This window comes from Ruegeria sp. G2 (genome assembly GCF_056533505.1).
Window position 1 is genome coordinate 57672 of sequence record NZ_JBQFON010000003.1, and the last position, 57671, is coordinate 115342.

The window sequence follows — 57671 nt, forward strand, 5'->3', positions numbered from 1 at the left end:
TTGTCTCAGCCAGGCCGGTCTCGTGGACGTGAAAGAAGGTGTCCGAGCCAAGGTGCTCAGAGACGCTGACCACTCCGGACCATTCACCTCCGGTTTCGGAAACGGTGATGTGTTCAGGACGGATGCCAATGGTCTGGGCATCGTGTTTCGCGGCCTCTTCACCTTCAATGAAGTTCATCTTGGGCGAGCCGATGAACCCTGCAACAAACAGGTTGCGTGGCGTACGGTAAAGCTCCAGAGGGCTGCCGACCTGTTCGATCACACCGGCCTGAAGCACGACGATTTTATCGGCCATGGTCATTGCCTCAACCTGATCGTGGGTCACGTAGATCATCGTGGTCGCCAGGCGTTCGTGAAGTTCGCTGATCTCCAACCGCATGCCAACGCGCAAGGCTGCGTCGAGGTTCGAAAGGGGCTCGTCGAACAGGAATGCTGAGGGCTCACGAACAATGGCACGACCAATGGCGACACGCTGACGCTGCCCACCCGACAGCTGCCCCGGGCGACGATCCAGATAATCGCTCAGATTCAGGACGCTTGCCGCGCCCTTGACACGTTTGTCGATTTCGGCCTGATCCAGCTTGGCCATGCGCAGGGGAAAGGCGATGTTTTTGCGCACCGTCATATGCGGATACAGAGCATAAGACTGGAACACCATGGCCAGACCACGTTTGGCGGGCGGCACGTCTGTTGCATCCGCGCCATCAATGTCGATGGAGCCCGACGTGATATCCTCAAGCCCTGCAATGAGCCGCAGCAGGGTGGACTTGCCGCAACCCGAGGGGCCGACGAAGACGGTGAATTCTCCGTCTTCGATGGTCAAGTCCAGCGGTGGAATGACCTCAACGTCGCCGAAGCTTTTGGTCACTGACTTGAGTTGAATACGTCCCATAAGTCGTCTTCCTTATTTCACAGCGCCGAAAGTCAGGCCACGGACAAGTTGTTTCTGGCTGAACCAGCCAAGGATGAGGATTGGTGCAATCGCCATGGTCGATGCCGCGCTGAGCTTGGCGAAGAACAGGCCTTCGGGGCTGGAATAGCTGGCGATGAAGGCGGTCAGCGGGGCCGCGTCAACGGCCGTCAGGTTGAGCGTCCAAAACGCCTCATTCCATGCGAGGATAAAGTTCAGCAAAACCGTCGAGGCAATGCCGGGCACGGCCATCGGCGTCAGCACATAGAGGATTTCCTCTTTCAGCGTGGCGCCATCCATCCGGGCGGCTTCCAGAATCTCACCGGGAATTTCGCGGAAATAGGTGTAAAGCATCCAGACGATGATCGGCAGGTTGATCAGCATCAGCACCACGACCAGCCCCCCGCGCGTGTCCAGTAGACCCAACCGGATGAACAGCAGATAGATCGGGTAGAGAACACCCACTGCAGGTAGCATTTTGGTGGACAGCATCCATAGCAGGATGTCCTTGGTCCGCTTGGACGGGACGAAAGCCATCGCCCAGGCTGCGGGAACCGCGATGATCACGCCAAGAATGGTTGATCCACCTGCGATGATCACCGAATTCCACAGGAACCGCATGTAATCGGAACGTTCCTGTACGATGGCATAGTTCTCAAGCGTCCAATCGAAGTTCAGAAACAGCGGTGGGCTTGCGATGGCCTGCGCTTCGGTTTTGAAGCTGGTCAGGATCGTCCAGAGGATCGGGAAAAAGATCAGCAGACCAACGGCCCAGGCAAGGGCGGTGTTCAGCGATTTACGACGGGATGTGACGGCGCGGGCCATGGTCGTTCCTCCTCACGCGTCCAGATTTTTGCCAACGATGCGCATTAGGAAGATGGCAACGATATTGGCAAGGATGATGGCGTAGACACCTCCGGCTGATCCAAGACCTACATTTTGGCTTTCCAACACACGCTGGAAGATCAGGTAGGTGAGAGTGCGTGTGCCGAATGCACCGCCAGTGGTCACGAAGATCTCGGCGAAGATCGACAGAAGAAAGATCGTCTGGATCAGGATCACGATGGTTATCGCGCGGCTGAGGTGCGGCAGGACTATGTGATAGAACCGCTTCAGCACCGGGGCACCATCCATTTCGGCTGCTTCCAGCTGTTCACTGTCCAGTGACTGAATTGCGGTCAGCAGGATCAGCGTCGCGAAGGGCAGCCACTGCCATGAGACGATCATGATGATCGAAGTCATCGAGGCCTCGGATAGCCATGAGATCGGCTCGGCCCCGAAAAAGCGCCATAGATGGGCCAAAAGGCCATTGACCGGGTCCATGAACATGTTCTTCCAGACCAGCGCGGACACGGTGGGCATGACGAAGAAGGGCGCAATCACGAGGATGCGGACAACGCCCTGACCCCACATGGGCTGGTCCAGCAGCATCGCCAGAAGGATGCCCAGCACCACTGTGATCACCAGCACACCGCCTACGATCACCAGCGTCGATTGTACAGCGGGCCAGAAGGAACTGGACGAGACGAACCGGACATAGTTGTCGAAGCCGATCCAGCCCAGATCCCCTCCGCGCAGCGGTAGGTATTTCTTGAAGGAAAAATACAGCGTCATCGTTAGCGGCACGAGCATCCAGCCAAGAAGCAGGACCACTGCAGGTGCCATCATCAGGCGCGCGACGGATCGGGAGTGTTGAGTTGCCATGACGCAAACCCTCTCTGTTCAGGCGTAACCTAGCCTGCGAGGAAAAAGCGAGTTGTGGAAGGGCGGAGCGGGGGGCAGACCTCTGCCCCCTGCGGGTAGGGATGCCTCAGTAACCTGCGGCTTCCATTTCTTCTGCGGTGAAGGCCTGCGCTTTGGCCAGCGCTTCATCCACTGATTGCTGTCCGGCATATACTGCCGAGAACTCCTGGCTTACCTGCGTAGCGATGCCTGCAAATTCCGGGATGGCGACGAACTGGATGCCAACATAGGGCGTCGGTTGCGCGCAGCAGTTATCCGGGTCGGCTGCAAGGATCGAATCCAGTGTCATCTTGGCGAACGGAACCTTCTGGTATTCTGCGTTCTCATACAGCGAGGTGCGCGCACCCGGAGGCACATTGGCCCAGCCTTCGTTCTCGGCCACCAGTTCGATGTAATCCTTGGAAGTGGCCCATTCGATGAACTGCTTGGCTGCATCTTCTTGCTGCGTGCCCGCAGGGATGGCCAGTGCCCATGCCCAGAGCCAATTGGCGCGCTTGTCGACACCTTCTGAGTTCGGTGCCAGTGCAAAGCCAACCTGATCTGCCACGGTCGAGTCGTCCGGGTTCGTCACGAAGGACGCTGCAACAGTGGCGTCGATCCACATTCCGCACTTGCCCTGTTGGAATAGTGACAGGTTTTCGTTGAAGCCGTTGGTTGCATACCCTGCAGGACCCGACTCGTTCATCATATCGACAAAGAAGGTCAGAGCCTCTTTCCACTGAGGCTGATCGAACTGAGGTTTCCAATCTTCATCGAACCAACGGGCACCAAAGGAATTCCCGGTCACTGTGATGAAGGCACCACCTTCGCCCCAACCAGCTTTACCGCGTAGGCAGATACCGTTGATGTCGTTGTCCCGGTCAGTCATCGCCGCAGCGGCTTCGCGGATGAACTGCCATGTAGGCGCGTCGGGCATCTCAAGCCCGGCCTTTTCCATCAGGTCGGTGCGATACATTACCATCGAGCTTTCGCCATAGAACGGGGCGGCATAGAGCGTGCCGTCATTGCTGAGCCCGTTGCGCATGGCAGGCAAGATGTCGTCCACATCATATTCAGCAGACAAACCATCCAGCGGCACCAGCCAGCCATTCGCGCCCCAGATCGGCGTTTCGTACATGCCGATGGTCATGATGTCGAACGTACCGCCCTTGGTGGTGATGTCGGTAGTTACGCGCTGACGCAGCACGTTTTCTTCTAACGTCACCCATTCGACGTCAATGCCGGTCGCCTCGGTGAATTTGTCGGTATAGCCCTGCATCCGGATCATATCGCCGTTGTTCACGGTCGCTATGGTGATGGATTGCGCGTGGGCTGCTGCCGTGGCGACGAATGTCAATGCAGTCGCCGCACGAAGTGCGTGTTTCAGATACATCCCTGTCCTCCCTGAGCTTGGATGTCGTGCAGGGAGCGTAGAGTGAAAGTTATCGCGCAGTCAATAAAAACTTTACGCGCGTTAAAGTTATGATTTACGCAGAGTCCCTTAAAACAAGTCGAGCGGGGAAAAGTGTCTCCGTTCGTGATTCAAATTTCCCACCGTTTTCAATAAGTTCGAATAAAGTTTCGACGCTTCGGCTGGCTACGTTGTCGTAGTCATGTGCGGCTGTCGTCAGAGAAGGGCAGGTAAACTTTGCGAACGGATGATCGTCATTTGAGGCCACGCGCAGCGTGCAGCCCTCCTTCCGACCGACCCGAATCCCCTGTTCATAGCAGGCCGCAAGAAAGCCAATAGCCAGCCGGTCATTGCTGCACAGAACGGAGTTCGTTCTCAATTCACGCTCTTCAAGAACTTTCAGCGCGCCTCTGTGCCCAATCTCTTCGAAAGCCCATCCTTTCCCGTCGACTTTGATGATATGCGGCTCGAACCCGAGGCGCTCCATCATGGCGACATAAGCGTTCCTTCGTTTGTTGGCATTTGGGTTCGCAGGTGTGCGCATTTCAAAGAATGATGGAGGCTCGCCTGTCCGGGTCATGTATTCAACGGTCTGAGACACAAAGCTGAAATTGTCGGATCCGATAAACGCGGCACCCAGCCCATCAAGGTTACTGTCAAACAGAACAGTCGGTACGTTGGCGCAGAACTTCTCAATCGCCGATCGGTCTGAAATCCGGCCCAGGGGTGCCAACAAAACCCCGGCGGGCTTCATGGATTGCAGCCCATCCAGAATTTCGTTTTCCAGCTTTTGTTCTCCGTGGGCGCTAAAGAGAGAAGGGCGATAGCCTGCCGCAATAGAGCTTTGCTCCAGATAGCGCGCGATTTCGGCAAAGAACGGATCGGCCAGATAGGGCACGACGATGCCGATATTCTTGGTCAGCTTCCGGTTCTGGTTTACAGCATAGATATTCGGGCGATAGTCAAACCGTTCGAGCGCCTCTTCGATACGCGCCCTTGTCGTTGGGCGAACGCTGTCGGGATCGTGGAAGTATTTGGATACCGTGGGCCGCGAGATGCCGCTGAGGGCCGCGAACTCTTCCATATTCTTAATCTTGGTCATGCCAGTCTGCCTGCGGATCATAGCCGTCTTTATCTTATCCTATTTTTACATATTCTTTACGCGCGATAAAAAATCAAGAGTCAGACAAGTTCCGGACGTTTGTGCAGGTCGACGGGTAAAAATGTATCTCGGGATTGATATCGGTGCGTCGGCGGTCAAAATTTTCTGCGCGGATACTGATCGTATTCTTGCGACATATTCTGCAGGGATCGAGACGTCCTCGCCACAACCCGGTTGGTCAGAGCAGCACCCAGACCTTTGGTAGCAGGAGACGCGTGACGCGTTGAAGCAGCTTGCAGAGCAAATCCCACTGTCAGAGACGAAGGCCATCGGTTTGTCCGGACAGATGCACGGGGCCGTTTTGCTGGATCGTACGCTGCGCCCAATCCGCCTGGCAATCCTGTGGAATGACAGCAGGGCCGCAATCGAATGCGATGAACTGCGTGTAGCGCTGCCGCAGATTGGTCATATCGCGGGTGTCCTTCCGTTGCCCGGTATTACTGCCCCCAAAATCGCATGGCTGAAACGGTATGAACCCAGTCACTATGCTCAGCTTGCCCATATCCTGCTACCCAAGGAGTACATCGGTCTACGCCTGCATGGTGAGCTGGCAACTGATACGTCCGATGCCGCGGCAACAATGTGGCTCGATCAGGCATCGCGCAAATGGCATAACGGGATCGCGGAAGCCACTGGTGTGGCGCTCGAATGGCCGCCGCAAGTGTTTGACGGCCACAGTTTCGTTGGGCCGGTGCCGTGATCAAATCCTCGGCGCTGAGAATGCGATAAACGGATGCTTCCGAGACGAAGTACCGCTTCTCGTCGGTGTATTTGACCGCCAGTTCGCGCGGCGTCAGGTCTTCATGCTCAAGGGCAAAATCGACAACATCCTCGCATACCTTGTCCGGGATGCGGTTCCACACTGACTTGGGCCGTGGCGAACGATCAGCCAGGGCATCGACACCACCGTCGCTCCAGCGGGCATACCAGTCGTAGTATGTGCTGCTGGGGATGCCGAGCATCTTCAGGGTTTGCCGGGTTGGCAGGTGCGGTGCCTCGACCGTGCGGATGATCTCAAGCTTCTTTGAGGCGGGGTACACTTAGGTAAATCCATTCTGTCTGGTTCTACCGATGGAAAATTGTCGCCGGACGCAAACTTCACCTTCGCTGCCGCGCGCACCAATTTCTCACATTCGGACGAACCGGACTGTTGAACCAGCATGGCATCGAGGCCGTTCATCACCCTAACTTGAGCCCTTGCCCAGGGTGGAGATCGGCACTAGCGCTCAGTTTATTCTTATTGAGGGCCAATTTCTAATACGGAGTATTTGGACACCCTCCGTGGAGGATTGAAAGCATGGTTTCTGTCATTCCGGGACAGAGCTGAACATGGATCTCCGGCAAATCAAGTGTCAGCTTTCACTCAATTGATCAGTTGGCTTTGCAGCTGAAGAGAATGCCTTTGATCCGCAATTGACGACCGATGCCGCGGACTTCGCCGAAGTCAGCTCTAAACTCGAAGCAGACGTTCGCGGCAGTGCATCTGAACAACCGCGAAGCGGACAAAGCGGACATTAACTCAGTCGAACTATTCAATCACCGATCGTGCCAGTCGGAATGTTCAAAACGAATTGTGTTATTGCTTCTGCCAGTAAGTCCGGGCGTGTGACAGGCGCGCCGTGGCTGACACCGTCGACCACCTGCAACTTTGCTGTGTCAATGCTCGCGCCCGTGTGCTCGGCCATAAGTCGATACTGATCGAGCGAGTTTTCTCCTAACATAATCAATGTTGGGCACGTAATCTGAGCGAACTCCTTTGCAGACAAAGGCTTGGCCTGCTCAGCATGAAGATCCGGCAACATTGTATGACAGTTATCTAAGTGAACCTTTTGGAAATCTGGGTGTAAGTCAAAAAAACCGCCGGATGGCATGCTGTAGACCGCTTCAAGACCGGAACGCATGCCCGCTTTGAGATCGCCATCTTCGGCGAGAGCATAGGCGGGCTCCAAGCCCTTCCACGCAACCTCGCGCGCTTCCTTTAGCGGGCCTTTCTCTGTTGGCGGCTCGCACTCATACGAAGGTTCGAAGATGTTCAAAGAGAGGACTTTGTTGGGACTGGTTGCGGCGGCGCGCAAGAGAATACCACCGGCGTAGGACCAACCGGCGAGATGCACCGGGTACTCGAGGACTTCCAGTAGGTTGATCAGGTCTTCCGTGTGGATACGCCGCGCGTACGGCTTCTCATCAGGCCAGTTCCAATTGCCAAAATGACGTTGAGTGTAGGCCAAGAATTTCGCGTGCCGGGAAATAGGTTTCCAAAGACCACACCAGATGCGGTGATCGGCCCATGCGCCATGCACAAAAAGTATCGGTTCACCGTTCCCTGCTACGACAAGCGGGAAATCGGTTCCCTTGACATCCATCGGATGTGGCGCTGGCATTCCGGCTAAATCAACGTCAATCAGGTTTTGGCTCATTCTTCAAAGCCTAGATCATACCATGTAGCCAAGCAAATTCGGCTTCTAATATTGTGTCGGGGCGCTCCTGAGTTCGGTTCAGCTTTGGGCTCAGAGCAAACCTTCGCTGCGTATTGCCTCAATGAACGCTGTGCGGGACAAAGCGGACCTTACGGGGATGCCGTAACTAACGCACGTGACCTAAAGGCTGGTGGAACGGGTTTGTCGGCTTGGTAAGCTCTGGAGCGGTAAGCTACGTCACCCTTTGAATTGCAAGAACTTTCTACAAGAGCTCGTGTTCACTAAAACCAAGCTTTTACGGTTGGTTTTTTGACTAAACTCTTTGACTCAGTCATTCTTCTCCACGGGGGGGAACTGGATATGAATGGCGCTGACCAGAAAAGCCAAGCAGACAGGTACGAAGAAGGTATTGCGCTTCTGGATGTTGGTGTCGGCATATTCGATGACGCACTCCAATTGGTTTACTGCAACCCCGCATTTCGCGAGATGCGACGCTACCCACAAGAGCTCTGCCGCCGTGGTGTTAGTCTAGAAGATTTGCTGCATTTCAATGCCGAACGCGGAGATTTTGGCGCGGGCAACACTGATCGGCTAGTGGCCGATCGAATGAACGAGATTGGTGCCTCTGGTGAGCGCGCGCTCGAGCATGAGATGGCAGACGGGCAGGTTCTAGCGATCAGCTATCGCAGAACGGCCTCTGGAGGAACGATGGTCACCTATCAGGACCGCACCGCCGAACGAAAAGCAGAGAGAGCATTGCGAGAAAGTGAGGAGCGCTACGCGCTTGTTTCAGACGCTGCGGAAGAGGCAATCTACGATTGGCATATTACCGACGACCAGTTTTATGCGTCCCCACGACTTGAGACTTTTCTAGGGCTTGAGACCGGTCCTAAGGGAGAGAGAACGTGGGTATGGCAAGACATTATTCATCCCGACGATTTGCCCTCTTACTTGTCAGAGTTGGAGGCGCATATATCCGGCGAGAAGAAACGATGGGAATGTGAGTACCGACTCAAAGTAGCTAGCGGAAAGTGGCGCTGGGTATCGGATCACGGCACCTCGATTCGCGACACTAACGGCTACGCGACGCGTATGGTGGCCGCAATTCGGGACATTACACCCAAGATTGAACGGGATGCAGCCCTTGCCGCAAGTGAGGAACGATACCAGTTGGTCACTCAAGCTACCAGCGATGGAATTTATGATTGGGACGTGACCAATGATGTTCTGTTTGTCTCTGCTGACCTGAACGATCTACTCAGTTTGGACGAGGCCAATTCGTCTTCGGCACGATGGGCCGAGCAGATCCACCCGGATGATTACGACGCTTATGTCAAGGCAATCGTTAACCATTTCAAGGGCGAGACTGATGCTGTTGAATGTGACTACCGGCAGAGGGCGCGTGATGGCGGTTACCGTTGGGTTCACGACCGAGGCGTTGGTGTGCGAAACGCCGAAGGCCGGGTCGTCCGGCTTGTCGGTGCCGTGCGCGACATAACTGAAATCCGGGATGCACGGGAACGAATTGCCCGAATTGAAGGTCGGCTACTCGGAGCAATTGAAACGATCGCCGATGGTTTGCTTTTGGTGGGACCTGAAAATCGCGTCGAGTTATTCAACGACCGCTACGTCCAGATCTTCAGCGACGCCGCTGGCGGCGCCGATTTGAGCAACCTAATCTATGAGGGCCGCGAATTCTTCGACATGATCCGCAACGGCTATGAGCTTGGGATGTTTACCGAACATCCAGACGGCGTTGACGGTTGGATCGCTGCCCGCCGCATCGCTTGGGAGAAGCCAAAGGCGAACTGGGAACTAGAGTTGGGCAACGGTGTGTGGATCATGCTCAACGAACGTCGCCTGCCTGATGGTGGCCGCATCATGGTTTACAACGACATAACCGAATTCAAACGCAGGGAGGCAGATGCGCAGGCCGCACGGCAGCGGTTTGAAGACGCAATTGAAGCGATTTCGTCTGGTTTTGCATTGTGGGATGCCGAGGATCGGCTAGCTGTATGTAATGAGCGCTACCGCACCTACATGAGCGAACTCGCCGACAAGGTCGTACCCGGCGTGAAATTCGAAGAGATCATCGGTGCCGGCATCAAGCGCGGCCTATTTCCACTTTCCGAAGGAGAAGTAGAAGGGTATCTTGAGAGAATTGCCGAAAAGCGCATGAAAGCCTCGGGCGAACCACGCGAACAGCTAGTGGCCGGGTACTGGCTGCAGATTACGGATCACCGCACTTCGGATGGTGGCATCGTCTCGATCTATACCGACATTACCGAACTGAAGACCAAACAGCTGGAGATCGAACAACAATCAGCGATCCTCGAGTTAACAATGGAGAACATGGGCCAGGGGATTACGCTGGTGGATAAAGAGCTGCGCACAATTGCGTTGAATTCGAAATTTCTCGACCTCATGGAGTTTCCTCGCCAACGCTTTCGCCCCGGATTCACAATGGAAGAGGCATTTCGGTTCAATGCTGAACGAGGGGAATATGGGCCGGGCGACATTGACACCCAAGTGCGCGAGCGGGTGGAACTGGCCGCAAAATTCTTACCGCACAAGTTTGAGCGTATTCGTCCTGATGGTACGGTGATTGAGATTATCGGCAACCCTATCCAAGGTGGCGGCCTAGTTGCAACTTACACTGACATTACGGACCGCAAACTCGCTGACGAAGCTCTGAAAACGGCACTGGCAGAATTTAATGCGGTCATCGATCACGTCGACTATGGAATCCTGTTCATGGGACCGGATTTACGTGCGCGTATAATAAATCGGGCATTTGCGCGAATTTGGAACATCGATCAGAAATTCATCGACCAGCGCCCAACTATGCAGGAGCTGATAGAGTACAACAAGGGCACAGGAGTCTATGATGTCGCGCCGAAAGACTGGGATGACTGGCTGTCCATGCGGGTCGAGGCAATACGGGCAGGAAACATGCCACCGGGCGAGTTGTGTCGGGCTGATGGCATGACGTTGAGTTTCCAATGCGTGGACCTGCCGGATGGCGGTCGCATGCTGACGTATTTCGATATCACCGAACTAAAACGGCGTGAAGCGGAGATTTCCAACGCGCGTGATGCGGCTGAACAAGCCCTCAACGATCTGCGGCAAGCCCAAGAACGGCTCATCCAGTCCGAGAAGATGGCCAGCCTAGGCCAACTTACTGCCGGCATTGCCCACGAGATCAAGAACCCGCTGAATTTCGTCAACAACTTTGCCAAATTGTCTGGCGAGTTGATGGAAGAATTACACGAGATATTAGAAGACCCGATCGCTGCTCTGGAGGAAGAGGATCGCGAGGAAGCTAAGGACCTATGGCAGACAGTACGCGGCAACTTGGGCAAGATAAACCAACACGGTCAACGTGCTGACAGCATCGTTAAAAACATGCTTCTGCATTCCCGCGAGGGGCCAAGCGAGTTGCAACGTGTTGCACTAAACCCGATAGCAGAAGAAGCGCTGAACCTTGCCTATCACGGTGCTCGGGCGGAGGATTCCAGTTTCAATATCGAAATACGAGCCGACATTGATCCCGACGTTGGCCAAATCGATTGCTATCCGCAGGATTTGATGCGTGTTTTTCTTAATCTCATCAGCAACGGCATGTATGCGGCCAACAAACGTAAAGACGCGGAAGAAGGTGACTTTTCACCGACGATCTGGCTATCGACGCGAGCCAATGGTGACCGCGTCAACGTCACTATTCGCGATAATGGTACGGGCATTCCAGAAGAAATGAGGGAGAAAATTTTTCTACCGTTTTACACCACAAAACCCGCGGGTGAAGGCACAGGGCTCGGCCTTTCGTTGAGCTATGATACCATCGTCAAGCAGCATGGTGGAACATTGACTGTGGACAGTAAGCCAGGGGATCACACGATTTTTGACGTTTCGGTCCCGGTTCATTCTCAGGGGGACCTAGCATGACAGGACAAATTCTGATGGTAGATGACGAACCCGACGCACAAGACCTGATTCAACAAAATTTTCGGCGGGAGATACGAAAAGGAGTCTACAGTTTTGGGTTTGCCGGGTCTGGCGAGTCGGCCTTGGACGCAATAAGTCATTCGAAAGAAGAAGTGATGTTGGTGCTTTCGGACATCAACATGCCCGGGATGTCAGGAATCGAGCTTTTGCAGGAGCTGCGCGCTCGCTGGCCTGAATTACCGGTTATGATGATCACCGCCTATGGTGATGCAGCGACCGAGGCGAAAGTCCGGGAACTGGGAGCGGAACAGTTCCTGACCAAGCCCGTTGATTTTGTTGAACTGAAAGAGCGGCTCTCACAATTTGTCGGAGATACGACGTGACGCCGCCTCGCATTCTTGTTGTCGATGACGAGCCCGACCTTGAAGCGTTGATTTCGCAAAAGTTTCGGCGTCGCGTACGCGAAGGGGAACTCGATCTATTGTTTGCTCATGACGGCAAACACGCCCTCGAAGTTCTCGAAGAGAACCCTAAAATAGATATCGTCCTTTCCGACATAAACATGCCCAGGATGGATGGTCTCACTTTGCTTGACCGGTTGAGCGAGATGGAAACTGATCTGCAAACTGTTATGGTTTCCGCCTACGGCGACATGAACAATATCCGCGCGGCTATGAACCGCGGGGCTTTTGATTTCGTGACCAAACCGATCGAGTTCGAAGATCTCGACCGGACCATTGACAAGACGCTGGAACACCTTGAGTTGCTCCGCCAATTGCGTACGGCCCGTGATAAAGCTGAGCAAGCGAGATTGACGCTGTCACGGTATTTCTCTCCTACGGTGGTTGAGACGTTGTCGCGTGATCCAGAGGCAATAGAGGCCAAGGGCGAGCGCCGCGTAGCAACCTTTCTATTTACTGATCTGGCCGATTTCACTCAGCTGGTAGAAAGCTCGGATTCCGACCTGATCGTCGAAATTCTCAACGAATACCTAGATGGCATGACCCGAACAATCTTTTCGCACGGCGGAACAGTCATGAAAATCATAGGCGACGCCATCCAAGTAATATTCGGTGCGCCAGTTGACGACCCGGAACATGCCGCGCACGCGGTGGCCTGTGCCTTGGCGCTCGACGAATTTGCCCAAGGTTTTCAGAAGAAACTACTGGATCGCGGCATCGCGTTGGGAGACACGCGCATAGGTGTGAACAGCGGCGATGCGATCATTGGCAATTTCGGCGGCAAGAGCTATTTCGACTATACAGCGTATGGCGATGCTGTGAACACTGCGGCAAGGCTGGAACAGGCCAACAAGACGATAGGGACGCGCATCTGCACTTCGGAAAGTGTTGCCAAGGGGATCGACAACTTCTCTGGCCGACCAATTGGAAGACTCTTGCTGAAAGGCAAAACGCAAGCGGTGACCTGCTATGAACCCTTGTCAGAGGCGCTTGTCGACACCGATCAAGTGAGAGATTACAAGGCGGCGTATGAGCTGCTAGAGGCGAGTGACCCCAAAGCGCGCCAATCCTTTGCGGCGCTTTTGGCCGAGTGCGAAGACGACCCCTTGATCTTGTTTCACCTTGGTCGATTGCTGGCCGGCGAAACTGGTGCAGACATTGAAGCAGTGGGTTGATCGCCAGACCTGTCCCAACGTCATTGCCGCTAAACAACCATGATAAGGCTGCCCAACACTCGCCGTGAGCCGGTCGACCCCGACCCTACAATAACCAAAGGGTTGCCTATTTCGGCGGCAAGAACTGCGATTACACATTTGAAAAGCTGCAGGAACAGCGTGCCTACAACGATTGGACACCTTCCGACCTGGTCCATTTGGCGCAAATTTCGATGTTGATCGCTGACTTTGGTGCTGAAGCGGACACGCTTCGCGAAGAAGGCTACGTGATCCAATCGGACGTTCCAAAGAAGAATCCGCGCATTGACGTGCTTGCTTCGCTGAATTCTCAGATTATAGCCAGGTCTCGTCTGATCGGCATCAATCACACCGCGGCAAACCTTCAATGCTCTGGCCGCATCGGATGCCGATAGCGCGGAGCACCGCAATGCCTTTGCAACGCTGGAAACTGTACAGGCTGAACTGGTTTCGCGGTCTCTGTGATCCTCGACAGTTTGCTAGTGCACTGGATTTTCAGTGCGCTTAAAGCTATGTTATGGAACATAAAGAACTCTTTGTTACGGGTAGCCTTTGCGGTGAAAGCCCCATGGGCGCTCAGACAAATTGAAGACTAAGAAACGAAGCAATGGAGTAAAAAACTATTGCGGAACCTGAAGTGTCAACGCCCAAAATAAGGATTTTAACTTAACAGTCGCATTTGTATTAAATGATCTTTTGAAGCTGCTTTGCAGCGCATTGTGGTTTAATATTCTACTTGCGAGTACCTGATTGAAGTGAATAATGTAGTTAGATACCACTCCAGTCTCAGATGGCACTCGGCTTAGCACTATATATCTCTCGTCCGTGAATGTTTCGGGCGATAAGTCGGACGGGCATGGTAATTCACGGCTTCTCCTCACGGTCTCAATGTTCACTCGAATTATTTCTCTATCTCCTGCATAATAGATTAGATTGCCATCACAGAACATTTTCGCCAATTCCATGTGACTCAAGCTCCGGTATACCGCAAGTGTAGGGCAGGTTTCGTTTAGTGGGATTTCATTCGGTGTTTTTAGAGCTTCTTCAATGATTTCACTGTGTTTTCCAAACGCACCCGATGACACTATTTGGCTTACACCCGAAGCTTCGGTGGTTGTTTCACCCACAATCCCGAGTAAGCTTATCGCGGGCTGACATATATCGTTGGGCCAATGGGATGTCGGTAGTTGTACAAACGAAGAACCAGACAAATAAATTGGCATCGAGGCAAGTAAGCCATTTTTGCTATATATTCCAGGGTCCGTGCGTTCAGGTGTAACGGTTGTAGCGCCGCACAACAGATCAATAGATTTGTCGGAATTCTCTCCGAAGTATTCAAACCTAGTAACGGGGTTTACTTCAATAACTTCAATCTCCATATCAGGAAATCTCTCCATTACTTGGACTAACGCTGCATCGCAAAGATTAACTACGTAGCCGTCGAAACCCGAAGATCGCAAAGGACCACGACCCTTAGGTTGCAAAAGAGGCCCAAATTCCTTTCTAAACGAGAAGGGCGCAGCATCAACACGAACCCCCACTGATAGCGTCTCAGCAGATGTTTCACTGCTTTTAAAAGAAGAGATTGAGAAAAGTAAAATACACAGGAGATGCAAAAGTTTCACGTTCATTTCAATTTCCCGTCTTCTTCATCCGTCTCCTTTTCACCACTTTCGGGATCTTCATAAATTTCAATAAATCTAGCGTAGAGAAACAAGAATAATATCCCAAACATAGACATCTTCATGGTGTCGGTAATAGCCAACCTCTGGTTAAAATTATGGAAAGTTTCAAACATGAACAGAATCACAAGAAAGTATAAACCGCCAGCGATGAGAGATATGCGGGTTGTTTTCTCCATGCTTAGGCGATCATGCAAGTCCGACATGAAGTATACGCCAACTGAAATTATTATAGAGGCGATAAATGAGCCGATAAAATATATATAGTTTAGCGTTGTCGTTCTTAGAATCTTTTCAACTGTTACAAACTCAGATCCACTAGAGTGCTGTGTCAAGAGTCCGTTTATCTGTATTACGAATATCAACAATAGAATCCCGACCATGGATGGCGCAATAGCGTTTGACAAATACTGCCCTATTGGAGGTTGGTTTATTGAAAAATCCATGTCCCAACTGTCTTCATCTAGTTTTTCTTGCCTGCGAAGAACTGAAACAACGGCTACTGATATAATTAAAATGGAGTGTTCTATGAGTGATCTGATGGACCACTTGGCGGCAAATTGCATCCCGCTGGAGTTAAAGAAATTCGAAAAGTCGTTGTCACGATACGAGATTGATAGACGTTGCGCTGCAAGATAAAAAAACGCACTGACTGTGATGGTAATCATTGCAGCCCAGGCGATGGAAGATAGTTCAAAAGTTTTTTGCCTAACGCTAATTTCTTTTATCACATCTCTTGTTGGTGAGGGGATGTTCTGCAGTGTAAAGCTTCTTGTATTCAAATACAGTACTGCGAACATTGCGACTAAATTGTTTTCTTGCTTCAGTATTTCGTCAGATAACGCGCGGAGTTCAGATACGCTACAATGTTCTTTATCTATTTTTTTAACTGAATCATCGATTTGTCTAACTTCTTCACGAAGTTTCTCAATCCGGGGCGTCAATTGGTCGATTTCCGAGAAGTTGAACGCGTGATCAAACTGAGGGCCGATTACTGCCGGAGATATCAAATCGATACGTTTCAACTGAGAAGAAATAAGAGCCACAGTGTTTCTGTCTAGGTCACAACCCTCTTCTTTTAACTCGCGGACCCTCGTTTTGAAGCGATCCATACCAGGACAAGGTAAACTACCTTTCGTGGCACGAAAATTTGAAGTGTTTAGTAAGCGCGCTACTCGATAGATGCCACGCGGTATTCCAGCACGTCTATGTGCAAATCTCCGAACAGGTTCTTCATACTTTGAAAGTTGCCCTCCAACGGCAAGAAGGCTCATTAGGGTTGCGGCTACGGCGAGTGGACGCCCAGCCCGCTCGTCAGGGACCAGTGACTTTAGAAATTCCGGTGTACCCAAAGCGCCATCTTCTGTTCGGGCGCGCTCGGTTTCGAGTAGATCGGAGATGTTGTCCCAGAAAAATAACGCAAGTAAGTAAATTAAAATATATGTGGAGATGTAGATGGATCGTCCTAATTTCAGCGTGTCTTTCGAGGCCAAGGTTACGATGTCGAGGTCATTCAAAATCTCGTATCGGCGATGTGAATCTACCTTAATGGGTTGCTGAAATTGCAACTGTGCGTGCTGCCATATCATTACCAGACCTAGCACGACGATCAGGTAGTAATATAAGTCGTGGTTCATGCTGTGAACACCAAGCGGTTCTATTGCTGCGCCTGAGGGCTATGGGCAGTTTTCATATTGGGGATCGCATGCTGCGGCATATGCGGTCTCTGGTACCGTAATAAGCGGCACGCACAAGGCAATGATGACCAGCAAAAGAGATAAAACAATCCGTGCAGTCATTGTTTCCACACCTCAAATTCAATTGACAATGGTTTCAATTATATCACAGTTTTTTCTTTTTTTCCATCTCTTCAAGATTGCGTTTAAAGCGTTTCGTCTTGGACGAGAATCGCCGGGGATTCCCTTGAGACATCAGATGTTAGTCATCCTGTTTGGGGTCGAGTGCGGCTGAGTGCTAAATCCCCCTTTAAGCAGATTTTCGGTGAAGCAGCCGTTCGTTTATTGCGCGGCGGATTCAACGAGAGAGCCCATTTCGACAGATGCTGCGCTTTGAGCGAACGGCTGGTCTATTGGTTGCATAGCGAGTTGAGTGGGCTTGACAAAACATTGTATATCGGGATATCTCGATATATGGACATTGATAAAGCCATTTCTGCACTTAGTAACCCGGTTCGCCGTAACATCTTGGCTTGGCTCAAGGATCGCTCAAATTTTCCACCACCATTGCCAGAACATGCGGACCTGGAAGGCGTGTGTGTAGGATATATCCAAGAGAAGGCGCGTCTCTCACAATCCACCATTTCTACTTACATGAACCACCTGAAAGATGCAGGGTTCGTCGTGTCGGAACGGCATGGGCAGTGGACATTCTATCGCCGCAACGAGGAAGCCATCCAACAATTCCTGACTAAGTTTGGAAAGGAAATCTAGTCACGATGATTGCCTTGGCCGTCATCCACGAAAGTCGAAGGTGTGTCCATATATATCGAGATATCGAGATATCCAAAATATAGAGCTGAGAAAGCGATCCATCAAACTTCAATGATCGAAACACAAGGAAAGTTGCCATGAATAATATCAACACAGAACTCAGGTTGCCGAACGGCACAACGATCAGAAACAGGATCGTGAAGTCCGCCATGTCGGAGGCTCTTGGAGACGAAAACAACAACCCGTCTCAAGCGCATATTGATCTGTTTGCACAATGGGGAAAAGGCGGCGCGGGCATACTCGTCACGGGGAATACCCCTGTCGACCGGTTGCATCTTGAGCATGCCGGTAATTTCGTTCTCGACCCGGATTCGGATCTGGCAAAGGTTTCGGCTCTCGTTCAGGCTGGAAAAGCAGGTGGAGCAAAGATGCTGGCCCAACTTTCACACGCCGGGCGGCAAACGCCAGAACGCGTAAACCCTAATCCGACTTCAATATCGGACGTCAGGCTTGATCTACCGGGCTATGGCAAGCCCGATCCGCTGACAGAAGAGCAGATCCCCGGTTTAATTCAGAAGTACATCAATTCAGCAAAAATTGCGCAGGACGTTGGATTTGATGGGGTCGAAATTCATTCTGCGCATGGCTATCTACTGAGTTCGTCATTGTCGCCCCGGATAAATACACGCACCGACCGTTGGGGTGGGGAATCGCTCGAAAACCGTGCGCGGCTGGTGCTGGAAGTCGTGCGAGCTGTTCGTGCGGCGGTGAATCCGGGCTTTATCGTCGCGGTTAAACTGAACACATCCGATTTCCAGAAAGGTGGTTTCGATCACGAGGAATCCGTTAAGGTTGCGGTCATGCTGGAGAAAGAAGGCGTCGATTTCATCGAAATCTCTGGCGGCAACTTCGAAGCACCCAAAGCCTATACCCATGCGAAAAAGAGCGGTTCGACGGAAATTCGTGAGGCCTATTTCTTGGAATATGCGGCCGCGATCAAGGAGGCGCTGAGCATCCCCCTGATGGTCACCGGCGGTTTCAGATCGGTGAGTGTCATGAATGATGCGATAGAGACCGGCAAGACCGACCTCATTGGTATCGGACGGCCCTTCATCACCGAGCCGGGTTTTGCCGCCAGATTGCTTTCAGGAGAAATCGAACGCGCCCCAGCTATCGAAGAGAGCTTCCCGCCTGCCGAAGACCTTCCCCGTGGTGCGGTGCTCGGCTGGTTCTGCACGCAGATCGCGCGCGTCGGCAAAGAGGGCCACGCTGATTTGGAGCAATCAGTCGTAGAGGGGCATCAGCAGTATCAAACAGAGATCGAAAACATTACCCAACGATGGGTTGCTGCGAAAAGTCGGTGAAGTTTGAGTGCAGATCCGAGATGGTGAACAGTCACCATGTAGAAGGCCGCCGCTTTACGTGGCGGCCTCATTATGGAGTACTCTGGCATCCAAAATGCAGCCAAGTCGCGTAGCAAGCGGACATTGGTGAAACCGCGACGAAAGCTATTTCTGTCCGCGTTTTACCTGTTCATGTGACGAGCGGCGAAAGTCGATCCATACGAGAGCTGCCCTTGGTGCACATCGCGACGAATGTGTCAGAAGAGCCCATTTTGTCGAAGGCTGCAGTCGGGACGAATTGGTAATTTGCCGACATTGTCGCCATTCGCGGTGCGTGCAGCATTCTTTGCCGCCTTCAACCGGTACCCGGGTAGCGCATCGATGACTAAAAATCCCAACCCCGAACCGTTCGCGGCGGATTGCACCAACGACACCCCAGCGGATCTAGCCAAGACAATTATTGCACGGACGAACACAGCCAAAGAACTAAACTACCGACACTTGTGGTAAGCTACAATGGCGCAGCGATTCCCTACAAAACGCATAGATTTTGACAATGTCTGAAAAAATTACCCCGACGGTACCCGATCCGGAACCTTCACCTCCCGACGACAAAAAGAAAGCAGATGCCTCTGAGCACGAAGAACGCAACCCGCAACAGTATCGAGTGCCGACACACGAAGAAGTACACAGAGACATTGCGCTAGGAAACACTTACCGGATTGAACTCAGTAAGCTTCTTTTGGCACTCGCAGCAGGATTGTTCGCTTTCAGTGTGGCCTTCCAGCCAGCGACATTCCCAAACGTCGACATTTCGAATTTGGAAACAGGTTGGTACGCGCTGGCCATATCCATGGCAGGGGGGATGGGAAATCTCTACGGATGGGAAAAATTCTACCTTTCTTATCGAGACTACAATCTCAAGGGGAAAAAGAAGGAAGGAGAACGCTACCGTTCTATAGTGACTTCTCTTAGGCGCATAGCCCGTCTCTTTCAGTTTGCTGGTTTCCTAGTTGGAGCAGGTTTGATCGGCTACTTCACGTCCGAAAACATCAAGGCGCGTCCGGCTCAAGAGCCCCCCTGCGCCGTCGCATTGATTAATGGAGATTGTCCCGATGCCAACTGACTGGAAACAAAAGCTAAACGATCTGTTAGGTCAACTGAGCGGCGAAGAAAAGTCTTTTGCCGAGGCCAATGTCGAGGCTGTCAAGAGATCCTGCTACGGGTATGGGCCAGACGCAGCTAACCCTGACCCATCCTCGGGTGCTCGCATGGTAGTGAACATTGCAAGTGTGCACGTTCCCGATTTCGTGAAAAACGGCTACAAGAACGGATATGACTTAGGTCGCTATCGCATAGGACAGGATCGGCAAGGCGATACACCAAAGATGCGTGAACTAGTTGACGACGCTCTCCCTGTGTCAGACGCGAGCAACGTGTATTTTGGTGCCGCATCTTTGTCCGGTGCGGGCATTCGGTTTTACGGCGACATTTGCATGGTTTTGAAAGGCGAGGCTATTCCGGCCTCGACCGTAGTTCTAGATAGAAACTCATACGACCTCGTACGCCAACCGTTTTCCAATGACCTGCAAAGCGAGCCTGACAAACTTGCGGAGAAAGCCCTCGAAATTTCTGGTCGCTGGGGCGAGCTAGCTGATATCGCCGCGACAAAAACTGTCTTTCCCTATTCGGGTAAAACCCGACGGATGACTTCCGGGCAGATCGCGGCGGAGTTGCTCGACGACGAAGACTATGTCGAGGTTCTGAAAGAGGGCAATTTCTCTAACGCGGACCTTGAGACCGCGAGAATATCGAACGCTGAAGCTGCAGCCATGAGTCATATCGAAGGAAAACAGACACTTGGACCTCCTGCGACGGCTGCAGAGCTTTTGTTCGTGGCGCAGCGTCGTCAGGCAATCCAAGCACTAGATGCCAACGGGGTTGACGTTGTGGTGTCGACGACCTCTGGGAGGATCAAGTGATGGACGTGCATTGGTACATAGACGCCTTGGATGCACGATCAGGCAGGGCCTTCGTCTCTTTCCGCTCGGGGGTATTAGCAAAAGCAAAAGACTTGGAAGTATTTCAGCAATCATACTATATGTCGCCCCCAAGCTTCGAGCCGGAAGCCGTGTCCGGTGCAGCAATTGGGTTGAGTGGCACTCGCGGCACGTTCCAAGGCGGCTTGTATGACGAGGAGGGAGAGGTGCCGTTTCCTTCTTTGGCAACCATCGTAGACTTTGTCCGTCGAGCCTACCTCAGTGGTGGTGGAGATGCAGGACCTGATGACGAAGGGCCGCCGGAACCACCTGAAGAAGGCGGACCGGAAGGTGAAGGACCATTCGGCCTGTATCAAATTGACTCCGAATACGAAGGTTCCAGGTCCCGTTCGGAAAGTGGAGCCTCCGTGGCTGAACAGGCTGGGGAGTTGCTGAGCAGGCTATCCAAATTTGACGAATTTATTGGGAACAGTGAACGTGGCAAGCCGGGACCATCTGGTCTCAGCTACTCGAACTTCAGCACGGGCGGCGGTGGTGGGCACCCGGTCACGCCATCCGAAAGGTTGGTCCGAGCGGTGAGCCTTTTGTGGCTCGACCTCTTGTACCGCGCACCCACGACAACGGCCGACGCCAAGAGTTGGAGGCATTGGTGGCTTTCGATGTCTGCTCTTGCCGAACTGCTTGAGTACCTACGCTTGCACGAGTTTATATTAGTGGATCGCAATTTCTCATGGCAAGTGGTTGACCGCGCTGCTGAGGAAACCCAAACTTTTCTAACGAATCTTTCACGTCGGCTTCCAATCCCGCTTTCCGACTACTGGCGACATCCTAGGCATTGGATGGATGTTTTTCACGGAGACCACCTTGATCCGGTGGAGAGAGCGTTATTGCATTGGCTTGGGCCAAAATCCGGCTATTTATTCTGGCAGTATGGTTACAGGTTTGCGCATTTTGGCGATATTGAAGATGCTTTTTCTTACTATTTCCACAGGCGCTATTATGACGAGCCCGTCTCCGCATGGAGCAATGCATACGCTCGCCCAACAACGCCACAGATGGGCGTCTCTTGTTTGAACGCATTGCCGTTGCCAATGTCGATTTCGAGAGGCATCAGTTTTGGCAGTGTTGGCCGTCAGCGTGCAACGCTGTTCAACTTTATATCCGTGTGTTGCGCAACGACTGACGAAGTGTTCGCGAGCCAATCGCATGAAATACGCCAAGCGCGTTTCGATCTACTTTTCTTGGCTGCATTCCTGGTCGTCGGTGAGCCCGATTTGAAACGATCCGGAGGGGGCTGGATGTTTTCGGGTGGTGTATCAAGCGTGCTCAAGGAGGAAATCGAGGACTGGCATAACCCACTGGCCGACAAGGCGCTGAAATGGCTGCATTCTAACCTGCCGCAGTTTGCCTTCGCTAAGAGCACAGAAGAAATGATCGGCGCTACACGGGATTTAGTCTATGCGTGAATTGGCTGCATGCGCTCTTTGTCTCCACGACGATTGACTTCTAAGAGCCGTCCGTAGCTTGGTTAACCTTGCTGCGCTTGCGAAGACTGTGCGCTAAATGAAGACCTGTTTTGCGCGGTTAAGCCGCCGTTGGCAGTTTCAAATCGAACGACCGAAACGTCCCGCTGAGCCGACTTTGTAGCAAGGTGTCACTAACGCCCGCTACGCGGGACAAAACTCAGCTTTCTGCCGCAAGACCGATGCGCATTTTCCACAGTTTCAGGAAAGCGAATGTTTCTTCCGTTGATGTCTTGAAGGACGATGCCCGCAGTATCAATATTAGACTAAGCGTCCTAAAACCAAGTCTTGTTCATTGTTTTCACTCCCTGATTGGCTGCGTTCCAAGCCAAAGCAGCTCACCGAAGCAAATCAAAAGCCCGAAGACGAGCTTGGTGCCGAACCGGTTGCGAAGGTCGGCACCAATATCGACCGGCCGGTCATAAATCTTTATCGGCCCCATATCACCTCTGGGCATTGTCTGATTCCGCCCGGTTCAGCTTGCGGAGGTTCAGAGTCGAGCTGCGAAACTGCCGGTGAACAAGCACTGGGCTGACGTCGAACATGGCAACGAGCTGGAATAGCTACTTCCTGAAAGCGGTTTTGGACCTTGAATCTCCTCGGCGGACGCAATCCGTAAGGGCCGCGATCACTGCTGTGATGGGCAAGATCATCGTCATCCTGAATGCGGTGCTCAAGACAGGTGAACCTGCAAAGCGAACCATACCAACATAGCGTTTGCGGACCTTCGCCGCGATGTCTGCGAACTAGAAAGATGCGGACAAAGCTGACATAGACTATGTCCGGCGCTAGGATGTTTTGAGCCAACGGCAGATCGCGTTTCACCGTTGTCAAGTTTTGAGCGGGGTAAACACGACATGGCGATTTTTGATGGCCTGCCTGCAGAAAGTGGCCTCTCTGATGTGCTCAAGATGTTCCCTCGAAACTCTGAGCTCCTCCTCCGTTTGCTTGATGACATCATGTGTGCTGAGGGCGAGCTTTCGCGAGGGGAACGGGAAGCAATCGCGGCATACGTTTCAAAGCTAAACGCGACCCAATATTGTGTGTTCTATCACTCTGTATTTTCAGAAGTATTCTCAGGTCCGATAGAAGGCACTAACAGGCGCATCCAACCGCTTTTAAACTATGTTCGATGCCTGCGTGGCAGAGACCGCAATGAGATTGTGTCAGCGTTTGAAATGGCCCGGCAGGCGGGATGGCGAGAAGGCGCACTATACGAAGTTGTCGAAGTCTGCGGTATATTTGACTTCATTAACACCATCGTCCTTGCGTCAGGAATCAATACACCTGACGGGCCGATGCGTCCGTATCCTACAGTCGACGGCCTAGAAAATTCTTATGCTTCGATGGCGGATGAGATCAGAAACTAATAGTCCCTTTGGGCTCAATGCTGGCATTCTCTGCGGTGATCATGATCGGCTGGGGGCAGCCCCAAACCGGACATTCACAACTGAACTTTGCAGTTTCCCTGGTGCGGAGAAAACGCGCGTCCGTATTCCAAAATAGTAACGTTTGGTTTTGGAATCGGGACTTTCGAATACACCTCGGCGAGGCCTATAGCGCCGCGAGTTCAGGGTGGCGATAGGCCTCTGGGTATGACATTGGCTTGAATGGCCCATTGGGCACTACGCTATTCCAACTGCGTCCGAAGTAACCCTGGCGGCAGTGTACAAGAGACCCTGCCTCGGCAATTCCGGGCAACGCGTATACTCGGCACAACCACCGCCACAAGTATGGGTAATCTAGGATTCTCGCACCATTAAGCTTCATTCGCACATAGTAGACGGGATCGTGACGATAGAGAGTTGGGAACAAGCGAAGATCTACTTCTGAAAAGTGGTTGCCTGTCAAATAGGGCCTGCCATCTGAGAGATGCTCCTCCAAATATTCGAGTGTCTCAAAATAGGCGTCAAAAGCTGTTTCATAGATCGTTTGATCAGACGAAAACCCGGCCTTGTAGGCACCATTGTTAATCGCTGTATATATCCGTTCGTTCAGGTCGTGAATTTGGTGACGCGGCACTTGGTCCGGGTAAAGCCTAACGTGTTCAGCTGCCGGGATTGTGCTGCCAAGAGATTCCGCTGAGGCGTCCAGCATTCGGATAATTTCAGCGCTTTCGTTGTTAACAATGCATCCTTGTATCTTGTCATACAGGATTGGAAGGGATTGCTCTTCAGAGCCTTCAGCACGATAGATCTCTTTGGCAAGGCGCAGTCCTTTGCCAGTGCCGGTCTCACTCGTGCATTCTGGCAAAGTCTCACCTGTGAGCGATGCAATCCGATCAGGTGCAAACTCCCAAAGGTTTGGCGCCTCTGGATCGTCGTCGCTGGTGCGGTTTGGAAATGCAACGTCCATCGTGATGCTTTTTTGAAGGCTCAACACATTTCGCGCCAGCGTGACCCTGTGACACCACGGGCAATTCAATGCTACGAACAGGTGATAGCGATCAGGTTCTGCCGGAAACACTGGATCGCCAATAGCGTGGCGAAAGCCGCTAACACCGCGCACGAATTCACCCCGTGCACGGCGCTTGTTGATATCAGTTTGGTCTTCTTCGGTAGACGTGTTGGTCATGACGTCAGCATCATCCTCTGAGCCGGTGATGCAAGATGATTGGCACGGCCAATTCTTCTTCATCGCTGAGATGCCGTTTCAGGAACGCTTCAATCGTGTTGCTTGTCGCATGGAGCTGTCCGGCTTCATCGTAAGCTTGCGCCTCATCAAGTGCGGATAGCTTGATCACACGGTTCGCCGTGCGGGTGAAGTCACTCAGCACCTTATCCAGATCGAAGTGATCCTGTTCAAGCAACTTAAGCCCCGCATCAAAACGCGGGTCCGCAGCCGACAGCTCAGGAAAATAACTGTGATCTTCCCAGCCGTGATGACCATGCAGGTTCCCAATCAGGTTGCCGCCATAGTAGGACAGCCGCCCCACGTAGTCGTCCAACCCCATCTCGTTGCTCAAAACCCCTTCTGTATCTAGGCGGACAAGTTTCGCCACACGGCGGAACATCTCATGCGCGCCGAGCCAATGCTTTGTTTTTTCTCTGAAACCTGGATGGGCTTCCCAACTGTCACGGGGGTATTGGTCCAAGAGAAACCGCATTTCTTGGGGCATGTCGTCTTGGCGGATGACGTGTGTATCGAGCATCGGTTGTCTCCTTTCGGGGTAAAAATGGGAGGTCAGACAACTGCCCGCCAGTAGCGAAAACGCACAATCACTATGCGTCAACGAACCCCCGCGAAGTCGATGCCGCTCAAACCAGTGATCTTGCGCTTTTAGGGTTCGATGCCGTGCTGGATGAACCTTGCAGGCCTTGACGGCTATAAGTGCGGGCGGGAAACGGGAGTTTTTGGGGGCGCGAAGCTGTCAACCCACAATGCTGAAAGCCAGTTTCAGGCACTCTCGAAAGCATGATGTTCTCGTCTCCATCGCTTGGCAGCAACGAACCGGCTTGGGAAGTGTTGGATTGCAATCGCGAATGTGACCAGTATGGAAGAATCGCGCGTAATTTCTGGCACCGCCATTCGGAAGGATACCAGCTGGTACGGATAATCCTGACGTTCCTGTGACAACAATGTTCAACTGCTCTGTTTCAGGAAAATTGCCAAGTCCATTACGTTTGTGCCGGTTGGCCCTGTGATAAGCGCGTCTCCGGATCGGGAAAGGTAGCTATTTGAATCGAAGTTCTTTTGTGCCTCCAAAGCGCCGGGCATTTTTGTGTATGTGTTGACGTCCACAAACGATCCAGCAGCACACGTGTCGCCGTCCGTTCCATCAGTTCCTGCGACCAGTCCAACGATATCTCTATGGCCCATGAAGTGTCGCGCCAGCTCCAGTGCAAGCGCCTGATTGCGGCCGCCCGAGCCGTGGTTTCGGGGGAGAACGACAGTTGGCTCTCCGCCGAAAATGTACAAACCTTCCGGCCCATCTGTAATCTCTTGCGCGATCCGCGACGCGACATCGGCCACGTCCGCGTACATGTTTTCTTGATTGGTGATCGTCCAGATACCGGCTGATTTTCCAGCTTGCTCCACTGCATCACGCGCCACGGCGTTCGAAGCGACAATGTTGCATTCATAGGTAAAACTGGCGCGCCCGCCCGGGGCACCGATCCCGGAACCGATAACTGAAATACTGTTTCCGGCGACATCCGAAATTGCGAGTACGTCAACTTGTTGCCCTTTGAAAGTTGCGAGTAAGCCGCCTCCCTTGATTTCAGAGATGGCTCTTCGGCGCTTGTTCACTTCTTTGATGTCAGCACCTTCAGCCAGCGCGACTTCTGTCAGGGTCACAAGATCGGTGAGGCTAACTCCTTGTCTCAGATGTTCAACAAGCGACGATGCGCCGCCTGAAACGAGCATCAAAAGATGGCTGCCAACTGGGCAGTTCTCCACAAAGTTCCGAAGGCCTTTGCCGGCCTTCAAAGATGACTGATCCGGTACAGGATGACTGGTTTCGAAAGTCTTGACGTTATTTGTAAAAACCCTGTTCTCTAGATGCTTGGTCTTGGTGACTAGATATGTAGGTATCGTGTTTCGCCAATCGCCCGGCAGACCGTCAAACATAGCGGCGGCTGCTTTGCCAACGGCAACAATATGTGTAGGGCGTTTGAGATCGGGGTTTGACGCCCGCCTACGCACGCAAATGTCTCCCTTCACGGACGACACGGCTGCCCTAAATAGAGTCAAAAGTGTGTTTCTGTGGCTGTCTGTCATGTTATTTTAGGATCAGAGAATTAACGGGAAAGACCTCTGCCAAACCGTATCGCGTTGGCCTGATAATGCCGCGCGTTTTGGCGAAGGCCCTCGATCTGTTCTTCACTCAGTTCCCGTTTGATCTTTGCAGGTGTCCCGACGACCAGAGAATTGTCAGGAATTGTCGTGTTTTCTGTGACCAAAGCGCCTGCGCCGATCAAACAGTTTCGGCCAATCGTTGCACCGTTTAGAATGGTGGCCCCCATTCCAATCAATGAGCCGCCACCGATCTTGCAACCATGGACAATTGCGCCGTGTCCGATTGTACAATTCCGTCCAATGACCAGCGGGTATCCGGGGTCGGAGTGTAAAACGCTGTTGTCCTGAATATTGCTTCCTTCGCCAATGTACATCGGGTCATTATCAGCTCGGATGACAACGCCGAACCAGACGCTGGCCTTCGCTGCAATTTCGACATTGCCGATGACATGAGACCCCGGGGCGACAAAAACGCCCTCCGCTATGTTCGGCTCCAAACCGTCCAAAGAATGAATCATTATATTTCCTTTTCTTTGACCGTCGAGTACTTGGGTGGAGCGCTTGCGGACAGGCCCCGCCCGAATTGCCCACTACATTTGGGCGTAGGTTTGCCACGGTGCAAATTCTGCTTCACCAACGTCCAATTCTTCGGAACGGGTCTTGGTCCCGGAGGCTGTTTCGAGGATGGTTTCGAAGATCCGCTGACCGGCCTCAGCCACGGATTCGTCACCTTGGGCAATTGTCCCGCAGTTCAAATCCATATCGTCTTGCATACGGTCGTACATCGCTGAGTTGGACGCGATCTTGATCGATGGCGCTGGCTTGTTTCCGTAACAAGAACCGCGACCTGTCGTGAAACAGACCATGTTGCAACCCGAGGCGACTTGTCCAGTGATCGAGACGGGATCGTAACCGGGGCTGTCTACGAACACCAAACCATTGGCGGTGATCTTTTCCCCGTATTTAAAGACACCGTTCAAATTGGTGCTGCCTGCCTTTGCCACGGCCCCCAGCGACTTTTCCAGAATCGTGGTCAGTCCGCCAGTCTTGTTGCCCGGTGTCGGGTTATTGTTCATTTCGGACCCGTGTTTGGCGGCGTATTCTTCCCACCACTCAAGAAGATCGACCAGTTTTTGGCCAATTGCCGGGGATGCCGCCCGATCTGTCAGCAGGTGCTCGGCACCGTAAATCTCGGGGGTTTCAGCCAGGGCCGCGGTGCCACCATGCCTGACTAGCAGGTCAACAGCGTGGCCAAGGGCCGGATTGGCCGTGATCCCGGAGTATCCGTCTGATCCACCACATTGCAGCGCCACGCTGAGGTGGGAGGCGTCAACGGTTTCGCGTTTGGCCTTGGCGGCTTGTTCCAATGCGCTCTCAAGCCACAGCAAGCCTTTTTCAATCGATTTGCGTGTACCGCCCGCGCTTTGCAGCGTGTAGTATTGAAAGTTCTTGCTCTGAGGCCTGCCATAGGCTTCCAGCATAAGCGGGATCTGGTTGGCCTCGCATCCTAGGCCCAGCATCAGAACGGATGCAAAATTCGGATGGGTGGCGTAGCCCCAGATCGCGCATTGCAGCTTCCGAAATGCTTCGTCGTCTGTGCCGATGCAGCAGCCAGCTCCGTGCACAATCGGAACGATGCCGTCAACGCCGGGATACTGATCCAAAAGGCCTGAACGCTCGGCTTCGCGGGCCAAGTGTTTGGCGGCCGAGGCCGAACAGTTGACCGAGGTGACAATGCCGACGTAGTTGCGGGTTCCGACCTTGCCGTCTTCTCTTCGAAAACCTTGAAAGGTTGCGCGTTGAGGCAGTGGGACAAAATCTGTTTCACTCGCCTTGGCTCCGAAAGATTGGGAGCGGTGAAATTGCGCCATTTCAACGTTGTGGACGTGTACATGTTCGCCGCGCAAGATGTCTTGGGTGGCAAGACCAATGACACGCCCGTATTTGATGATCTCTTCACCGCGCGTGATGTCTGAGAGGGCGATTTTGTGGCCCGAAGGGATTGCTGATGGGGTGACTAGGTCGATGGGCGAAAGTTCGGTGCCAGGTTCGATGTCTTGCAGTGCAACCGCGATGTTGTCGTGGTCGCTCAGGGTGAGAATGCGTTGTTGTGTCATGGGGATTCCGCTAAGTTTTGGCGTTGAGAATGCGGTCTTGCTGGAACGACGAAGTTAGCATTCCTGAGTGTCTTTCTTGTGGCGTAGCAGGGACATCAGTTTGCGGTCACGACTGACCTGTGCAGCAGGGATATCTTCAACCGGCGTTCGCGCTGACAGTTCGGTGGCCAGCTTGTCATTTGCCACGCTGGTCCAGTCGATGTTCTCGTACGAACCGATGCCAAAGCCCCGGTACATTGCCCCGTAGCGTGCAACATAGTCAGTTACGCCGCCGGGAGCGTTCAGATGAATGGTCTGCATTGGGCCCATGATTGACCAGCGCAGCCCAAGCCCGTCGCAGATTGCCTTGTCGAGATCGGTGGCAGTTACGATGCCGTTGCTGACCAGACTGAACGCCTCTTCTAAAAGCGCGCCTTGCAGGCGGTTCACAACGAAACCGTCGATCTCCTGACTCAGCACGATGGTTTCGCGCTGACATTTGATCATTAACTCGTTCACTGTTTCAACAGCGTGCAGATCAGTCCATGGCGACGGAACAAGTTCGACAGCAGGATGCAAATGTGGCGGGTTGATAGGGTGTACGACCAGACACCGCTGTCTGCCTGGGATGTGTTCGCAATAACGCGACGCGGAAATGCCCGAGGTTGAGCTTCCGATGGGCACATCTGCGCCTGCGATGGCGTCGATTGCCAGCGTGATCTCTCGTTTGATCTCGACGTTTTCGGGGCCGTTCTCCTGCACGTAGATCGCGCCCTGCACAGCGTTCTCAAGCTCAGAGGCAACGGAGATGCGCCGCAGGATTGTCGGGGCATCAGAGGCATCTATGAGTTCGAATTCGGCCAGATCCGCGATACGCTTTTCCATTGCCTTTAAAGCGTTTTGCGCGGCCTCAGGCGACAGATCATACATCGCAACATCGTACCCGGCCTGTGCAAATACCGCTGCCCAACCCTGCCCAATCAACCCTGCGCCTATAATAGCGATTTTGCTCATAAGTTTTCGTCCATGGTGTGAGGAATATCGGTGTCAGGAATTGCTTAGAAGGCCACCTGGTCGCCGCCTTTGAGGCCCAGAATTTCACGGGCTTCATCGGGTGTGGCGACTTGAAGGCCAAGCCCTTCAACGATGGTCCGGATCTTGCGAACCTGTACCGCGTTGGATTGGGCAAGTTCGCCGCGGCCGGCCCAAAGGCTGTCTTCTAGCCCAACGCGAACATTGCCGCCCAAGGTTGCCGCTTGCGTCGCGATGCGGAACTGGTTCGCGCCAGCGCCCAGAACGGACCAGCGATAGTCGTCTCCGAACAGACGATCAGCTGTGCGTTTCATGTGAAGGACGTCTTCGTGGTGGGGACCGATGCCACCCAGCAAGCCAAAGACTGACTGAACGAAAAACGGCGCTTTGACCAAGCCGCGATCCGCAAAATGCGCAAGGTTGTAGAGGTGGGAGGTATCGTAGCATTCGAACTCGAACCGCGTACCGTTGCCATAGCAGGTTTCCAGAACATACTCGATGTCCTTGAACGAATTGCGGAAGACGAGATCGCGGGAACCCTCCAGATGCTCGCGTTCCCATGCATGTTCGAAGGTCTTGAACCGGTTTAGCATAGGATAGAGGCCAAAGTTCATAGACCCCATGTTTAACGAGGCCAGCTCGGGTTGATATGTCGCAGCGGGTGCGGCGCGTTCTTTGACGCTCATATACGGGCTGCCACCGGTTGTGATGTTGACCACAGCGCCTGAGCTTTGCTTGATTTGAGGCAGGAACGCGGCGAACCCCTCGGGGCTCTGGTCAGGCCGCCCGTCTGGATGGCGTGCGTGCAGGTGAAGTATCGCGGCTCCGGCTTCGGCGGCGGCGAGGGAATCATCGATGATTTCTTCCGGCGTCACCGGCAAGTGGGGCGACATAGACGGCGTGTGAATCGCGCCGGTTACGGCACATGTGATGATGACTTTGCCTGCGCCGTTGCTTATATTCTCTGTTGATTTTACATTTAGTGTCATAGTGTTACCACATTTCCGTCAACGGCAAGAGATTGCCCTGACAAGTTCACGCCAGCGTCCGAGATGAGGAACGCGACAGTTGCCGCGACATCATCGGGGCTCACCATGCGACGCATGGAAATCTTGTTGAGATACTCGTCCTTCATGACCGCATCGCTGACACCCGTGGCAACAGCCTGATCGTGGATCACCTTTTCCATCCTCGGCCCATCGACGAACCCGGGCAGAATAGCGTTCACGCGAATATTGGAGGGGCCTAACTCTTTGGCGAGACTTTGGGTTAGGCCGATGACGCCAAATTTGGCTGCTGAGTACGGGGAGCGTCTGGCGTAGCCATGCTTGGCAGCAGCGGAGGCCATGTTGACAAGCGCGCCGCCGCCCCGTGCTTTGATCATGGGTATCGCCCGTCGAGCGGCCAGGAACTGACCGGTGAGGCAGATGTCGATGCACCGACGCCAGTCTGCGGGCGAAAGGTCTTCTAGATTGCCGGTTGGCCCGGCTATCCCAGCATTGTTCACTAATGCGTCCAGCCCGCCAAAAGCCTCCTGAACCTCGTCAAAAAAGCCATCTATCGCATTTTCGTTCGAGACGTCCGCCTCAACCGCGATGCATCCTTCAAGCTCAACGCAAGATCGACGCAGCGCGTCTGTATCGACATCACAAATCGCGATCTGGGCACCTTGTGAATTGAGCATCCTTGCTATGCTGAACCCGATTCCGCTGGCACCGGCCGTGATCACGACCTTCTTGCCCTCCAACCCCGGCAGGGACATCTGCCTTGCCTCTGTCTGGTTACTAGATGAGTTAGTGGTCATGTCACCGCCTCTACTTGCCGAAGACCGCATCCGGGACCCAGAGCACAAGGCTTGGCCAAATGATCAGAAGGGCAAGACCTGCCAGTTGCAGCGCTACAAAAGGGATGATGCCGCGATAGATGATGCGGATAGAGATTTCGGGTGGGGCGACGCCTTTGACGTAGAATAGTGAATAGCCGAAGGGTGGCGTCAGGAAACTGGTTTGCAGATTGACCGCCACAAGCATGGCGAACCACAAAAGTTGTTGTTCACGGGATATCCCTAGCCCAAAGTCCAATCCCGCTACGATAGGCGCAAATAGTGGAAGGACGATAAAGCTGATCTCGACCCATTCCAGGAAGAACCCCATGATGAAGATCAGCAGAAGCAGGATGCCCAGTGTGCCGTAAGCACCAAGATCGAAGAACAGGATTGCGTTCTCGATCATCTTGTCACCCTTGAGGCCCTTGAAGACCATGCCAAAGATCGTGGCGCCAACTAATACGCCTAGTATCATCGCAGAAGTATTGCCTGTTTCTCGGACGCAGCCGGACAGGGTTTTAAAGGTCAGTTTGCGATTGATGGCCGCGAGGATCATCGCACAAATCGCGCCTAGACCTGCGGCTTCGGTCGGGGTGGCCGTACCCGTGGCAATCGACCCAAGAACAGTCAGGATAAGAACAAGCGGTGCAAACAAGTCGCGCAGCAGCGCCAGTGCTAGGGATCCTTCGGCTGGAACCTGTGTTGATACAGGGGCATCGGTTGGCTTCGTCAACGCAACGAATACAATATAGCCGATGTACAGGCCACCCAACAGCAGGCCAGGAACTACGGCCCCCAGGAACAGCTCGCCAACGGAAATCTGAAGAATATCGCCCACCAGAACCAGCATGATCGAAGGCGGAATCAGAATTCCCAGAGTGCCCGAGGCCGCAATGGTGCCAACAGCCAGCTCCGGCTTGTATTTCTCGCGCAGCATAATGGGCAGAGCCAGTGTGCTCAGCATGACCACCGAAGCACCAACGATGCCAGTGCTGGCCGCCATGATGATGCCCAATAAGGCGACGGAAATGGCCAACCCGCCTCGTCTCCGACCCAATGCGCGCTCAAGCGAATAGAGAAGGTTTTGAGCTAAACCGGATTTGTCGAGCATCGCACCCATGAAGACGAACAGGGGCACCGCAAGCAAAAGCCAGTTTTCAATAACGCCTGCGTAGATGCGCGAGACGCCAATTTTGAGGAATGCAAATGGCAAACCGCCGATAAAAGAAAACAGAATTCCGATGCCGCCGAGAACAAAGGCAACCGGATAGCCACTGAAAATTCCCAAAAGCAAACAAATGACCATGGATAGGGGAATGATGTGTTCAATCATGGGAATCCCCCGTCCCGAACAGACTTTTGAGTTTTTGGATAGTCAGGCCGAGACCGGCAATCAGCATCAAACCAAAGCCGATGGGAAGAAACGCCTTCAAAAAAAACCGGTCATACATACCGTCATAATCCGAACCTTCACCCATGTTGAATGAACGCAATGTAAAGTCATAACCGTGGAAAACTACGATGACGCAAAGAGGCATCAACAGAGCCAGATGGCCTATCACCTCAATGATGTCCTTCGTTTTTTTACTAAAATGCTGACGTAGGAAATCGACGCGCACGTGACGGTCGCTGACGATTGCTCCGGCCATTGTGAGCATCAGCATGATTCCAAAGAGGTGCCATTGCAAATCGCCGATACTAGAAAGTGTCAGCTTGGACCCAAACAGGAAAATGTCATTTTCCCACCGAAGGATTGTACCGACCTTGGCTGCTGACAGCGTCACGCCAATAAGAACCAGAATGAGGATGGGAATAATGAGCCAAGCCGCGGCCCGACCTATCCATACGATCCCGCGAAGAACCGTATGGACAGGGCCGATACCACGATTTGGATCACTCGGTGGAGCGTCCATATCGTGTGCCATTTTGGCTTACTCGGCGGGGAGAGTTTGCAGGCCGGTCCAGCGTCCCGACGACGCCACGAAGTCCTTCATCGAGTGGTAGGCCTCGCCATAAAGCGCATCTTTCTCGGCTTCGGCACTTAGCACACGTTCTGTAGCAATCCGCAGTTCCGCAAGAACTTCGTCTGGGAAGGATTTGACAATGGTGCCACCCCCCTCGAACACTTCGATCTGCGGCGTTTGGGCCGCAGGGGCATATTGCAACGTCCAGGCCATACTGACCTGACAGGCCGCTTCATACATCGCCTGTTCAGCCGCGCTCATGCCATTCCAGACATCCATATTGATCATCAGCACATCAACGCTGCCCGGCTGGTGCCATCCCGGATAGTATTGATATTTTGCGATCTGGTTGAAGCCAAAATCCTTGTCGATAATTGGCAAGGAAAATTCGGTCGCGTCGATGCGGCCACGTTCCAACGCAAGATAGATTTCGCCTGCGGGCATGAACTGAGCTGATGCGCCAAATTCGTTGAGAACACGTGCACCAACGCCACCCATGCGCATCTTCAGACCATTAAAATCTTCGACTGAATTGATCTCTTTGTTGAACCAGCCGCCCGGTTCGGGCGCGGTGATGTGGCAGGCCAGTACCTTAATGTTCAGATCGTCAAACCCGCGCTGAACGATTTCGAGACCACCGCCCACATGCAGCCAAGCCGCCAACGCATCTGGTCCGGCCCCAAAGGGGGTTGCCCCGATCTGAGCCACTGGGATTTTGCCGCCCCATTGACCAAGGAAGCTCCATCCCGCCGGGATCGCCCCGGAGCTAACGTTATCAAGAATCTCACCTGCGGGAACCAGTTCACCCGATCCATAGAGTTGCAGACCAACATCGCCGTCGCTCATGTTGCGCAAGGTTTCATCCATGATCTTAGCGCTGTCCGCCAGGAACGTCAGATCCTTTGGAATGCTCATGTGGACGTCCAGAATATCTGCGGATGCCGAAGTCGCGCCATAAGCCATGGAGCCGGCAACAAGGCTCGCGGCAATTTTCGAATATTTCACTGTATTCCTCCCGTAACTATGCCCGACACGAACATCCATAGCGGCCAGTTCGTAAGGCTGATGCATGATATTTTGATTATTGATCAAAAATCAACTTAATAATAATTGCCCATTGTTGCGCATGATTCCAATTGGTTGGATAGGTTTAGGCTGACTTGGGGACCTCACATAACACTACGATTCTAAGAATCGAGGCCGAAAACGAAATTCCTGAACATCGCCTATCACGATGTGCATCTTGGACATTCGACACTCTGCAAAATCGATAACGCGTTCTTGCTGCATGCTTCAGGCAGGCGTGCCATCATCAAACAAAGTTTTCACCAGCACGTCATAAGCATCCGAAATGTCGAGAAACAGTTCCTGCGTGGCGGTTGGTTCGTCGCCGTCGCGAATGGCTTGCACAATTTTCCGGTGATGATTGTTGGACACTTTGTACTGATTTTTTCGCTCCAGTTGATACAGATGCGGGCTGACCCGTAGCCAAAGCGTGTTGATGATGTCGATCAAAACCGGAGAGTGCGACTGTTGATATATCCTTAGATGAAACTCGTAGTTGGCCTTGATATATCCCTGTACATCGTCGGATTGCTCAGCTGCCTCCAACTGCTTCAGCAGTATCTCGAGCTCGGTCAAAAACGCATCGTCACGATTGGCCAGCGCCCATTTGACAGCCAACGTTTCAACTTCCAGGCGCACATCGCGCAGGTCAGTAAGTTCGTCATATCCGAGGCTGGGAACGCCCAGCGAACGCCCCGATACATTTGCCACCACTCCAATCGCCTGGAGACGCGTGAGCGCCTCGCGAACAGGCATGGCGCTCACGCCAAACGCTTCGGCGACCCGAGCGACATGCACCGCCTGACCAGGTGTAAATTCACCTTCGCGCAAAAGAGTGCACAGTTGATCATAGACCTGATCGTGAAATTTCTCTTTCTGAATCGGTTTGGCATTTTTGAGCATGACCCATCTATTCGCACACATTCAGTTAGGAAATCCACCTTACATTACCACTCCATGTCACCCAATTCAGCGGGTATCGGACAAGAGGTGTTGACCGCCCCTTCCACCGCGCAAACTGTGAGTTCAAGTAGGGCCAGCCTTGCAAAAAAAAGAATATAGCAAATGTCGGCGTAGTGGGCAGTAAGCACACTATTGCAATGACTCTTCTAGAGTCTGCTAAGGGGTTCTTTTCGGTGGTTCGCAACGTAACAGGCCGACCACGTTTTGGGTCGTTCGTTAAAGTTTGCAAAGTCCGCTTTCTGCGCTTCGCTGACATCAGTTCGTCGGCGGCCTAGCCGAGCTCGTCATTCTGGACCTGAATAGCCGCTTCTGGAGTTCCCAAAGAACGGCATTTCAACCGCAGTGAACTTCCGCCTCCCGCCCTGGATCCCCAATCCAGAACCATCGGACCGCACGTATCGTGGCAGTTCTTGGAATCTAGAAAAATAGACAAGTTGGCTGAGGTCAGTCCGCCAAAACCGCCAGAATTAGTAAAAGTTGCCGTCTTACCCGTCAAAAGTTGCATTTCAAGCCGGACAAGTTGCGATTCACGCCGGACGGCACACCCTTGTTCTTATGGCTGGGGTGGTAGGATTCGAACCTACGATACACGGTACCAAAAACCGCTGCCTTACCACTTGGCTACACCCCAACGGTGAGCGGCTATCTACGACTGTTGCTTTCGGGGTTCAAGGGCTTTTTTGGACAAATATCATATCGATCTGCAAATTTTTCTGACAGCGGTTTGGTGATGTCTACCGCTCTTTGGTAAGTGTTCGAAATACTGAAAAGATGGTGAATTCCAAGGATTGGTTCAGGTGAGTGTTTCTTGGATTTCTTGGCAAAGGCGCAGCTTTTGGTTTATGCATATGAACTTCAACCTGCGACTGCGTTTCAATTGCATGATGCGCATATTAACCTGTTGAAATATTGTGTTAAAATAAAAATATGACGATTGAAAATTCCCGATCACTCACCTAGGTGATTATTGTCCGCTATCCAAAAAAGGAGCCTATTATGAAGCTGAACTTGCAAGTTGCAGAGGCATTGAACAAGCAAATAAATAATGAGCTTCATGCTTCGTATACCTATCTGGCGATGTCGGCCTATTTCGAGGCGCAGGACCTGCCAGGTTTCGCCAGTTGGTTCCGGGGGCATTCCGTAGAAGAAGATACTCATGCAATGCGTATTTTCGACTTTATCGCCAAGCGGGGTGGCCGGATCAACCTGGAGGGGATCGCCAAGCCGCAAACGGAATATGAATCGCCTGTTGATGTGCTCGAACAGGCTCTGGCGCAAGAACAGACAGTAACCGGGCAGATCAATGCGTTGTTCGAACTGGCGCACGAGGTCAAGGAATACAGTACGCAGAATATGCTGAACTGGTTCTTGGCAGAGCAGATCGAGGAAGAGGATTTGTTCACTTCGATCTTGGATAAGGCCAAGGCGGCCAACGGAGATCGCTGGAATCTATTGCTGCTGGATCAGGAACTGGCCAAGCGCGGCAGCGGGCAAGCCGAGGGTTAACCAACACAGAATTCAGGATAAGGGGTGGTTATTCCCGAATTTCAGAGGGATCGACCCCCCAAAGATTGTTCTTGAGGGTCCAGCCACGATAGCCGCCGGCCGAAATGCGGCACCAATCCGGTGTACATTGCTCTAGTCGGGCGACAACCCCGGTTTCGAAATGCGCGTTCACCTGCGAATTTGAGTCGGGCAGGGTGTAAACCGGCAGCAAGTCGGATTCTATGAGAACAGTCCGCACGCCTGAAAGCAGAGCGTAGTGAACCCAACCCCCTGCGCCGTCGTGGTCCTGCACTTTGCGCCAGTTTCCGTATTCAGCCGTGATCTGCAGCGGCATGCCGCGTCGCTTGAACACCCAGTCGATTCGGTGGGTCAGAGATGGGCCGCGGCGCACATTACCCTCGGCCGCTTTCATTGAGACATATCGGGGTAGAGGCAGATTCGTGACTTGGCCACGTTTTTCCTGCGCAGACGCGGCCACAACGCCAAACGCGAGAAGAAACACCGAGATCAACGCCACAAAATGGCGATTCACTGAAAAACTAGCACTCACTGCCTGTCTGCTCTTATGCCTGTCGATCGTGCGTAAAAAAGGTTGAGACGATGCCCAAGGGGTTCTTGTGCCCCGTGTAATCCTGCGCCACGATGCCATGGCGCGCGGCTGTTTGCAAAGCGGTAGGAGGGCTAAGGTGCCAAGAGAACGTCTGAGTGTTGTCGTTACGCGACGGTTACCCGAAGCGGTGGAAACCCGGTTGAGCGAGCTTTTCGATGTAAAGCTGCGGGACAACGATGATCCCATGACACGCGAAGAACTGACTGCCGCAGTGAAAGAAGCAGATGTGCTGGTCCCAACCATCACCGATACCATTGATGGCGGTATTTTGGGGCAGGCAGGCGAGAATTTGCGCTTGATTGCGAACTACGGTGCGGGTGTCGACAATATAGATGTAGCGACAGCGCGGCAGCGGGGCATTCTTGTTTCGAATACTCCAGGCGTACTGACCGACGATACCGCAGATATGACGATGGCACTGATCCTGGCGGTGACCCGGCGTATCCCTGAGGGGCTGGGCGTCATGCAAAAAGGCGATTGGGCCGGGTGGGCTCCGACTGCCTTGCTGGGTGGCAGAGTTGGTGGACGCCGGTTGGGTATTCTTGGCATGGGCCGGATCGGGCAGGCGGTTGCCCGCCGTGCCAGTGCCTTTGGAATGCAGGTGCACTATCACAATCGCCGCCGCCTGCGCCCAGAGATTGAACAAGAGTTGGAAGCGACCTACTGGGAAAGCCTTGACCAGATGGTTGCACGAATGGATGTCATTTCGATCAATTGCCCGTCGACGCCTTCGACATTTCACCTAATGAACGCGCGGCGATTGAAGCTGATGAAACCCTCGGCTGTGATCGTGAATACTTCACGTGGTGAAGTCGTAGACGAAAACGCGTTGACCCGGATGATCCGTGCGGGAGAAATTGCTGGTGCGGGCTTGGATGTTTATGAGCAGGGCACAGACGTAAATCCTCGCCTTCGGCAACTGCCAAATGTAGTTTTGTTGCCTCATATGGGTTCGGCCACGCTCGAAGGTCGGATCGAGATGGGTGAGAAGGTCATCATCAACATCAAGACATTCGAGGACGGCCATCGGCCGCCTGATCAGGTTGTGCCTGCAATGCTATAGGCCGCGGCCTGAAGGAAAGGGAACGCAATGGTGCAGGCAGCCGCTTTGCAGCGAAATGAATCCGGAATAGAAACCGCTGTTGGAGTTCTGAAACAAAGATTCGGAGACCGGCTGCAAACCGGTGCCGCGATCCGTGAGCAGCACGGGCACACTACGACCTGGATCGTGAACCAGAGCCCTGATGCGGTGGTCTTTCCGCACTCTACCGAAGAAGTTGCGAATATCGTTAAGGTCTGTGCCGCGCATAAAGTGCCGGTAATCCCTTTCGGTACAGGCACTTCGCTTGAGGGGCATGTGAACGCGCCTGCCGGTGGGATTTCCGTCGATCTGAGCCAGATGGACAAGATACTGGCCGTCAACGTCGGTGATCTGGATTGCGTGGTACAGCCGGGTGTCACCCGCGCCGATCTGAATACCCATCTGCGGGATCAGGGTCTGTTCTTCCCCATTGATCCGGGCGCGAATGCGTCTCTGGGTGGCATGGCCGCGACGCGCGCGTCTGGCACCAACGCAGTGCGTTATGGGACAATGAAAGACAACGTGCTTAGCCTTGAGGCCGTGATGCCTGACGGGCAAGTGATCCGCACTGGGCATCGGGCTCGCAAGTCCTCGGCCGGGTATGATCTGACACGTCTGTTGATTGGTGCCGAGGGGACGTTAGGCATCATCACTGAGATCACTTTGCGTCTGCATGGTATACCCGAGGCCATCAGTTCAGCGCGTTGTTCATTTCCAACAGTGGATGCGGCATGCCAAGCTGTGATGCTGACCATTCAATATGGAATTCCTGTTGCACGGATCGAACTGCTGGATCAGATGTCTGTCAAAGCGGCAAACGCCTATTCGGGGCTGGACCTCCCTGAAACACCTCTGCTTTTGCTAGAGTTTCACGGTTCCGACAGCGGAGCGGCTGAGCAGGCCGAGACCTTTGGGCAAATCGCGGGAGAATTCGGTGGCAGCGATATCACCACCACCTCGACAACCGAAGAGCGCAACAAGCTGTGGCAAGCCCGGCACGACATGTACTGGGCCAGCCTGCAATTGCGACCGGGCGCGCAGGGGATTTCAACGGATGTTTGCGTTCCGATCTCGCGTCTGGCCGATTGTGTGACAGCCGCACAGGAAAAAGCTGCCAAGTTGGGATTGCTGGCCCCGATTGTGGGTCATGTCGGAGACGGAAACTTCCATACTCTGTTGTTGATCGATATGGACAACCCGACTGAAGTCGCAAGCGCTGAGGATTTCGTTGGATGGCTGAACGATATGGCCATTTCGATGGAAGGCACCTGCACTGGGGAGCACGGAATAGGGCAAGGAAAACGCCCTTATCTGGTGAAAGAACTGGGTGCAGCCACGGCCTATATGGCGGCGATAAAATCGGCGCTGGACCCTGATAACATCATGAATCCGGGGAAGATTCTTTAGTATATAAGCTGTATGTCGACGGACAGATAATTCCAAGGATCGGTCATATCCACGCCCAAATTTCATAGGATTGAATCTCTTCAGAGCACTAATTGATTCTGAGGTTGATTTATGGGCGCCTTGCGGTTCATTGGATTTTTGCTGATCGCGGCGATTGTTATCGCGGGTCTTGACTATTACCAGCAGGATAAAAAGCACGACAATACATTGTCCTTTGCAGGTTATATCGAAACGATCAATGATCGTTTCGGCTTGTATAAGGCCGAGCAGGTCGCCAAGCAGGCCGAACGTGAGCGCAAGAAAAGCTGGGATGCGGGCACAAAATCCTTTTTGCCATCTCCCCCCGAGGGTTGGAGCCGCTATGATCTTATAGATGCCGATAGCAAGCCGGTTCAGGCGGTTCTGTCGGGGTATGAAATATCGCCCATCATCAGCTCTATTTCCGGCCAGGCTGAATTACAGCGCCTCACGAATGAGGGGCGCGAGGGTCTGATACGTAAGCTGGCAGAGTCGGGTTATGTTTATGAAAAAGATGGTGAAATCGTCTGGTTCGACATCACATTGAAGCCTAAGAAAGCACGCAATACTCTGGTTGGTCTGGCACTGGGGCGACAGGCCGACTTTATGAACGCGATGCAGTTTTCTAACGGATATGCCGTCATTGATGGAGTGGCGTTTGCGGAAGTGACCGAGGGTCTTTCTGGCGATGTTCAAGAAAGCGACATCCGTAAGATCAAAGGTCGCATCGGATTTGATGAAGAGGTAGTGCTGCGTCTGCACACCAATGCAAGCGATGCCACGATCCGGCAGTTTTTGAATTCAGTCGATTTGGCCGGGCTGAATGCACTATTGGAATTTCCCTCGGTTGCGACGGGGCAGGGTATTTATGTTTCACTGGAGGAACAGCCTGAAATGGCAGGAAAAATGCTGGACCTCTATGGGAAAATGGTGGCTGTGCAGGACAAGGTGACACAGCAGAAACTCGAGAACATGGATATCGGAGCTGTGATGTTGAACACGCTCACAGCGACGGATTTCAACGCAGAAGGTCTGGCCGATATCACTGGCGGCAAAGTCTTTGAAAATCAGGACAATTTGCAGGTGGCCTATGGAAAGGCGCTTGAGTTGATATTGCAATCGGATCAACGTCAAGCCGACGCCAGTCCGACTGACTCGGGTGGCGGTTTTATCGATGGATTGCTACAGAAAATCCCCGGTTTTGGGGCATTTGGCGGCGGCGCAGTCGCCGCTGCAGCAAACGCAGGACGCTCAGACGTCCGTGTTCAAAAAGGAAACGAAGGATCTTCCTGCGCAATGAGTGGAAGCTCTAAACGCTGCACCTTCGGTAAAAACTGATCGGATTGTCACGCCCGAATAACGAACCTGCATCAATTGCGGGTCGTTTTTCTATTATCACTGGTCGGATGAATGTCGCGCCGGGCACCACAAATGCGCCATATGGTGTCAACAGATTCCAAGGGGAGACACCCGGCTATGAAAACCCAAGTCAAAGCACTGGTTGTCGGCGGCGGCGCCGTCGGAACCTCGATTGCCTATCACCTGGCCAAGGCGGGCTGGGATGATGTGATGCTGATCGAGCGGGACGAACTGACATCCGGTTCTACCTGGCACGCAGCGGGCCTGTTGCCATTGTTCAACATGTCTTATGCGACGACCCATATCCACAAATACTCGGTCGATTTCTACAAGACGCTTGAGGAAGAAACCGGGCTAAATGCCGGTTTCGCTGTGGTTGGCAACCTGCGCATGGCACAGACGCAAGAGCGTATGGACGAATACATGCTCTACGCTTCAACGGCTGAGACCTGCGACGTTGCCTATGAATGGCTAACCCCTGACCAAATCAAAGAGCGCTGGCCGCTGATCGAAACCTCGGATCTGAAGGGTGCGATTTATCACACCGAGGATGGCTATATTAACCCTGCCGACGTAACGCAGGCGATGGCCAAGGGTGCTCGTCAACGCGGTGTCGACATCGTGCGTAAGATGCAGGCCGATGCGTTCCACTGGAACGGCACCCACTGGGAAGTCACCTGCACCAAGATGGTCGAGAAAGGCGGCAACCTCGTTCCTTCAGATGAGCAGGTTGTGATCACTGCCGAGCATGTGGTGACCGCATCAGGCAACCACGCGCAGCGCACTGCCAAGATGTTGGGCATCAAGATGCCTGCCATTCCGGTCGAGCACACCTTCATCGTCATGGATAAAGACCCCGAACTGGTCAAATGGCGTGAAGCGGGCAACCCCGAACACCCCGTTGTGCGTGATGCCGACAATGAATCCTATGCCCGCGAAGAACGCGGTGGCTGGATTCTGGGTATCTACGAACATGGCGCGCCTGCGCAGTTCGAACACGGCGTGCCGGACAGCTTCCGCGCAGACCTGTTCCCGCTGGATCTGGACCGGATTGCCGATCAATACATGGCGATGGCCGAGCGTGTGCCTTCCTGCGCCGAATCCGGTCTGAAGGACGATTTCAACGGCCCTATCTGCTACACCCCTGACGGCAACCCACTGGTTGGTCCGGCGCCGGGTCTGCGCAACATGTGGCTTGCCGAGGGTTTCTCGTTCGGCATCACCGCTGCTGGCGGCACCGGCTACTATCTGGCGCAGATGATGGTCGACGGCGAAGCCGAGATCGACATGGCCTCGCTTGACCCCAAACGCTACAGCAGCAACTGGATGACCACCGAATTCGCGGCGCGCAAGAACGAAGAGTGCTATGAGCACGTCTACATCCTGCACCACCCCGACGAAGAGCGTGAAGCCTGCCGTCCGCTGCGAACTGTTCCGGCCTATGATCGTCAGAAGGCGCGCGGTGCTCAGTTTGGCTGGGTCAACGGCTGGGAGCGTCCGAACTATTTCGGCCCGCTGGATGCATCGGACAATTTCGACAAGGAAAGCCGTTCGTTCCGCCGCGGTGGCTGGTGGCAGTATGCCGTCGAAGAAGCCAAAGCGATCCGAGAAGGCGTGGGCCTGATCGATGCGTCGGCCTTTACCAAGCATGTCGTCAAAGGCCCTGGTGCGACCCAGTTCCTGGATTGGTTTACGTGCAACAAGCTGCCCAAGGTTGGTCGCATCAACCTGACCTACGCGCTGACCTCACACGGCACCACCCGCACCGAATACACTATCGTCCGCAACGGCGAGAACAACTATTACATCGTCTCTGCCGGTGCCTGGACCGAGTACGACGCCGACTATCTGCGCAAGGCGGCCGAGGACAAGATGGAGGAGTTCGGTTATATCGAGATCCAGGACGTGACCACTCAGTGGGGCGTATTCGCCATCGCCGGACCCAAGTCGCGTGACGTGCTGAAAGAGGTGATCAAGGACGCCGATCCGGAAACTGCACTGTCCAACAAGCGCTTCCCGTGGTTGTCGGCCCGTCAGATCGAACTCGGCATGTGCCCCGTGAACGCGATCCGAGTGGCCTATACCGGTGAACTGGGTTGGGAACTGCACCACCCGATCGAGATGCAGAATTACCTGTTCGACCTGCTGGAAAAAGCCGGTGAGAAGCACGGTATGAAGCTGGTCGGTGCACGTGCACAAAACTGGCTGCGCCAGGAGAAATCCTATCGTGCGTTTGGTACAGAACTGGGCCGTGACGCGACCCCACTGGAAGCTGACCTGCCACGCTTTGTTGATCTGTCGAAAGACTTCTACGGCAAGGCCAAGCTGGAAGAGACCGGCGTACGCGTGAAATGCTGCACTCTGCTGATCGACGGGCCGGGCGATGCCGATCCATGGGGCCGCGAGGCGCTGTACACGCCGGAAGGCGAGCGCGTCGGTCGTCTGACCTCCGGTGGCTATTCGGTGGCCTTCGAGAAGTCCATCGGCATGGGATATGTGAAGCCTGAACTGGCGGTCGAAGGTACTAAGCTTCAAGTCAAAATTCAGGACAAACTGTGGGATGCGGTCGTCACATGCGACAGCCCCTACGATCCGAAGAATGAAACCATCCGTAAGGACGGCTAATAACTTAGAAAGGCGGCACAAACCTGTACCGCCTTCCCCAAAAAGCCCGCCTCTGGTGGGCTTTTATTATGCGTTCAACTCGTCAAAGCAGTCTAAGGTTTTCGCCGCATACATCATAGATGGCCCGCCGCCCATCTGCACCGCCATCGCCAACACATCCGAAACCTCATCGCGAGTGGCGCCTGCTTTGACCAACGCCTCGGTATGCAGGGTGATGCAAGGCTCGCACCGAACGGCGATCGACATGCCTAACGCGATGAATTCCTTGGTTTTGTAGTCCAGGATCCCACCTTCTTTGACCGATTTCCCCAAGACACCAAAGGCTCGGGCGGTATCGGGAATGGCGCCGTTGAGATTGCGCAGGCTTTTGCGGGTCCCGTCCAGTGCTTCGTGCCAGCTCATAACAACATCCTTCTTAAAACATATGATAAATTGCATATGATACATAAGAAGGGGACCGGCTTTGATCCTGATCAGATTGCTGCTTTTTGGCCTATGAATGCCAAGTTGTTCGCGGGCATCTGAACGACCTCGACCAGTTCGAGGTCATTTTCAGAGAACAGCGCTATTATCTGGGTGTCATCTTTGTAGCCAATCTCTGGATCCTGATGAACCAATGCGTCGTGAAATCTCTGGTCGCCTTCGCTGGTCAAGCGCCCATGACGTTTGAAAGGGCCATATAGCACCAAACGCCCGCCCAAGTTCAAAACGCGCGCGGATTCGGCAATCAAGGTTTCAGCCTCGAGTAAGCTGATCAGATGTAATAGGTTGACCAGCACAACCAAATCTTGCCTTGCTATGGTTTTGTGCCAACCTGCCGCGGTTGCATCCAGATGAAGTGCAGGGGAAGTGTTTCTCAGCCCGGTCGAATAGGCGTCAATACTAGCGCGCCGTTCCGAGGTGACTTCGCTGGGTTGCCAATGAAGTCCGGGCAACCGCCGGGCAAAGGCCGATACATGCTGACCTGTGCCACTGGCCAGTTCCAACGCGCGGCCCGATGATGGGGCAACACGCGCAATCAGATCACAAAGCACCGCCGCGTTTCGGCTTGCTGCTGGGGCGACAAGCATGCCGTCATCACCTTCTGTGGCGACGCTTGCATTGGGGGGCAGTTTGCGCGGCGTCATCTGCGCAACCTTTCGGGCTTCAGCACTTGCACAGTCGTGGCATCAAGTGATGGTTCAGTACCTGTTACAAGATCTGCCACAAGTTGCGAGGCAGCCGGGGCCGTCTGAAACCCGTATCCGCCCTGCGCGGCAGACCAGATAAAGGTTCGGTCTGTGGGATCTGGCCCCAGAACCAAAGTGCCGTCCGATACAAAGCTGCGCAGCCCGGCCCAGTTTGTTTCAACACGTGTCACCGGTTCTGTCACCATGGCCTCGTACCGTGCCAAACCTTCTGCCAGAACCATGTCGTCGGCATAGGCATCATGGGGTGAGGTCGGGTCGGTCTCGCAAGGTGAAACGAGTAACTTTCCGGCATCGGGTTTGGCATACCAGGTTTCAGCGACCCCCAGCATCATGGGCCAGTTTTTCACATCATGCCCTCCAGGCGATGGTAGGCGGGCCATGGACCGACGAAATGGAGTAATACCGATTGGCTGGATTTCTGCCATTTGCGCCACTTCGTCCACCCATGCGCCAGCGGCATTTACCAAGTTGCGGGCTTCAAAGGTGTCAGAGGCTTCAACGATCCAGTGACCGGACTTGCGAATGCTGCCGACCTTCTCTCGGGTCAGGACTGATCCACCGTTGCGTCGGATGATCCGTGCATAATCCTGCAACATCCGGTCCGTATCTATGTCAAAGGCAGTATTGCTGATGGCAACATGTCCTACGGTGTCGGCATTCAGGATCGGGATTTGCTTTGTAGCCTCGTCCAGAGAAATTTGCTGAACTCCAAGGTCTTGAGCTTCCTTCAGGAACAACTCTTGTTGATCCTTGGCACCCACCAGCATCAATCCACGCGGTGTCAGGTATTCATTGACTTCAAAGAAAGCAGCGCTCTCTTCGTTCAGAGCTTTGACGGACGGCGGACCATATCCCTTTTCAAACAGGGCGGCGGACCGACCTGAGGTGTGATAGCCCAACGCATCCTCTGCTTCTAACACCGTGACGGTGCCGTGCTTGGACAGGCGGGCACCCGCGCTTAACCCGGCGATACCGCCGCCGATAATCAGGAAATCAATCATACGTGTTCTTTCGCTTCCGGCCGCGGGATGATCAATGTGACGCATAATATACCCGTGTGCTGTGCTGACCATGGCACGCGTGCCTTCAAACGAAAAGACGCAAGCACCATGCACAGGAAACTTGATCGCAAGCGATCAGCCTGCTCTTAGTGCAATCAAAGCAAGATTCGGAGGCGGACGTGAACTCGGCAGACATTCACCCGATGGCAACGGGGCATATACCCTCTTATGTAACGCAGGCGGACGGTAGCGACTACCTCTTTACCTTTATGGTCATTTTCACCGTCGGTTTGGTGGTCCTGATCGGGGTTGCGTATTTTACGCTGCATTCGATCCCGGAAAAAATGGCGCATGAGAATAACCATCCACAGTTTCAGCTGGTTGGAATACTCGCGCTGCTGGCTTTGTTTACCCACAACGGAATATTCTGGATTGCGGCAATTCTTGTCGCGGGTTTTCAGTTCCCCGATTTTGCTGCTCCGTTACGGTCGATTGCAGATGCCATCCGATCCCTGGCACCGGGGCAGGATAAAGCCGTGGTTTCTGATCCACCCGAACCGGATATTGAGCCCGAACCCTCAGAACCGGCAGCGCAGGGGCACTGAACCATGATTGAGACGATGCTGTGCGCACTGATCACCGTGCTTCCCGACTATCTGTTCCGCCGCTTTGTTCAAGGCAAACGGATCGGACATGAGATTACTCTGTTCACTATGTGGTATGAATTGCGTTGGGGGTTAACGACCTGCGCTATTCTGGCACTGACGGTGATCACCACTTTGTTTTATTTCCATCCGGCCAGCAAAACGGCAGCCTCATACTTCCGGACGGTCACGATCCTTCCACAGCTCGGCGGCCGCGTTTCCGAAGTTTATGTGCGCAACAATGAGCAGGTGACAGCAGGGCAGCCGATTTTCCGGATTGAGGATTTCACGCAAACAGCACAGGTTGAAGCTGCTCATGCGCAAATCGCTCAGGTTCAAGCTTCTTTGAAAGTGGCGGAAACCGATCTGGCCGAGGCCGAGGCAGGCATTGCGGGTGCACGCGCGGCATTGGATCAGGCGCTTGAAGATCTCGAGCGGAATACTACACTGCGCGACGAAGGGTCCAGTGCCGTGCGCCTGGCCGAGATCGACCGGCTTGAAAATTTGGTTGCCGAGCGTGAGGCGCAAGTCACGGCTGCCACTTCCAAGCGTGCTGCTGTGGTGCAGCAGATCGAGGAACTGATCCCTGCCCAGCTTGCCAGCGCGAATGCCCAGCTTGACGCAGCATTGACCGAGCTGGACAAGACCATAATCAGCGCGGGTGTCACCGGTCGCATCGAACAATTTGGGCTGCAGGTCGGCGATTACGTGAGCCCGTTATTGCGGCCGGCAGGCATCCTTGTGCCGTCTTCTTCGGGGCACGACCGGTTTCAGGCTGCGTTCAACCAGCTTTCAACGCAAGTGATCAAACCAGGCATGATCGGTGAAATCGGGTGCATGACAAAACCCTTCACAGTGATCCCCGTCGTCGTCGTCGAGGTACAGGATGTGATCCCTTCAGGTCAGATCAGGCCAACCGATGAATTGCGTGACGTCCAGACCAATACCAAGCCAGGCTCGATCCTCGTCTATCTCGAGCCGCTTTATGAAAGCATGGCCGATGATGTGCCGCCGGGAAGCAACTGTCTGGCCAATGTCTACACGGATAACCACGCCAAGCTGGAAGACGAAAATCTTGGGTTCTGGGAAAAGTCGTTCCTGCATGTGGTCGACACCATCGGTGTTGTCCACGCTGCGGGCTTGCGGTTGCGGTTGATCCTGATGCCGGTGAACACTCTGGTTTTGACTGGACACTAAAACCGGCTCCTAATCCATTACTTGGTGTTTGACCCGGTCCCTGGCAGCCATGTGTTCAACGTGGTTATGTCGCTGAACTTGCGCAGTCTGTGCTACGATGCCTCAGCATATCCTCAGCTGGCCATGATAGGCTGGGGACTTTTTCGGTGCATGGAGGTTACGATGGTTGATACAAATTCTGCATTTGTAGGAGATATCCCGGGAAATTACGATCGAGAGATGGGGCCGGTGATATTCGATCATATGGCCCGCATTATGGCGCAGAAAACAGCGGCCGTTTCGCCCAGACAGGTGTTAGAACTCGCTGCAGGCACAGGGATCGTGACCCGGCATGTGTCTAGTGCGTTGGATGATGGGCATATTGTAGTCACAGACCTCAACGAACCGATGCTTGATATCGCACGCACTAAGTTCAGCGAGACGGATAACGTGAGTTTTCAAACTGCAGATGCGCAGGAGCTTCCATTCGATGACGCAAGTTTCGACGCGGTCATCTGCCAGTTCGGTCATATGTTCTTCCCTGATCGTGCCAAAGCCTACGCCGAAGCGCTCCGGGTATTGAAACCGGGTGGCATTTATTTGTTTTCGACCTGGGGCACGAACGCCGAGAACCCATATTCCGAACTGGTCATCGAAACATTATCCGCTGCATTTGATGGTCATCCTCCCGGTTTCATGAAAGTCCCGTTCTCGCTACACGATGCTGCCGCGATTCTGGATGAGGTTGCGCAAGCAGGGTTTGTCGAGCCACGCCACGAATACGTCGAACATGCTTCAACTGTTGCGAGTTTTGATAATTTTGCGTTGGGCCTGATGCTTGGCAGCCCAGCCTATTTTGAGGTTCTCGAACGCGATGGAGACCATGATGAAATTGCCAGAGATCTCGCACACAATATGCGTGCACGTTTTGGTTCAGAGCCGTCGGCGATACCGCTGAAAGCCCATTTCTTCCAGATGGTGTCTCCTTGAACGGATGACCAAAAAAAGGCCCGCAGGATTCTGCGAGCCTTGATCTTATCTTACTGGGTTAGACTTTACTGCGGAATGTCGCCTTCCAGCCCCTCGATGTAAAAGTTCATCCCGGCCAGCGTGCCGTCATCAGCAACTTCGCCTTCAGCCAGCCAGGCGCTGCCGTCCTGTTTGTTGATCGGGCCGGTGAAGGGGTGATATTCACCTGCCGCCATCGCGGCTTTCAGGGCCAGCGCCTCTTCTTTGACATCAGCCGGTACCGCGTCGGAAATCTCACCGATTGCGACCATTCCTTCCCGGATGCCGTCCCAGGTATTTACACTCTCCCAGGTGCCATCCATGACCGCCTGTGTCCGCGCGATGTAGTAGGGTGCCCAATCATCGATGATCGATGACACACGCGGGAAGGGGGCGTATTCGCTCATGTCAGAGGCCTGACCGAAGGTTACCACATTGCCAGCTTCCTGCGCCGCAGCTTGCGGTGCGGTCGAGTCGGTGTGCTGCAGAATAACGTCCGCGCCCTGTTCGATCAGAACCTTGGCGGCGTCAGCCTCTTTGGCGGGATCAAACCATGTGTAGGCCCAGACGATTTTGAACTCGACATCCGGGTTCACCTTTTTGGCGTGCAAATAGGCCGAATTGATACCACGGATCACTTCGGGGATAGGGTACGACCCGATGTAGCCAATGATGTTGGACTTAGTCATGTTGCCCGCAATGTGCCCTTGCACCGCGCGTCCTTCGTAGAAACGGGCCGAGTAGACCGAAACGTTGTCTGCGGTTTTGTAGCCGGTCGCGTGCTCGAACTTCACATTCGGGAATTTCTTTGCGACATTGATTGTCGGGTCCATGTATCCGAATGAGGTGGTGAAGATAAGGTCAGCACCTTCCAACGCCATCTGAGTCATCACGCGTTCGGCGTCTGGGCCTTCCGGGACCGATTCAACAAACACAGTCTCAACCTTGTCGCCGAACTCTTCCTCGACTGCAAGGCGACCCTTGTTGTGTTCATAGGTCCAGCCACCGTCGCCCACCGGGCCGACATAGACGAACCCGACTTTGGTCTTGTCTTGGGCCATGGCACCGGTGGCCAGACCCAGCGCCATGGCGGCGCTTGCCAAAAGTGTAGTGAATTTCATGTGTTACTCCCCAAGTTGGTTTAGTTAGCCCCTAGAGCGAGGCATGGAATGTACGGCCCAGTGAGGCAGGTGCGCTGCTCTTGTCGGCCGAAAGGATCACAAGCACAAGGATCGTGATAATGTAGGGCGACATTGCCAGATACTCGACCGGGATGGCAACGCCCGCCGCCTGTAAATTCAGTTGCAACACAGTGATTCCGCCGAACAAATAGGCACCCAGCAGAACACGCCATGGTTTCCAACTGGCGAACACCACCAGTGCAAGAGCGATCCAACCAACACCAGCGGTCATACCCTCGGTCCACTGAGGGACTCGGATCAGGCTGATATAGGCACCGCCAAGTCCGGCGCAGGCCCCGCCAAACAGGATCGCCATGATGCGGATCTTGATGACTTTGTAGCCAAGCGCGTGGGCGGCGTCATGGTTTTCACCCACAGCGCGCAGGATAAGTCCAATACGGGTGTATTTAAGCGTGGCCCAGACGGCCGCGATTATCGCGATGCCGACATAGAGGATCGGATCGTGTTGGAACAGGATCGGACCGACGACCGGAATGTCGCTGAGCAGTGGGATATGTATATCGCCCATGCTGGGGGGTTTGATGCCCACATAGCTCTGCCCCATGAGCGCGCTGAAGCCCAATCCGAACAATGTCAGGGCAAGACCGCTGGCGACCTGATTGGCCAGCGCAAACTGCGTCAACAGCACGAATAGCAGCGATAGCACCGCGCCTCCGATCGCTGCCGCGATAAAGCCCAGCCAGGGTGAACCGGTCTCAACCGAGATCGCAAAACCACTGATCGCGCCTACGATCATCATACCCTCGACGCCGAGGTTCAGAACGCCCGCCTTTTCGACGACCAGTTCACCAATCGCGGCCAGAAGCAGTGGCGTTGCGGCCACCATCAGCGAAGCGACCAGAAGGACGGGGTTAATCTCACCAAGGTCCATTATGCCACCTCGCTACGTGCCGCACGGATGCGGTAATTTGTCAAAAGATCGAATGCCAACAAGAAGAACAGCAGCATTCCCTGAAACACCTGTATCGCGGCGGCAGGCAGGCCTAGTTGAGACTGCGCAATTTCACCACCGATATAGGTCAGTGCCATCAGCCCGCCTGCCAGCAGGATACCTACCGGGTGCAGACGGCCCAGAAAGGCAACGATGATCGCAGTGAAGCCATAGCCGACGTTAAAGTCGATGCTAACCACGCCCGAGGGGCCCGAGACCTCGAACATACCTGCCAGACCGGCAAGTGCACCGGACAGGCCAAGACAGAACAGGATCAAACGTGCTGGGTTCACGCCGGCAAATTTGGCTGCACGAGGCGCCTCACCTGTCAGGCGAATGTGAAAGCCCAGCATGTGCCGGTTCAGCAGAATATATGAGAAGATCACTGCAATAAATGCCGCAACTACACCCCAGTGCATACCTGAACCTGCGATCAGTTCCGCATTGTGCGCACTTTCATAACTTTGCAGGTTGCGCGATCCGGGAAAGCCAAACCCTTCGGGGTTCTTAAGCAGACCCAGCGAAACCGAGGCCAAAAACTGCTCGGCCACATAGACCAGCATCAGAGAGACGAGGATTTCGTTGGTTCCGAACCGAACCTTAAGAAAGGCCGGAATCATAGCCCATAGCCAGCCGCCAAACGCGCCTGCGATCACCATGATGGGAAAGATGAAGAACGCATCCATCGGATAGAATGCCAGTCCAGCACCCGCCCCGAAGATGGCTCCCATGATATATTGACCCTCGGCACCGATATTCCAGATACCTGCGCGAAAACCCAAAGACAGGCCAATCGCAATCAGCACCAAAGGCGCACCTTTGACCAACAGTTGAGGGCGGTAGTAGAATGCGAACTCGCCAAACAGCGGTTCCCAGAAAATTGTTCCGATCGCCTCAACCGGATTTTTGCCCAGTATAGCGAACAGCAATCCGCCAAAAACCATCGTGGCCAACACCGCCACCAAGGGGGTCGCATATGACCAAGCCTTGGATGGCTGAGGTCGTTTCTCCAGCACAATCACCCGATTATCCCCCCGCTTTCTTCATCTTTTTGAAAATATTCTCGTAGAAGGCAGTTCAACACGTCAGACATGCGCCACCTCCATGCCATGTGCTCCGCCCATCATCAGGCCAATCTCATCAACCGTCAGGCCGGTGGTCTCACGCGGCGCACTCAGACGCCCTTCGTTTAACGCGGCAAAGCTGTCCGAGATTTCCATAAGCTCATCAAGGTCTTGGGAAATACAGATCACTGCCGTTCCCTTGGCCGCAAGATCCAGGATCGCTTGCCTTATCGAGGCAGCGGCAGCGGCGTCCACACCCCAGGTTGGCTGGTTCACTACCAACACATCGGGGTTCTGCAACACCTCGCGACCGATAACGAACTTTTGCAGGTTCCCACCCGAGAGCGATCGTGCTGCATTCTCAGGCCCGGGTGTCCGAACGTCGAAAGCGCTGATGATTTTCTCGGCAAACTCTTTGGTTTCGTTCCACTTTAGAAAGCCATTGCTTTCCAACCCTTCGCGGATCGATCCGGTCAGCAGGGCATTTTCAGTCAGACTCATATCAGGGGCAGCTGCGTGGCCCAGCCGTTCTTCGGGGGCGGTCAGCACACCAAGTTTCCGCCGGGCCGTCGGACCGAGCTTGCCAATCGCTTGACCATTGAACTTGATCGCATCTGCAGCAGTTGGAATCTCTCCTGACAGAACACCCAGCAATTCGTCTTGACCGTTTCCGGCAACGCCACCGATGCCCAGAACTTCGCCCTTGCGGACGGTCATGTGAACATTGCGCAACGCCGTGCCAAATTCCGAAGGCGATGGCACTGAAAGGCCACTTACATCCAGTGCGACTTCGCCAAACTCCCGACCGGATCGTTCTGGCGTTTGCAACGTCGAGCCGACCATCATTTCGGCCATGTCACGGGCGGAGGTTTCGGCGGGCACACACTCGCCTACATTCTTGCCCAGACGTAGGATCGTGGCGTGGTCACACAGCGTTCTGATTTCTTCAAGCTTGTGTGAGATATACAGGATCGAGGTACCTTCGGAGCGCAATTTATTCAGCGTTTCAAAAAGGATGTCGACTTCCTGAGGGGTCAGAACCGATGTTGGTTCATCCATGATCAACAGCTTGGGGTCCTGCAGCAGGCAACGGATGATCTCGACCCGCTGACGCTCTCCCGCAGACAGGTCACCCACTGTGCGATACGGATCCAGCGGCAGGCCATAAGTTTCCGACACCTCGCGGATGCGGGACGCCAGATCACCCATCGCAGGAGGGTTTTCCATACCAAGCGCGATGTTTTCAGCGACGTTCAGGGCATCGAATAATGAAAAGTGCTGGAACACCATCGCTATCCCATCAGAGCGCGCTGCCCGAGGTTCAGGCGGTGCAAAAGACTGGCCACGCAGTAGCATCGAACCGCTGTCGGGCTTCACCAGGCCATAGATCATCTTGACCAGCGTCGATTTGCCCGCGCCGTTCTCGCCCAGCAAGGCGTGAACCTCGCCCTCTCCGATGTCGAAAGACACCTGATCATTGGCCACGACGCCGGGATAGGCTTTGGTCAGCCCTTGAAGACTTAGAAGTGGAGTGGTCACGCGCTCAGGTCCTTCTTCAGTTCATTCTGCCGGGCCGGGCGCAGAAGTTGCGCTGCGACCCCAACGGCGATCATCTGCGGGTGTTTGCCCAGATTGGGGTCGCCAATCGGGCAGGTAATCCGGCCTATACGTGCGGGCGGATGTCCAAGCGCCGCCAGTCGCGACCGGAATCGCGCCCATTTAGTAGCTGAACCAATCAGCCCGACAAAACGGAAATCGTGCAAAAGCAACCTGTTGCACAGTTCCAGATCCAGATTGTGTGAATAAGTAAGCACCAAATGCTCGGCCTCAGGCGGTGCATGTCGCACCAGTTCTGCAGGCTTGGCCGCCGGCACGGCAGTCACCCCCGACGGAATGCTGCTGGGAAAACGCTCGGGACCGGTATCAACCCATGTGATTGCAAGATCGGGCAGGGGGGAAAGAACATCCACCAACGCACGGCCAACATGCCCTGCACCCCAAATCCAGAGGTTGCGGGTGGGTTCGTGGATGGGTTCGATCATCCATCCCTCGATCAGCTGTGGCTCGGGTGCGACGCCTTGAGCGCGAGACCGCGCTAATACGCGTTTAACCGCCATAGGCTCAACCTGAGTATCCAGCGGGTCCTCTTTTTCGCATTCCTGGGTCACAGGTCGTGCGACGACCGTACCTTCAATATGCGTTAAAGAAGCGTTGTCATATATCTCCGAAAGTAGCGAAAGCGCTCCGCCGCAGCATTGGCCCAAATCAGGGCCAAGTGCATGCTGGCTCAACCGTGACGGCTTGGTTTGGTGACGTGCAGCTTCAGCGGCCTGATATTCCAGCGTGCCGCCGCCGATGGTGCCGCTTTGCCCGTCTTTCCATACCAGCATCGAAGCGCCAACTTCGCGCGGTGATGATCCCTTGATCCCGGCAATGACGACCCGAACCACCTTGCCGTGGGTTTTGACCGCCTCCCTCAAAGCCTCCCTGTCAAATCCCATCAGGTATCTCCCTTTACCCTTTGAATTCCACGCCAGACTTCCTCTGCGGTCGCAGGTGCATTCAGCGCGGGATAGCTGGTTCCACACGCCGCCACCGCGTTCGATAGGGCCAACCAAGCTGATATGCCCAGATTGAAGGGTGGTTCACCAACCGCTTTCGAACGATAGATCGTGTCCTCGCGGTTCTCACCGTCCCAAAGCGCGACATTGAAGATATCGGGTCGGTCAGAACAGGTCGGTATCTTGTAGGTGGACGGTGCGTGCGTGCGTAGACTGCCTTTGCCGTCCCAGACCAGCTCCTCTGTCGTCAGCCAGCCTGCGCCCTGAACATAAGCACCCTCGACCTGCCCGACATCCAACGCCGGGTTCAGGGACGCACCCGCATCATGCAGGATATCGGTGCGCAAGATACGGTTTTCACCGGTCAGTGTATCGACAGCCACCTCAGTGATGGCTGCGCCATAGGCAAAGTAAAAGAAGGGGCGCCCATGGCCTTTGATCCGGTCCCATTCGACCTTCGGAGTTTTATAGAATCCGGTTGCGGACAGGCTGATGCGCCCCTGATATGCCAACGCTGCGGCTTCGGCGAAGCTATAGCTTTCTTCGCCTACTGAAACTTGCCCGTCCGCAAATGTCACGGTCGTGGGGTCGGCCTGATGTCGTTCAGCCAGATAATCCGCCATCCGGTCACGGATGGTGTCGCAGGCTGCTTTGACCGCCATGCCATTCAGATCACTTCCTGACGAGGCCGCGGTGGCGGATGTATTCGGTACTTTGGCCGTATCGGTGGCGGTAATTTTCACCAGCTCAAGTGGTATGCCAAAACGCGACGCTGCAACCTGAGCGACCTTCTGGAACAACCCCTGGCCCATCTCAGTGCCACCGTGGTTCAGGTGGACCGAGCCGTCCTGATAAACATGCACCAGCGCACCGGCTTGGTTCAGGTGGGTCAGTGTAAAGGAAATGCCAAACTTCACCGGGGAAAAACCGATTCCCTTCTTGATCACGCTATTCTCGGCATTCCATGCGTCAACCGCCTGCTTGCGGGCTGCATAGTCGCTAGAGTTCAGCAAAGCTGTTGTCATGCCATGCAGTTCGCAATCGCTGACTTCCATCCCATAAGGCGTGGTGTTGCCGCCTGCGGGTACCGGGCGAACCGGTGCATCGCCCATCTCAACCGCGCCTCGGCTGGTGAGGTCCTCATGCGGGTCAGGATGGCCCAGAGATTTCTGAGCAACCGGGGGATCGGCCACCTCATGCGCCGGTTCATAGTAGTTCCGGCGGCGCAGCTCGATCGGGTCCAGCCCCATAACATGCGCCGCGTGGTCCATTACGCGTTCAATCCCAACGATCCCTTGCGGACCGCCAAACCCACGATAGGCCGTGGCAGACTGGATGTTGGTCTTCAGCCGATGGCTTTCGATCCGGGCATTTGGCAGCAAATAGGAATTGTCCGCATGCAGCATGGCGCGATCTGCTACCGGAAGAGACAGATCCTGCGCCCAACCGCACAAGGCATAGTGTACAAAGGAAACGCCCTGAATATGTCCGTTTTCATCGAACCCGGCTTTGTACGAAATCCGGAAGCCATGGCGCTTGCCCGTGATCGTCATATCGTCATCACGGTCATAGCGCATCTTGCAGGCCTTGCCAGTCGCACGTGCGGCGATGGCGCAGGCGACGGCCAAAGCGTTGCCCTGGCTCTCCTTGCCGCCAAAACCTCCGCCCATCCGCCGTGTTTCAACCCGGACTGCGTGCATGGGAACACCCAGTGCATCGGCTACCTTGTGCTGTATCTCGGTCGGGTGCTGAGTCGAACTATGCACTAGCATATCCGCGCCTTCATTCGGCACTGCCAGGGCTGCCTGACTTTCCAGATAGAAATGTTCCTGCCCACCGATCTCAAACGTATCTTCGACGATATGAGCCGCACCTGCGATGGCGGCCTCTGCATCGCCCTTGGCGTAGATACGCGGGCCGTCCTCGAATCGGCTGTCAGCGGCAAGGGCCTCCTCGACTGTCAGAATCGGTGCTTCCTCGGCATAGTCGATCTTGCCCAGCCGGGCCGCTTTTCTGGCAGCCAGATGGCTGGTGGCGACGACCAGAAATACCGGTTGACCGATATAGTGCACCGTTCCATCCGACAAAAGCGGCTCGTCGTGGATTGATGGGGATACGTCGTTTGCAAAGGGCAGGTCATCAGCGGTGATCACCGTCTCCACACCGTCAGCAGCCTTTACGGCAGACAGATCCATGGCGCTGATTTTACCTTTAGCGATCGGGCTTAGTCCGAACGCCAGGTGCAACGATCCCTTTGGTGTCGGGATGTCGTCGACATAGCGCGCTGTACCGGCCACATGCAGTGGTCCAGTGTCGTGCGGAAGGGATTTGGCGACACTCATGCCGACACCTCCAGTACATTGGACAGTTTGCCCTGATCTTCGTTG

At 54.0% G+C, this 57671-nt stretch carries 51 protein-coding genes, 1 tRNA gene and 1 pseudogene (2 of these 53 cut by a window edge); 19 read left to right on the plus strand and 34 right to left on the minus strand.

Annotated elements, in window-relative coordinates; genetic code table 11:
- From ACR0DU_RS07325 to ACR0DU_RS07345, 5 genes are all read right to left on the minus strand, one after another.
- Positions 1-892 carry the 5' portion of an ABC transporter ATP-binding protein gene (locus tag ACR0DU_RS07325; protein WP_480873356.1) on the minus strand. The gene continues 113 nt to the left of window position 1, outside the view, so the window shows 892 of its 1005 coding nt (coding positions 1-892); the start codon lies at positions 890-892; its stop codon lies beyond the left edge, outside the window.
- A gap of 12 nt (positions 893-904) precedes the next feature.
- A complete protein-coding gene (locus ACR0DU_RS07330; protein WP_010443328.1) occupies positions 905-1735 on the minus strand; it encodes a carbohydrate ABC transporter permease in 831 nt (276 codons plus the stop codon).
- Between the two features lie 12 nt (positions 1736-1747).
- Positions 1748-2614: a carbohydrate ABC transporter permease gene (locus ACR0DU_RS07335; protein ID WP_480873358.1), complete on the minus strand. Its 867-nt coding sequence runs from the start codon at positions 2612-2614 to the stop codon at positions 1748-1750.
- A gap of 106 nt (positions 2615-2720) precedes the next feature.
- Positions 2721-4025 (minus strand): ABC transporter substrate-binding protein, encoded by a 1305-nt coding sequence (locus tag ACR0DU_RS07340; protein WP_480873360.1) that lies wholly within the window; start codon positions 4023-4025, stop codon positions 2721-2723.
- A 94-nt stretch (positions 4026-4119) separates the two neighbouring features.
- Positions 4120-5145, minus strand: a complete 1026-nt coding sequence (locus tag ACR0DU_RS07345) for a LacI family DNA-binding transcriptional regulator (RefSeq protein ID WP_480873362.1) — start codon at positions 5143-5145, stop codon at positions 4120-4122.
- 334 nt (positions 5146-5479) lie between these two features.
- On the opposite strand from ACR0DU_RS07345, the gene ACR0DU_RS07350 reads away from it, so the two are divergent.
- Positions 5480-5905, plus strand: a complete 426-nt coding sequence (locus ACR0DU_RS07350; RefSeq protein ID WP_480873766.1) for an FGGY family carbohydrate kinase — start codon at positions 5480-5482, stop codon at positions 5903-5905.
- On the opposite strand, the pseudogene ACR0DU_RS07355 reads toward ACR0DU_RS07350, so the two are convergent.
- Positions 5892-6242 (minus strand): annotated as a pseudogene (locus ACR0DU_RS07355) (helix-turn-helix domain-containing protein); the annotation flags it as partial. The gene ACR0DU_RS07350 and the pseudogene ACR0DU_RS07355 sit on opposite strands and share 14 nt — an antisense overlap.
- 495 nt (positions 6243-6737) lie before the next feature.
- Positions 6738-7622 carry an alpha/beta fold hydrolase gene (locus tag ACR0DU_RS07360; protein ID WP_480873364.1) on the minus strand — a complete coding sequence of 295 codons (885 nt, stop codon included), beginning with the start codon at positions 7620-7622 and terminating at the stop codon, positions 6738-6740.
- Between the two features lie 360 nt (positions 7623-7982).
- Between ACR0DU_RS07360 and ACR0DU_RS07365 the strand changes: the two genes are divergently transcribed.
- Genes ACR0DU_RS07365 through ACR0DU_RS07375 form a run of 3 tightly spaced genes read left to right on the plus strand, consistent with a single transcriptional unit; the run spans position 7983 to position 13203 of the window.
- Positions 7983-11567: a PAS-domain containing protein gene (locus ACR0DU_RS07365; RefSeq protein WP_480873365.1), complete on the plus strand. Its 3585-nt coding sequence runs from the start codon at positions 7983-7985 to the stop codon at positions 11565-11567.
- Positions 11564-11950 (plus strand): response regulator, encoded by a 387-nt coding sequence (locus ACR0DU_RS07370; protein ID WP_480607093.1) that lies wholly within the window; start codon positions 11564-11566, stop codon positions 11948-11950. The genes ACR0DU_RS07365 and ACR0DU_RS07370 overlap by 4 nt, the downstream gene beginning before the upstream one ends.
- Positions 11947-13203, plus strand: a complete 1257-nt coding sequence (locus tag ACR0DU_RS07375) for an adenylate/guanylate cyclase domain-containing protein (RefSeq protein WP_480873367.1) — start codon at positions 11947-11949, stop codon at positions 13201-13203. Before ACR0DU_RS07370 ends, ACR0DU_RS07375 begins: the two co-directional genes overlap by 4 nt.
- Before the next feature lie 638 nt (positions 13204-13841).
- On the opposite strand, the gene ACR0DU_RS07380 is transcribed toward ACR0DU_RS07375, so the two are convergent.
- Both ACR0DU_RS07380 and ACR0DU_RS07385 read right to left on the minus strand, forming a co-directional pair.
- Entirely contained in the window at positions 13842-14852 is a 1011-nt protein-coding gene (locus ACR0DU_RS07380) for a type 2 periplasmic-binding domain-containing protein (protein WP_480873369.1), read from the minus strand.
- The gene (locus ACR0DU_RS07385; RefSeq protein WP_480873371.1) at positions 14849-16540 is read right to left on the minus strand and encodes a hypothetical protein; all 1692 of its coding nucleotides are present in this window, start codon (positions 16538-16540) and stop codon (positions 14849-14851) included. The genes ACR0DU_RS07380 and ACR0DU_RS07385 overlap by 4 nt, the downstream gene beginning before the upstream one ends.
- 513 nt (positions 16541-17053) lie before the next feature.
- Between ACR0DU_RS07385 and ACR0DU_RS07390 the strand changes: the two genes are divergently transcribed.
- Both ACR0DU_RS07390 and ACR0DU_RS07395 read left to right on the plus strand, forming a co-directional pair.
- Positions 17054-17353 (plus strand): ArsR/SmtB family transcription factor, encoded by a 300-nt coding sequence (locus tag ACR0DU_RS07390; RefSeq protein WP_480873373.1) that lies wholly within the window; start codon positions 17054-17056, stop codon positions 17351-17353.
- Between the two features lie 137 nt (positions 17354-17490).
- Entirely contained in the window at positions 17491-18717 is a 1227-nt protein-coding gene (locus ACR0DU_RS07395) for an NADH:flavin oxidoreductase/NADH oxidase family protein (RefSeq protein WP_480873375.1), read from the plus strand.
- Positions 18718-18886: 169 nt separating this feature from the next.
- Here ACR0DU_RS07395 and ACR0DU_RS07400 read toward each other — a convergent pair whose 3' ends face one another.
- Positions 18887-19039, minus strand: a complete 153-nt coding sequence (locus ACR0DU_RS07400) for a hypothetical protein (protein ID WP_480873377.1) — start codon at positions 19037-19039, stop codon at positions 18887-18889.
- A 213-nt stretch (positions 19040-19252) separates the two neighbouring features.
- Between ACR0DU_RS07400 and ACR0DU_RS07405 the strand changes: the two genes are divergently transcribed.
- The 5 genes from ACR0DU_RS07405 to ACR0DU_RS07425 all read left to right on the plus strand — a co-directional run bounded on the left by ACR0DU_RS07405 (position 19253) and on the right by ACR0DU_RS07425 (position 23589).
- The gene (locus tag ACR0DU_RS07405) at positions 19253-19822 is read left to right on the plus strand and encodes a hypothetical protein (protein ID WP_480873379.1); all 570 of its coding nucleotides are present in this window, start codon (positions 19253-19255) and stop codon (positions 19820-19822) included.
- Positions 19812-20678 carry a hypothetical protein gene (locus ACR0DU_RS07410; protein ID WP_480873381.1) on the plus strand — a complete coding sequence of 289 codons (867 nt, stop codon included), beginning with the start codon at positions 19812-19814 and terminating at the stop codon, positions 20676-20678. Before ACR0DU_RS07405 ends, ACR0DU_RS07410 begins: the two co-directional genes overlap by 11 nt.
- On the plus strand, positions 20678-22162 hold the full coding sequence (locus tag ACR0DU_RS07415; RefSeq protein WP_480873383.1) for a hypothetical protein: 1485 nt from the start codon (positions 20678-20680) through the stop codon (positions 22160-22162). The genes ACR0DU_RS07410 and ACR0DU_RS07415 overlap by 1 nt, the downstream gene beginning before the upstream one ends.
- A gap of 600 nt (positions 22163-22762) precedes the next feature.
- Positions 22763-22933, plus strand: coding sequence for a hypothetical protein (locus ACR0DU_RS07420; RefSeq protein ID WP_170780679.1), 171 nt, complete (start codon positions 22763-22765; stop codon positions 22931-22933).
- Positions 22934-23076: 143 nt separating this feature from the next.
- Positions 23077-23589, plus strand: coding sequence for a carboxymuconolactone decarboxylase family protein (locus ACR0DU_RS07425; RefSeq protein ID WP_480873385.1), 513 nt, complete (start codon positions 23077-23079; stop codon positions 23587-23589).
- Between the two features lie 184 nt (positions 23590-23773).
- Here ACR0DU_RS07425 and ACR0DU_RS07430 read toward each other — a convergent pair whose 3' ends face one another.
- The 13 genes from ACR0DU_RS07430 to ACR0DU_RS07490 form a co-directional block, all read right to left on the minus strand.
- On the minus strand, positions 23774-24793 hold the full coding sequence (locus ACR0DU_RS07430) for a glutathione S-transferase C-terminal domain-containing protein (RefSeq protein WP_480873387.1): 1020 nt from the start codon (positions 24791-24793) through the stop codon (positions 23774-23776).
- Positions 24794-24803: 10 nt separating this feature from the next.
- A complete protein-coding gene (locus tag ACR0DU_RS07435) occupies positions 24804-25370 on the minus strand; it encodes a hemerythrin domain-containing protein (RefSeq protein WP_170780673.1) in 567 nt (188 codons plus the stop codon).
- Between the two features lie 431 nt (positions 25371-25801).
- Positions 25802-26938 (minus strand): DUF4147 domain-containing protein, encoded by a 1137-nt coding sequence (locus ACR0DU_RS07440; RefSeq protein ID WP_480873389.1) that lies wholly within the window; start codon positions 26936-26938, stop codon positions 25802-25804.
- 20 nt (positions 26939-26958) lie between these two features.
- Complete coding sequence (locus ACR0DU_RS07445; protein ID WP_480609117.1) at positions 26959-27474, minus strand: gamma carbonic anhydrase family protein; 516 nt, start codon at positions 27472-27474, stop codon at positions 26959-26961.
- Between the two features lie 72 nt (positions 27475-27546).
- A complete protein-coding gene (locus ACR0DU_RS07450) occupies positions 27547-29073 on the minus strand; it encodes an altronate dehydratase family protein (RefSeq protein WP_170780671.1) in 1527 nt (508 codons plus the stop codon).
- A gap of 54 nt (positions 29074-29127) precedes the next feature.
- Positions 29128-30066: a 3-hydroxyacyl-CoA dehydrogenase gene (locus tag ACR0DU_RS07455; protein ID WP_170780670.1), complete on the minus strand. Its 939-nt coding sequence runs from the start codon at positions 30064-30066 to the stop codon at positions 29128-29130.
- A gap of 44 nt (positions 30067-30110) precedes the next feature.
- A complete protein-coding gene (gene kce, locus ACR0DU_RS07460; protein ID WP_480457583.1) occupies positions 30111-31073 on the minus strand; it encodes a 3,5-dioxohexanoate:acetyl-CoA acetone transferase in 963 nt (320 codons plus the stop codon).
- Positions 31070-31888 carry an SDR family oxidoreductase gene (locus ACR0DU_RS07465; protein WP_170780668.1) on the minus strand — a complete coding sequence of 273 codons (819 nt, stop codon included), beginning with the start codon at positions 31886-31888 and terminating at the stop codon, positions 31070-31072. Before ACR0DU_RS07465 ends, kce begins: the two co-directional genes overlap by 4 nt.
- Before the next feature lie 10 nt (positions 31889-31898).
- A complete protein-coding gene (locus ACR0DU_RS07470; protein ID WP_170515324.1) occupies positions 31899-33242 on the minus strand; it encodes a TRAP transporter large permease subunit in 1344 nt (447 codons plus the stop codon).
- Entirely contained in the window at positions 33235-33834 is a 600-nt protein-coding gene (locus tag ACR0DU_RS07475) for a TRAP transporter small permease subunit (protein WP_170780667.1), read from the minus strand. The genes ACR0DU_RS07470 and ACR0DU_RS07475 overlap by 8 nt, the downstream gene beginning before the upstream one ends.
- A 6-nt stretch (positions 33835-33840) precedes the next feature.
- Positions 33841-34878 (minus strand): TRAP transporter substrate-binding protein, encoded by a 1038-nt coding sequence (locus ACR0DU_RS07480; protein WP_170515330.1) that lies wholly within the window; start codon positions 34876-34878, stop codon positions 33841-33843.
- A gap of 288 nt (positions 34879-35166) precedes the next feature.
- A complete protein-coding gene (locus tag ACR0DU_RS07485) occupies positions 35167-35841 on the minus strand; it encodes a GntR family transcriptional regulator (protein ID WP_170709972.1) in 675 nt (224 codons plus the stop codon).
- A gap of 616 nt (positions 35842-36457) precedes the next feature.
- Positions 36458-36532, minus strand: a tRNA-Gln gene (locus ACR0DU_RS07490).
- Between the two features lie 365 nt (positions 36533-36897).
- Here ACR0DU_RS07490 and ACR0DU_RS07495 point away from each other — a divergent pair.
- Entirely contained in the window at positions 36898-37407 is a 510-nt protein-coding gene (locus ACR0DU_RS07495; RefSeq protein ID WP_010443316.1) for a ferritin, read from the plus strand.
- A gap of 28 nt (positions 37408-37435) precedes the next feature.
- Here ACR0DU_RS07495 and ACR0DU_RS07500 read toward each other — a convergent pair whose 3' ends face one another.
- Positions 37436-37939 (minus strand): SH3 domain-containing protein, encoded by a 504-nt coding sequence (locus tag ACR0DU_RS07500; protein ID WP_010443315.1) that lies wholly within the window; start codon positions 37937-37939, stop codon positions 37436-37438.
- Between the two features lie 154 nt (positions 37940-38093).
- Between ACR0DU_RS07500 and ACR0DU_RS07505 the strand changes: the two genes are divergently transcribed.
- The 4 genes from ACR0DU_RS07505 to ACR0DU_RS07520 all read left to right on the plus strand — a co-directional run bounded on the left by ACR0DU_RS07505 (position 38094) and on the right by ACR0DU_RS07520 (position 44507).
- Positions 38094-39080 (plus strand): 2-hydroxyacid dehydrogenase, encoded by a 987-nt coding sequence (locus ACR0DU_RS07505; RefSeq protein WP_319546542.1) that lies wholly within the window; start codon positions 38094-38096, stop codon positions 39078-39080.
- A gap of 27 nt (positions 39081-39107) precedes the next feature.
- Positions 39108-40505, plus strand: coding sequence for an FAD-binding oxidoreductase (locus tag ACR0DU_RS07510; protein ID WP_480873393.1), 1398 nt, complete (start codon positions 39108-39110; stop codon positions 40503-40505).
- A 111-nt stretch (positions 40506-40616) separates the two neighbouring features.
- On the plus strand, positions 40617-41861 hold the full coding sequence (locus ACR0DU_RS07515) for a hypothetical protein (protein WP_480873395.1): 1245 nt from the start codon (positions 40617-40619) through the stop codon (positions 41859-41861).
- A gap of 138 nt (positions 41862-41999) precedes the next feature.
- Positions 42000-44507, plus strand: coding sequence for a GcvT family protein (locus ACR0DU_RS07520; RefSeq protein WP_480873397.1), 2508 nt, complete (start codon positions 42000-42002; stop codon positions 44505-44507).
- 66 nt (positions 44508-44573) lie between these two features.
- Here the strand turns inward: ACR0DU_RS07520 and ACR0DU_RS07525 are convergent, their stop codons facing one another.
- The 3 genes from ACR0DU_RS07525 to ACR0DU_RS07535 all read right to left on the minus strand — a co-directional run bounded on the left by ACR0DU_RS07525 (position 44574) and on the right by ACR0DU_RS07535 (position 46698).
- Positions 44574-44909 carry a carboxymuconolactone decarboxylase family protein gene (locus ACR0DU_RS07525; protein ID WP_170780661.1) on the minus strand — a complete coding sequence of 112 codons (336 nt, stop codon included), beginning with the start codon at positions 44907-44909 and terminating at the stop codon, positions 44574-44576.
- A 71-nt stretch (positions 44910-44980) separates the two neighbouring features.
- A complete protein-coding gene (locus ACR0DU_RS07530) occupies positions 44981-45634 on the minus strand; it encodes a DUF938 domain-containing protein (RefSeq protein ID WP_480873399.1) in 654 nt (217 codons plus the stop codon).
- A complete protein-coding gene (locus ACR0DU_RS07535; protein ID WP_480873401.1) occupies positions 45631-46698 on the minus strand; it encodes an NAD(P)/FAD-dependent oxidoreductase in 1068 nt (355 codons plus the stop codon). The genes ACR0DU_RS07530 and ACR0DU_RS07535 overlap by 4 nt, the downstream gene beginning before the upstream one ends.
- A gap of 179 nt (positions 46699-46877) precedes the next feature.
- Between ACR0DU_RS07535 and ACR0DU_RS07540 the strand changes: the two genes are divergently transcribed.
- The 3 genes from ACR0DU_RS07540 (at position 46878) to ACR0DU_RS07550 (ending at position 49508) form a co-directional block, all read left to right on the plus strand.
- Entirely contained in the window at positions 46878-47303 is a 426-nt protein-coding gene (locus ACR0DU_RS07540) for a hypothetical protein (protein ID WP_319546548.1), read from the plus strand.
- Positions 47304-47306: 3 nt separating this feature from the next.
- Complete coding sequence (locus ACR0DU_RS07545; protein ID WP_480873403.1) at positions 47307-48539, plus strand: HlyD family secretion protein; 1233 nt, start codon at positions 47307-47309, stop codon at positions 48537-48539.
- 162 nt (positions 48540-48701) lie between these two features.
- Positions 48702-49508: a class I SAM-dependent methyltransferase gene (locus ACR0DU_RS07550; protein WP_480873405.1), complete on the plus strand. Its 807-nt coding sequence runs from the start codon at positions 48702-48704 to the stop codon at positions 49506-49508.
- A 65-nt stretch (positions 49509-49573) separates the two neighbouring features.
- On the opposite strand, the gene ACR0DU_RS07555 is transcribed toward ACR0DU_RS07550, so the two are convergent.
- The 7 genes from ACR0DU_RS07555 to xdhA all read right to left on the minus strand — a co-directional run.
- Positions 49574-50647: a BMP family ABC transporter substrate-binding protein gene (locus ACR0DU_RS07555; RefSeq protein ID WP_170703522.1), complete on the minus strand. Its 1074-nt coding sequence runs from the start codon at positions 50645-50647 to the stop codon at positions 49574-49576.
- A gap of 31 nt (positions 50648-50678) precedes the next feature.
- Complete coding sequence (locus ACR0DU_RS07560) at positions 50679-51599, minus strand: ABC transporter permease (protein WP_480873407.1); 921 nt, start codon at positions 51597-51599, stop codon at positions 50679-50681.
- Positions 51599-52681, minus strand: a complete 1083-nt coding sequence (locus tag ACR0DU_RS07565) for an ABC transporter permease (protein WP_480716471.1) — start codon at positions 52679-52681, stop codon at positions 51599-51601. Before ACR0DU_RS07565 ends, ACR0DU_RS07560 begins: the two co-directional genes overlap by 1 nt.
- 63 nt (positions 52682-52744) lie before the next feature.
- Positions 52745-54262: an ABC transporter ATP-binding protein gene (locus ACR0DU_RS07570; protein ID WP_170476697.1), complete on the minus strand. Its 1518-nt coding sequence runs from the start codon at positions 54260-54262 to the stop codon at positions 52745-52747.
- On the minus strand, positions 54259-55224 hold the full coding sequence (xdhC, locus tag ACR0DU_RS07575; RefSeq protein ID WP_480873409.1) for a xanthine dehydrogenase accessory protein XdhC: 966 nt from the start codon (positions 55222-55224) through the stop codon (positions 54259-54261). The genes ACR0DU_RS07570 and xdhC overlap by 4 nt, the downstream gene beginning before the upstream one ends.
- The gene (xdhB, locus tag ACR0DU_RS07580; protein ID WP_480873411.1) at positions 55224-57626 is read right to left on the minus strand and encodes a xanthine dehydrogenase molybdopterin binding subunit; all 2403 of its coding nucleotides are present in this window, start codon (positions 57624-57626) and stop codon (positions 55224-55226) included. Before xdhB ends, xdhC begins: the two co-directional genes overlap by 1 nt.
- Positions 57623-57671: the end of a xanthine dehydrogenase small subunit gene (gene xdhA, locus ACR0DU_RS07585; RefSeq protein WP_480873413.1), read on the minus strand. 1313 nt of this gene lie beyond the right edge of the window; the window shows 49 of its 1362 coding nt (coding positions 1314-1362); its start codon lies off the right edge, out of view — the gene reads right to left on this strand; its stop codon occupies positions 57623-57625. The genes xdhB and xdhA overlap by 4 nt, the downstream gene beginning before the upstream one ends.

Excerpts from the sequence above, each read along its gene's own strand:
- ACR0DU_RS07435 (WP_170780673.1), bottom strand. The coding sequence starts at position 25,370 with ATGCTCGATACACACGTCATCCGCCAAGACGACATGCCCCAAGAAATG.
- ACR0DU_RS07370 (WP_480607093.1), top strand. The coding sequence starts at position 11,564 with ATGACAGGACAAATTCTGATGGTAGATGACGAACCCGACGCACAAGAC.
- ACR0DU_RS07530 (WP_480873399.1), bottom strand. The coding sequence starts at position 45,634 with ATGACGCCGCGCAAACTGCCCCCCAATGCAAGCGTCGCCACAGAAGGT.
- xdhC (WP_480873409.1), bottom strand. The coding sequence starts at position 55,224 with ATGGGATTTGACAGGGAGGCTTTGAGGGAGGCGGTCAAAACCCACGGC.
- ACR0DU_RS07560 (WP_480873407.1), bottom strand. The coding sequence starts at position 51,599 with ATGGACCTTGGTGAGATTAACCCCGTCCTTCTGGTCGCTTCGCTGATG.
- ACR0DU_RS07405 (WP_480873379.1), top strand. The coding sequence starts at position 19,253 with ATGTCTGAAAAAATTACCCCGACGGTACCCGATCCGGAACCTTCACCT.
- ACR0DU_RS07545 (WP_480873403.1), top strand. The coding sequence starts at position 47,307 with ATGATTGAGACGATGCTGTGCGCACTGATCACCGTGCTTCCCGACTAT.
- ACR0DU_RS07335 (WP_480873358.1), bottom strand. The coding sequence starts at position 2,614 with ATGGCAACTCAACACTCCCGATCCGTCGCGCGCCTGATGATGGCACCT.
- ACR0DU_RS07535 (WP_480873401.1), bottom strand. The coding sequence starts at position 46,698 with ATGATTGATTTCCTGATTATCGGCGGCGGTATCGCCGGGTTAAGCGCG.
- ACR0DU_RS07475 (WP_170780667.1), bottom strand. The coding sequence starts at position 33,834 with ATGGCACACGATATGGACGCTCCACCGAGTGATCCAAATCGTGGTATC.
- ACR0DU_RS07510 (WP_480873393.1), top strand. The coding sequence starts at position 39,108 with ATGGTGCAGGCAGCCGCTTTGCAGCGAAATGAATCCGGAATAGAAACC.
- kce (WP_480457583.1), bottom strand. The coding sequence starts at position 31,073 with ATGACACTAAATGTAAAATCAACAGAGAATATAAGCAACGGCGCAGGC.
- ACR0DU_RS07515 (WP_480873395.1), top strand. The coding sequence starts at position 40,617 with ATGGGCGCCTTGCGGTTCATTGGATTTTTGCTGATCGCGGCGATTGTT.
- ACR0DU_RS07415 (WP_480873383.1), top strand. The coding sequence starts at position 20,678 with ATGGACGTGCATTGGTACATAGACGCCTTGGATGCACGATCAGGCAGG.
- ACR0DU_RS07380 (WP_480873369.1), bottom strand. The coding sequence starts at position 14,852 with ATGAACGTGAAACTTTTGCATCTCCTGTGTATTTTACTTTTCTCAATC.
- ACR0DU_RS07450 (WP_170780671.1), bottom strand. The coding sequence starts at position 29,073 with ATGACACAACAACGCATTCTCACCCTGAGCGACCACGACAACATCGCG.
- ACR0DU_RS07470 (WP_170515324.1), bottom strand. The coding sequence starts at position 33,242 with ATGATTGAACACATCATTCCCCTATCCATGGTCATTTGTTTGCTTTTG.
- ACR0DU_RS07390 (WP_480873373.1), top strand. The coding sequence starts at position 17,054 with ATGGACATTGATAAAGCCATTTCTGCACTTAGTAACCCGGTTCGCCGT.
- ACR0DU_RS07525 (WP_170780661.1), bottom strand. The coding sequence starts at position 44,909 with ATGAGCTGGCACGAAGCACTGGACGGGACCCGCAAAAGCCTGCGCAAT.
- ACR0DU_RS07550 (WP_480873405.1), top strand. The coding sequence starts at position 48,702 with ATGGTTGATACAAATTCTGCATTTGTAGGAGATATCCCGGGAAATTAC.
- ACR0DU_RS07485 (WP_170709972.1), bottom strand. The coding sequence starts at position 35,841 with ATGCTCAAAAATGCCAAACCGATTCAGAAAGAGAAATTTCACGATCAG.
- ACR0DU_RS07445 (WP_480609117.1), bottom strand. The coding sequence starts at position 27,474 with ATGATTCATTCTTTGGACGGTTTGGAGCCGAACATAGCGGAGGGCGTT.
- ACR0DU_RS07410 (WP_480873381.1), top strand. The coding sequence starts at position 19,812 with ATGCCAACTGACTGGAAACAAAAGCTAAACGATCTGTTAGGTCAACTG.
- ACR0DU_RS07520 (WP_480873397.1), top strand. The coding sequence starts at position 42,000 with ATGAAAACCCAAGTCAAAGCACTGGTTGTCGGCGGCGGCGCCGTCGGA.
- xdhB (WP_480873411.1), bottom strand. The coding sequence starts at position 57,626 with ATGAGTGTCGCCAAATCCCTTCCGCACGACACTGGACCACTGCATGTG.
- ACR0DU_RS07465 (WP_170780668.1), bottom strand. The coding sequence starts at position 31,888 with ATGACCACTAACTCATCTAGTAACCAGACAGAGGCAAGGCAGATGTCC.
- ACR0DU_RS07495 (WP_010443316.1), top strand. The coding sequence starts at position 36,898 with ATGAAGCTGAACTTGCAAGTTGCAGAGGCATTGAACAAGCAAATAAAT.
- ACR0DU_RS07340 (WP_480873360.1), bottom strand. The coding sequence starts at position 4,025 with ATGTATCTGAAACACGCACTTCGTGCGGCGACTGCATTGACATTCGTC.
- ACR0DU_RS07400 (WP_480873377.1), bottom strand. The coding sequence starts at position 19,039 with ATGCTGCACGCACCGCGAATGGCGACAATGTCGGCAAATTACCAATTC.
- ACR0DU_RS07385 (WP_480873371.1), bottom strand. The coding sequence starts at position 16,540 with ATGAACCACGACTTATATTACTACCTGATCGTCGTGCTAGGTCTGGTA.
- ACR0DU_RS07555 (WP_170703522.1), bottom strand. The coding sequence starts at position 50,647 with ATGAAATTCACTACACTTTTGGCAAGCGCCGCCATGGCGCTGGGTCTG.
- ACR0DU_RS07365 (WP_480873365.1), top strand. The coding sequence starts at position 7,983 with ATGAATGGCGCTGACCAGAAAAGCCAAGCAGACAGGTACGAAGAAGGT.
- ACR0DU_RS07330 (WP_010443328.1), bottom strand. The coding sequence starts at position 1,735 with ATGGCCCGCGCCGTCACATCCCGTCGTAAATCGCTGAACACCGCCCTT.
- ACR0DU_RS07360 (WP_480873364.1), bottom strand. The coding sequence starts at position 7,622 with ATGAGCCAAAACCTGATTGACGTTGATTTAGCCGGAATGCCAGCGCCA.
- ACR0DU_RS07425 (WP_480873385.1), top strand. The coding sequence starts at position 23,077 with ATGGCGATTTTTGATGGCCTGCCTGCAGAAAGTGGCCTCTCTGATGTG.
- ACR0DU_RS07430 (WP_480873387.1), bottom strand. The coding sequence starts at position 24,793 with ATGACCAACACGTCTACCGAAGAAGACCAAACTGATATCAACAAGCGC.
- ACR0DU_RS07420 (WP_170780679.1), top strand. The coding sequence starts at position 22,763 with ATGGCAACGAGCTGGAATAGCTACTTCCTGAAAGCGGTTTTGGACCTT.
- ACR0DU_RS07455 (WP_170780670.1), bottom strand. The coding sequence starts at position 30,066 with ATGAGCAAAATCGCTATTATAGGCGCAGGGTTGATTGGGCAGGGTTGG.
- ACR0DU_RS07345 (WP_480873362.1), bottom strand. The coding sequence starts at position 5,145 with ATGACCAAGATTAAGAATATGGAAGAGTTCGCGGCCCTCAGCGGCATC.
- ACR0DU_RS07440 (WP_480873389.1), bottom strand. The coding sequence starts at position 26,938 with ATGACAGACAGCCACAGAAACACACTTTTGACTCTATTTAGGGCAGCC.
- ACR0DU_RS07395 (WP_480873375.1), top strand. The coding sequence starts at position 17,491 with ATGAATAATATCAACACAGAACTCAGGTTGCCGAACGGCACAACGATC.